The 57671-nt window shown below is 44.1% G+C and carries 50 protein-coding genes (1 of these 50 running past the window's edge); 14 read left to right on the forward strand and 36 right to left on the reverse strand.

Annotated elements, in window-relative coordinates; all coding sequences use genetic code 11:
• Positions 1 to 107: 107 nt before the first annotated feature.
• The gene (locus KME11_20565) at positions 108 to 1646 is read right to left on the reverse strand and encodes a PAS domain-containing protein (GenBank protein ID MBW4517604.1); all 1539 of its coding nucleotides are present in this window, start codon (positions 1644 to 1646) and stop codon (positions 108 to 110) included.
• Positions 1647 to 2679: 1033 nt separating this feature from the next.
• Here KME11_20565 and KME11_20570 point away from each other — a divergent pair.
• Complete coding sequence (locus tag KME11_20570; protein MBW4517605.1) at positions 2680 to 3615, forward strand: YegS/Rv2252/BmrU family lipid kinase; 936 nt, start codon at positions 2680 to 2682, stop codon at positions 3613 to 3615.
• A gap of 102 nt (positions 3616 to 3717) precedes the next feature.
• Here KME11_20570 and KME11_20575 read toward each other — a convergent pair whose 3' ends face one another.
• The 5 genes from KME11_20575 to KME11_20595 form a co-directional block, all read right to left on the reverse strand.
• Complete coding sequence (locus tag KME11_20575) at positions 3718 to 4389, reverse strand: phosphatase PAP2 family protein (protein ID MBW4517606.1); 672 nt, start codon at positions 4387 to 4389, stop codon at positions 3718 to 3720.
• A 302-nt stretch (positions 4390 to 4691) separates the two neighbouring features.
• Positions 4692 to 5372, reverse strand: coding sequence for a DUF305 domain-containing protein (locus KME11_20580; GenBank protein MBW4517607.1), 681 nt, complete (start codon positions 5370 to 5372; stop codon positions 4692 to 4694).
• A gap of 278 nt (positions 5373 to 5650) precedes the next feature.
• Positions 5651 to 6259 (reverse strand): cupredoxin domain-containing protein, encoded by a 609-nt coding sequence (locus KME11_20585; protein ID MBW4517608.1) that lies wholly within the window; start codon positions 6257 to 6259, stop codon positions 5651 to 5653.
• Between the two features lie 31 nt (positions 6260 to 6290).
• Entirely contained in the window at positions 6291 to 8549 is a 2259-nt protein-coding gene (locus KME11_20590) for a heavy metal translocating P-type ATPase (protein ID MBW4517609.1), read from the reverse strand.
• 81 nt (positions 8550 to 8630) lie between these two features.
• Positions 8631 to 8825, reverse strand: coding sequence for a heavy-metal-associated domain-containing protein (locus tag KME11_20595; GenBank protein MBW4517610.1), 195 nt, complete (start codon positions 8823 to 8825; stop codon positions 8631 to 8633).
• A 260-nt stretch (positions 8826 to 9085) separates the two neighbouring features.
• Here KME11_20595 and KME11_20600 point away from each other — a divergent pair, with 260 nt between their 5' ends.
• Complete coding sequence (locus KME11_20600; protein MBW4517611.1) at positions 9086 to 9310, forward strand: DUF2945 domain-containing protein; 225 nt, start codon at positions 9086 to 9088, stop codon at positions 9308 to 9310.
• Between the two features lie 546 nt (positions 9311 to 9856).
• A complete protein-coding gene (locus tag KME11_20605; GenBank protein ID MBW4517612.1) occupies positions 9857 to 10432 on the forward strand; it encodes a DUF2267 domain-containing protein in 576 nt (191 codons plus the stop codon).
• A gap of 233 nt (positions 10433 to 10665) precedes the next feature.
• On the opposite strand, the gene KME11_20610 is transcribed toward KME11_20605, so the two are convergent.
• From KME11_20610 to KME11_20640, 7 genes are all read right to left on the reverse strand, one after another.
• Positions 10666 to 12159 (reverse strand): DASH family cryptochrome, encoded by a 1494-nt coding sequence (locus KME11_20610; GenBank protein ID MBW4517613.1) that lies wholly within the window; start codon positions 12157 to 12159, stop codon positions 10666 to 10668.
• Between the two features lie 310 nt (positions 12160 to 12469).
• The gene (locus tag KME11_20615) at positions 12470 to 12556 is read right to left on the reverse strand and encodes a hypothetical protein (protein ID MBW4517614.1); all 87 of its coding nucleotides are present in this window, start codon (positions 12554 to 12556) and stop codon (positions 12470 to 12472) included.
• Positions 12557 to 12704: 148 nt separating this feature from the next.
• Positions 12705 to 13148: a CAAD domain-containing protein gene (locus tag KME11_20620; GenBank protein ID MBW4517615.1), complete on the reverse strand. Its 444-nt coding sequence runs from the start codon at positions 13146 to 13148 to the stop codon at positions 12705 to 12707.
• A 79-nt stretch (positions 13149 to 13227) separates the two neighbouring features.
• On the reverse strand, positions 13228 to 13740 hold the full coding sequence (locus KME11_20625) for a hypothetical protein (GenBank protein MBW4517616.1): 513 nt from the start codon (positions 13738 to 13740) through the stop codon (positions 13228 to 13230).
• Positions 13741 to 13828: 88 nt separating this feature from the next.
• Positions 13829 to 14275: a hypothetical protein gene (locus tag KME11_20630; GenBank protein ID MBW4517617.1), complete on the reverse strand. Its 447-nt coding sequence runs from the start codon at positions 14273 to 14275 to the stop codon at positions 13829 to 13831.
• Between the two features lie 88 nt (positions 14276 to 14363).
• Positions 14364 to 15002: a YsnF/AvaK domain-containing protein gene (locus KME11_20635; protein ID MBW4517618.1), complete on the reverse strand. Its 639-nt coding sequence runs from the start codon at positions 15000 to 15002 to the stop codon at positions 14364 to 14366.
• A gap of 277 nt (positions 15003 to 15279) precedes the next feature.
• Positions 15280 to 16158, reverse strand: a complete 879-nt coding sequence (locus tag KME11_20640) for a DUF2382 domain-containing protein (protein ID MBW4517619.1) — start codon at positions 16156 to 16158, stop codon at positions 15280 to 15282.
• Positions 16159 to 16694: 536 nt separating this feature from the next.
• Between KME11_20640 and KME11_20645 the strand changes: the two genes are divergently transcribed.
• The 5 genes from KME11_20645 (at position 16695) to treZ (ending at position 22549) form a co-directional block, all read left to right on the forward strand.
• On the forward strand, positions 16695 to 17192 hold the full coding sequence (locus KME11_20645; protein ID MBW4517620.1) for a winged helix-turn-helix domain-containing protein: 498 nt from the start codon (positions 16695 to 16697) through the stop codon (positions 17190 to 17192).
• 322 nt (positions 17193 to 17514) lie between these two features.
• Positions 17515 to 17733, forward strand: coding sequence for a hypothetical protein (locus KME11_20650; GenBank protein MBW4517621.1), 219 nt, complete (start codon positions 17515 to 17517; stop codon positions 17731 to 17733).
• Between the two features lie 145 nt (positions 17734 to 17878).
• Positions 17879 to 18226, forward strand: a complete 348-nt coding sequence (locus KME11_20655; protein MBW4517622.1) for a hypothetical protein — start codon at positions 17879 to 17881, stop codon at positions 18224 to 18226.
• Positions 18227 to 18459: 233 nt separating this feature from the next.
• Positions 18460 to 20583, forward strand: a complete 2124-nt coding sequence (glgX, locus tag KME11_20660) for a glycogen debranching protein GlgX (GenBank protein MBW4517623.1) — start codon at positions 18460 to 18462, stop codon at positions 20581 to 20583.
• 100 nt (positions 20584 to 20683) lie between these two features.
• Entirely contained in the window at positions 20684 to 22549 is a 1866-nt protein-coding gene (gene treZ / locus KME11_20665) for a malto-oligosyltrehalose trehalohydrolase (protein MBW4517624.1), read from the forward strand.
• 825 nt (positions 22550 to 23374) lie between these two features.
• On the opposite strand, the gene KME11_20670 is transcribed toward treZ, so the two are convergent.
• From KME11_20670 to KME11_20750, 17 genes are all read right to left on the reverse strand, one after another.
• Positions 23375 to 23944, reverse strand: a complete 570-nt coding sequence (locus KME11_20670) for a putative colanic acid biosynthesis acetyltransferase (protein ID MBW4517625.1) — start codon at positions 23942 to 23944, stop codon at positions 23375 to 23377.
• Between the two features lie 377 nt (positions 23945 to 24321).
• A complete protein-coding gene (locus tag KME11_20675; protein ID MBW4517626.1) occupies positions 24322 to 25221 on the reverse strand; it encodes a class I SAM-dependent methyltransferase in 900 nt (299 codons plus the stop codon).
• A gap of 65 nt (positions 25222 to 25286) precedes the next feature.
• Positions 25287 to 26456 (reverse strand): glycosyltransferase, encoded by a 1170-nt coding sequence (locus KME11_20680; protein MBW4517627.1) that lies wholly within the window; start codon positions 26454 to 26456, stop codon positions 25287 to 25289.
• Positions 26457 to 26474: 18 nt separating this feature from the next.
• The gene (locus KME11_20685) at positions 26475 to 27608 is read right to left on the reverse strand and encodes a glycosyltransferase family 4 protein (protein MBW4517628.1); all 1134 of its coding nucleotides are present in this window, start codon (positions 27606 to 27608) and stop codon (positions 26475 to 26477) included.
• Entirely contained in the window at positions 27605 to 28897 is a 1293-nt protein-coding gene (locus KME11_20690; GenBank protein MBW4517629.1) for a hypothetical protein, read from the reverse strand. Before KME11_20690 ends, KME11_20685 begins: the two co-directional genes overlap by 4 nt.
• 3 nt (positions 28898 to 28900) lie before the next feature.
• On the reverse strand, positions 28901 to 30061 hold the full coding sequence (locus KME11_20695) for a glycosyltransferase family 4 protein (GenBank protein MBW4517630.1): 1161 nt from the start codon (positions 30059 to 30061) through the stop codon (positions 28901 to 28903).
• A complete protein-coding gene (locus KME11_20700) occupies positions 30037 to 31191 on the reverse strand; it encodes a glycosyltransferase (GenBank protein MBW4517631.1) in 1155 nt (384 codons plus the stop codon). The genes KME11_20695 and KME11_20700 overlap by 25 nt, the downstream gene beginning before the upstream one ends.
• 32 nt (positions 31192 to 31223) lie before the next feature.
• On the reverse strand, positions 31224 to 32039 hold the full coding sequence (locus KME11_20705) for a glycosyltransferase (GenBank protein MBW4517632.1): 816 nt from the start codon (positions 32037 to 32039) through the stop codon (positions 31224 to 31226).
• A 299-nt stretch (positions 32040 to 32338) separates the two neighbouring features.
• On the reverse strand, positions 32339 to 33448 hold the full coding sequence (locus KME11_20710; protein ID MBW4517633.1) for a glycosyltransferase: 1110 nt from the start codon (positions 33446 to 33448) through the stop codon (positions 32339 to 32341).
• 6 nt (positions 33449 to 33454) lie between these two features.
• Positions 33455 to 34129: a class I SAM-dependent methyltransferase gene (locus tag KME11_20715; protein MBW4517634.1), complete on the reverse strand. Its 675-nt coding sequence runs from the start codon at positions 34127 to 34129 to the stop codon at positions 33455 to 33457.
• Between the two features lie 23 nt (positions 34130 to 34152).
• Positions 34153 to 35358, reverse strand: coding sequence for a glycosyltransferase family 4 protein (locus tag KME11_20720; GenBank protein MBW4517635.1), 1206 nt, complete (start codon positions 35356 to 35358; stop codon positions 34153 to 34155).
• 76 nt (positions 35359 to 35434) lie between these two features.
• Positions 35435 to 36577, reverse strand: a complete 1143-nt coding sequence (locus KME11_20725; protein ID MBW4517636.1) for a glycosyltransferase family 4 protein — start codon at positions 36575 to 36577, stop codon at positions 35435 to 35437.
• A 210-nt stretch (positions 36578 to 36787) separates the two neighbouring features.
• Positions 36788 to 38608, reverse strand: coding sequence for an ABC transporter ATP-binding protein/permease (locus KME11_20730; protein MBW4517637.1), 1821 nt, complete (start codon positions 38606 to 38608; stop codon positions 36788 to 36790).
• A gap of 6 nt (positions 38609 to 38614) precedes the next feature.
• Positions 38615 to 39343: an FkbM family methyltransferase gene (locus KME11_20735; protein ID MBW4517638.1), complete on the reverse strand. Its 729-nt coding sequence runs from the start codon at positions 39341 to 39343 to the stop codon at positions 38615 to 38617.
• 438 nt (positions 39344 to 39781) lie between these two features.
• Positions 39782 to 40219, reverse strand: coding sequence for a hypothetical protein (locus KME11_20740; GenBank protein MBW4517639.1), 438 nt, complete (start codon positions 40217 to 40219; stop codon positions 39782 to 39784).
• 374 nt (positions 40220 to 40593) lie between these two features.
• Entirely contained in the window at positions 40594 to 41946 is a 1353-nt protein-coding gene (locus KME11_20745; protein ID MBW4517640.1) for a glycosyltransferase family 4 protein, read from the reverse strand.
• Between the two features lie 61 nt (positions 41947 to 42007).
• The gene (locus KME11_20750; protein ID MBW4517641.1) at positions 42008 to 43045 is read right to left on the reverse strand and encodes an undecaprenyl/decaprenyl-phosphate alpha-N-acetylglucosaminyl 1-phosphate transferase; all 1038 of its coding nucleotides are present in this window, start codon (positions 43043 to 43045) and stop codon (positions 42008 to 42010) included.
• A gap of 2074 nt (positions 43046 to 45119) precedes the next feature.
• Between KME11_20750 and KME11_20755 the strand changes: the two genes are divergently transcribed.
• The 3 genes from KME11_20755 to KME11_20765 all read left to right on the forward strand — a co-directional run bounded on the left by KME11_20755 (position 45120) and on the right by KME11_20765 (position 50285).
• The gene (locus KME11_20755) at positions 45120 to 46508 is read left to right on the forward strand and encodes an SLBB domain-containing protein (protein ID MBW4517642.1); all 1389 of its coding nucleotides are present in this window, start codon (positions 45120 to 45122) and stop codon (positions 46506 to 46508) included.
• Between the two features lie 53 nt (positions 46509 to 46561).
• Positions 46562 to 48763, forward strand: coding sequence for a polysaccharide biosynthesis tyrosine autokinase (locus KME11_20760; GenBank protein ID MBW4517643.1), 2202 nt, complete (start codon positions 46562 to 46564; stop codon positions 48761 to 48763).
• Between the two features lie 160 nt (positions 48764 to 48923).
• Entirely contained in the window at positions 48924 to 50285 is a 1362-nt protein-coding gene (locus KME11_20765; protein MBW4517644.1) for a metallophosphoesterase, read from the forward strand.
• Between the two features lie 275 nt (positions 50286 to 50560).
• On the opposite strand, the gene KME11_20770 is transcribed toward KME11_20765, so the two are convergent.
• Entirely contained in the window at positions 50561 to 51622 is a 1062-nt protein-coding gene (locus KME11_20770) for a GHKL domain-containing protein (GenBank protein ID MBW4517645.1), read from the reverse strand.
• Positions 51623 to 51627: 5 nt separating this feature from the next.
• Entirely contained in the window at positions 51628 to 52785 is a 1158-nt protein-coding gene (locus tag KME11_20775; GenBank protein ID MBW4517646.1) for an FIST C-terminal domain-containing protein, read from the reverse strand.
• Between the two features lie 268 nt (positions 52786 to 53053).
• Between KME11_20775 and KME11_20780 the strand changes: the two genes are divergently transcribed.
• The 3 genes from KME11_20780 to KME11_20790 all read left to right on the forward strand — a co-directional run bounded on the left by KME11_20780 (position 53054) and on the right by KME11_20790 (position 55516).
• On the forward strand, positions 53054 to 53554 hold the full coding sequence (locus KME11_20780) for a rhodanese-like domain-containing protein (GenBank protein ID MBW4517647.1): 501 nt from the start codon (positions 53054 to 53056) through the stop codon (positions 53552 to 53554).
• A gap of 65 nt (positions 53555 to 53619) precedes the next feature.
• Positions 53620 to 54783, forward strand: a complete 1164-nt coding sequence (locus tag KME11_20785; protein MBW4517648.1) for an acyltransferase family protein — start codon at positions 53620 to 53622, stop codon at positions 54781 to 54783.
• A gap of 1 nt (position 54784) precedes the next feature.
• Positions 54785 to 55516, forward strand: a complete 732-nt coding sequence (locus KME11_20790; GenBank protein MBW4517649.1) for a TIGR04283 family arsenosugar biosynthesis glycosyltransferase — start codon at positions 54785 to 54787, stop codon at positions 55514 to 55516.
• Here KME11_20790 and KME11_20795 read toward each other — a convergent pair.
• The 4 genes from KME11_20795 to KME11_20810 all read right to left on the reverse strand — a co-directional run.
• On the reverse strand, positions 55498 to 56202 hold the full coding sequence (locus KME11_20795) for a DUF547 domain-containing protein (GenBank protein ID MBW4517650.1): 705 nt from the start codon (positions 56200 to 56202) through the stop codon (positions 55498 to 55500). The two genes, KME11_20790 and KME11_20795, sit on opposite strands and share 19 nt — an antisense overlap.
• 143 nt (positions 56203 to 56345) lie before the next feature.
• Entirely contained in the window at positions 56346 to 56645 is a 300-nt protein-coding gene (locus tag KME11_20800) for a hypothetical protein (GenBank protein ID MBW4517651.1), read from the reverse strand.
• A 113-nt stretch (positions 56646 to 56758) separates the two neighbouring features.
• Positions 56759 to 56989, reverse strand: a complete 231-nt coding sequence (locus KME11_20805) for a DUF433 domain-containing protein (GenBank protein MBW4517652.1) — start codon at positions 56987 to 56989, stop codon at positions 56759 to 56761.
• A gap of 86 nt (positions 56990 to 57075) precedes the next feature.
• Positions 57076 to 57671: the 3' portion of a tetratricopeptide repeat protein gene (locus tag KME11_20810; GenBank protein ID MBW4517653.1), read on the reverse strand. 172 nt of this gene lie beyond the right edge of the window; only the last 596 of its 768 coding nucleotides appear in the window; the start codon falls outside the window, past its right edge; its stop codon occupies positions 57076 to 57078.

Genomic DNA, 57671 nt, shown 5'->3' on the forward strand with positions numbered 1-57671 from the left:
AGGGCATTTTGGAGGTTTTCTTGTTGGAGCGGACTGAGAAATTTAGGAACTGGCATCGGTTTAATTCGATTATCTTCTAGTCCCTATTTTACCCGGCTTTATGTATTCTAGATGATAGTCAGCTTATCAATAACTAGCCCATCCCAAACGACATCACCATTGGGTTGTCGGGTTGGGCGCGCAATTCCTTGCAGCCACTTCAGTTCTCCAGCAGGGGTAATAATGCGATATTGGCAGTGCCACGTTTGTAAGGTCTGGTAGGATTCTGTAATAGAGTTTTGGAAGAGTTCTATGTCATCAGGATGAGTCCTACCACAGACAACACTAGGATCTTGCAATGCCTCATCTGGCTCAAAGCCATATAGGTCATGAAAGCCTGAATTAATGTAGGTATATTGATCAGAGCCATCGGCGCGAAGGCAGTACCCAAAAATTACACCCGGTACATTGTCAGCCATATTCCTAAACCGCGACTCGCTGGTTCGCAGCGCAACCTCGACCCGGCGGCGCTCTTCTAGTTCTAGTTGTACCTGCTGATACAGATTTGCTTGATAAATAGCAATTTCCAATTGACCTGCAATAGATTGAGCCAGAGCGATCGGGTCGTTGTTCCAGGTAAAAGGTTGCTGGGTGGTGATGAGGGTGAAACTGCCCCATAAGCGACCTTCAACAACGAGAGGAATAAGCAACCAGGCTCCAGGCATAATTCGGGCAATTTCCTGATTAATCTCATCATTTAGATACGTTGTATCTTCTACCTGCACAATCTGAAATTGTTTGAGTTGGGTTGCAAAAGGATTTCCTGCATCGGAAATTTCTAGTCCGATCGCTGTTGAAGTCTCTAAATTATGGCGAAATTCTGCGATATGTCGCCAGACCCCTTGCTCTGGTAGGTATTGCACCACAAAGCAGTCTAGAGTTTTCAAAAGTTGAGCGGCTTCCGCTGTGGCAGTGGCAAAAATGGTGTCTAGGTCAAGGGAGTTGCGAACAGCCTGGAAAACTCGGTTTAGCGCTTGTTCCTGTTGAATTTTCTCTTGCAATGCAGTGATATCTCGTCCCACCGATTGAATCTCAATGAGTTTCCCTTGGTCATCAAAAATTCCTAAATTAATCCATTGTGTCCAGCCAATTTGATCATTAGCGCGTTTGTCTGGATTGGTGTTCTCAAAGATGGGATTTTCTGGGGTGAGTGCCGCAATCTTGCGGTTAATCGCATCAAAATCCTCTGGCGGAATAAAGCTACTCCATTGCAATCCAATGACATCGTTTAAGGAGCGACCTAAGGCAAGACATAGAGCATCGTTGGCAAAGCTAATGGTAGAATCTGGCAGCGATCGCAAGATCAGGTCAGTTTGCGATTGGATCAATTGACGATAACGGTGTTCACTATTCAGCAGCGTATTTTTGATGATCTGCTGTTTCAGTTCATGGCGCTTGCGTTCGGCTTCGATGTAAGCCAGTTGCCCTGTTGAGTCGTAAACAGCAATTCCAGTAGGCGTAGCCTCTAAAACCTGGGTTAGATAGCTTTTGCTCTCTGCTACTGCCGTACTTGCCAGCAGTGACTCTACTAAACGCTTGACGCTCTCTGGCGTATGTTTCCAATCTTCTGGAGAAATAGGCTCAGGCAGGGAGGGTTGTTTTTCCATAACCGCAGCAGTGGGAACCTAATAAGGAACTATCCTAAAGTGTACCCATGTCAATCCGCTTAGCAGAGAAATATTCTTTATACTCTTCGGTAACCTTTTTTACAAGTTGTCATACTGCCTACCACTGCTCTAAAACAAGTTGCATTGTCTTAAGCCTCCTCTTAGATGAATCAGCCCGAACCAAAAGAGTGTCTTTGACAAGCGATCGGAGAAAAACTTTGGCGACTCTCGCTTTAGCAATCCTGATCTTTCAACTACAACCTAGAACGAACCTTAGAAACTAGACAAAAAGAATGGATTAAGGAATTGTAGTAAAAACGGTATCTACAGCACATCTACTTCATTTAAACCATCTATCAAGATCAATTCTGCAATCTTTTTAGAGAACTGACAAACGCAGAAGCCTCCATGAAAGCTTTCAAGGAAATCACTCATTAAACTTATTAAAAAGTACAGGGTTAGCTTTCTAGCGCAAGTCCGAAAACCCTCTCATTCATATACCATAAACTGTGATGCTTTAACACTGAAACTGCGATCGCTCCCGCTCAAACTAGTACACTCACTGGTATACACTCTAGCTAATTAAGTAAGGTGATTAATTAGCTAGGCACCTTCTATGCCACCAGACTTTGTTCAAAAAGGATTCGTTCAAAAAGGATTCTAGGACACTACTGATTACTTCTTCTCATAAACATATCAGCCATCTCTGTAAAGAGCTAAGGGAGTTGCGTGAAAATAAAACCCCAATGGGATACATTGACTTATCAGCCCCCTAAATCCCCCATTCTGGGGGACTTTGACAGGTTCAGAAGTCCTGCCCCAAAATGGGGGATTTAGGGGACGGTTCGGGGCGTTATTTAATCGCAACTTTTTAAGCAAATCTGTCTCGGCTGGTTGTGGTGCAATAGTGATATTCTAGTAGCTCATAGATTGGATATTAGGGACAGTAGTCCTTCTGTTAAGCAGATGGGCAAAGGTTGGGCTAACTGCGCTCCCAGCGTCCCAAGTACAAACTGCTAGGAAAAAGCTAGAGATGAACACGCTCCTCATCATTAATCCTACCTCTGGACCTGCTGAGAATCCTCAGATGGTCACTGACCTCACAGAAATCTTGGAGACCCAAGGCATTCAAGCTGAAATCTGCACGACTACCCCTGACGAAGACGGGGAAGGTCTTGCGGCAGCGGCTGCCCGAGCAGGAGCTAAGCTGGTGATTGTGGCAGGAGGCGATGGCACTATTGAAGCTGTTGCCCGTGGGTTAGTGCATACTCAAACGGTATTAGGCATTATTCCTTTAGGAACGCGCAATAACATTGCGGCTAGCTTGAACATTCCAAACGATTTAACGCAAGCTATCCAGATTGTGGCAGAGGGCGATCGCGATCGGTTTGATATGGGCAAGGCGAACAACCATTACTTTATGGAAGTAGTAGGCGTGGGTCTAGAAGCTTCCCTCTTTCCGTGTGGAGATGAGGTGAAAGAAGGAATTAAGAAAAATTATTGGGCTGCGCTCAGAAGTATGGTTTCAGGTGTCAAAACTTTTTTGCAGTTTAGAACTCATCGTTTGGTCTTACGCCTCGACGGCAGACGAATTCGTCGGCTACGCACCCTACAAGTCAATGTTTGCAATAGTCCTCGCTATGGAATGGAATTTTCCCTAGCGCCTGAAGCAAAAATGAACGATGGCAAGCTAGACGTTATTTATATCAATAATCCTTCTAAATGGGAGCATCTACGCCACTTCTTTACAGCCATGCAAGGCAAACAGCTGCCCCATGCGCGGCTCAAAACTCATCGCGCTTCTAAAATTGAGGTTAGAAGCTATCCACTCCTAAAAGTCCATGCCGATGGAGAATGCCTGGGCACTACCCCAGTTACCATTGAGGTGATTCCTCAAGCGCTTTGGATTTGCGTGCCCAAGCCTGAACAATGGGCGAGTCTATCAACAGAAGCAGCGTTTCTAGGGTGAGGCAAGCCTATAAAGGTTTCAGGAGAAAAGTTTTTTCTTAATTCTGATAGATTTTTGCGTGCTCTTCGAGATACCCGCAAGGGGTCGCTCCTCAATTTCAACTCATATCCCGCCAATCTGAACTAACCCTTGCAGACATACTCCTAACCAGATGCCCCCTGCAACCCATCCACTTAAGACATCTGTTGGCCAATGCATACCCAGATATATCCGACTAAAACCCACTCCCAAGGTTAAGATCGCTGCCAAAGTTGTAGTAATGCCTAACGGGATGCTCAGACAGTGGCTAATGGCGGCGGCTAATAGCCCATAAAAGGAAATCGCGCTCATGGCATGACCGCTAGGATAGCTATAATCCATCGGACGCTCAGGGGAAGCCCACAAATCGGGGCGTTTGCGTCGAAAAAAAGACTTGAAGATGCCGTTAAGCAGCCATGAGCCACTCAGCCCGATCGCTAAGACCAGTGCTGCAATAGACTCATTGCGGTAAACCAAAATTCCTCCAACTGCGAAAAGCAAAGGGATGGTAATCTCACCTTGAGCCAGCCAGGTCACTGCTGTCATGTATCGATCTAGGGCTGGGTTCGCCTGTGCTTTAAGAGTCAACAAGCAGGATTCTTCAAAAGGCAGCAACCAGCGCCACAAAAGGAAGCGAGCCAGGAAAACACAGATTGCCAGGACAAATGCACCAGCAAGCAGACCTGCCAGTAAGTAAGGGGTGAAGTCAATGAGAGACTGGAACAGCCAGTAGAGGCGAGTGCTAACCTCCGCCATTTACGATCTCCTCAAGGGGGTTGACTGTTGCGATTTAGCAACTTGTGATTTGGAAATATTGTAGGCTATCCGCTGGCTTGGTGGAAGAAGCGATCGCTCAGACTTCATCACCAGGCTCTTAAAATAACACAATACAGTCAACTAAAAGACAGGCAACTAAGCGCGATCGGGCAATTTATCCACATTAAACTCGGCTCGATCGCGTACAATGTCTAGATTAAAAGGTCTAGATTAATAAGTTATATTCTCAGACTACTTCCACAACATAGGAATCGTTCACCCATGTCTTAGTGCTAGCTAAACTACTGCCCGTACCATGCTTTTTTCCACTGCTGCATCTGAGAAATTTCTTGCTGCTGACTAGCGATAATGTCTTGAGCAAGCTCCTTAACTTCGGGGCGATCGCTCTTCTGCAATGCCTCTTTCGCCATTGTCAATGCCCCTTCATGATGAGGAATCATCGCATTGAGGAAGCGCAGATCAAACTGATCGTCTGCGGCTCCTAAGTCAGTATTCATCATCATGCTAGACTTCATTTCTTCAGACATCGGCATCATGTGCCCCATCTCTGAGCTATACATCATGGGTGTGGCGCTGGCATCAGGATACCAAGCTGTCCGCCATTCTTTCATCTGAGCAATCTCTTTTTGCTGAGCGTCAATGATCGTTTGAGCCAATTGCTTAATTTCTGGTCGCTGTGACTTCTGCAAGGCTTCCTGAGCCATTGTGACCGCGCCTTCATGGTGAGGAGTCATTCCGTCAACAAATCGCAGGTCAAAGTTTTCATCTTTGGGCCCCAAGCTCATGTTCATAGAAGACCCATGATTCATTCCCTCCATCTTGCCCATTGGACTTTGTGCCACGTCGGGTGCAGATGAAGCAGGTTGATTGTTGGCGGAGGAGCCAGTTGGGGAACTTGAACAAGCAGCAAGAATTATACTTCCCATGAAAGCGATCGCTAGTAAAGGAGTTCTTCGTTTCATAACTTTTGGATTCATCCTATTGTTCTGTAATTGATAATTTTAGCTCATCTCTATTCTAAACTTTTCGTTCACTGATAGAGTCAGGGTCAAGTAGTATACTGATCTTTGACCTAATCACTTGCTCAATAACATGGTGTGGATAAAACTCATCACGAAAATTGTGACAGACAATTATGAAACTAGGATGAAAAGATCTAAATATCTAGAAAAAATTGATGTCTAGCTAAGATAGCAGAGCTTGATTCGGTAGACAAAATTAATCATTTAAGTTGACAAACTTATACTGAATACTCTTGTTTAATTAGCTTTTTAATTGAGGTTGCAACTGGGGCTGAAGAGTTTTCTAGATTGGATGAAGGACTGGATGACGTTACCTCTACTACTCCGTGAAACATATTCATGCCACAGACAAATTCATAATTCCCTGGTTTTGTAGGAGTAAATTCAATAGCTGTAACTTGGTTAAGTGCTAGGTTTTGGGCAATATGGAAGTCAGGCAACTGCACCTCCTCTAAACAACTGCTGGGGTCACGCCGCAAGAAATTGAGCCGAACGGGTTGTCCTACTTGCACGACTATTCGGCTTGGCTCATAACCCCCATCTACAGTGACTGTTACTTCCTGAACTCCCTCACGAGCTTCTACTTGCTGAGATTTAGGCTTGCTGAGAAGGAACCACCAGAGTTCTAGACCTATCAACCCTAATCCCCCTAGCGTTACAGCAACCTTGTTGGCTAAAGGTTGGTCAATGCGTTGAAACTGAGTGGATGAAGACTGAGGTGGCATATTGTGTGCAGCAGGCATTTCCGCTGCCACTGCCCTAGAGATTGCACCTAGCAAAAATCCCAATCCTGCAAGGGTTCCAAAAAATGTAGTTTTTTTTAGCATTGACTTTGCTCCTAATATTCGTTCAATTGGTTTAATAAATGGGTCTAGGTCGAAAGTTGCGTAGCCGCAGAGCATTTGTAACCACCGAAACCGAGCTAAACGCCATCGCTGCTCCTGCGATGATGGGGCTGAGTAGCCAGCCAAAGAAGGGGAACAAAATCCCAGCCGCGATCGGGATACCTGCCACGTTGTAAACGAAGGCAAAGAAAAGGTTCTGACGAATGTTTCGCAGGGTAGCACGAGATAACTGGATTGCAGTCACAACACCTTGTAAGTCACCTGAAATTAGGGTGATATCGCTGGCGGCGATCGCCACATCAGTCCCGGTTCCGATGGCAATTCCCACATCGGCTTGAGCCAGAGCAGGCGCATCATTAATACCATCACCAACCATGGCTACAATTTTTCCTTCAGCCTGAAGCGTGCTGATCATCGCGGCTTTTTGATCAGGACGCACCTCTGCCAATACTCGGATAATGCCAACTTCACGGGCAATAACTTCTGCGGTTGGACGATTATCTCCGGTAAGCATAATCACTTCTAGTCCAAGTTTTTGCAACGTGCGAACGGTATCAGCAGAAGTGGGCTTGAGAGCATCAGAAATTCCCATAATGCCTTGTATTTTTTCATCTACAGCAACCCAAATGACTGTTTTACCTAAATACTCCAGCTTGTCTCTTTGCAGGGCTAGAGCCTGAGTATCAATTCCTAATTCACTCATCCAACGCTGAGTTCCAATTTGAACCAACCGACCTGATACATCACCTTGAACGCCACTCCCCGCGATCGCCTCAAATTCCTGTACATCAGTCAACTCCACTCGTTGAGACTGAGCATACTGCACTACAGCTTCTGCTAACGGATGCTCTGAATTTCGTTCTACAGATGCCATAAGCTGTAAGAGTTTGAGTTCATTACTGTGAGCAATGCCGTTGACCGTCACAAAGTCTGTGACTGTCGGTTTACCTTGGGTTAGTGTTCCTGTTTTATCAAGCACAATAACCTGTAGTTTGTGCGCTAACTCTAGGCTATCTGCACCTTTAATGAGAATGCCATTTTCTGCGCCTTTACCTGTGCCAACCAAAATAGAAGTAGGGGTTGCTAATCCCAATGCACAGGGACAAGCAATGATCAGCACACCCACAGTTGTAGTCAGTGCTAGCGTCACGTTACCCATGACGTTATACCAAATAATGAACGTGGCGATCGCTACAGCAATGACCGCTGGGACGAACCATCCGGTTACCTGGTCTGCTAGCTTTTGGATCGGAGCTTTAGAGCCTTGAGCCTGTTGCACTAATTTAACAATCTGAGCCAGAAAAGTATCTTTCCCGACTCGCGTAGCTCGAAACTTAAAGCTTCCGGCTTTATTAATCGTGGCTCCAATCACCTCATCTCCAGGCTGCTTTTTAGCCGCTACACTCTCGCCTGTTACCATCGCTTCATCAACAGTTGAGGTGCCTTCAAGCACTTCACCATCAACTGGAATTTTTTCACCAGGTCGCACCAAAATCACGTCACCAAGCTGAACTTCAGCGATCGCCACTTCCATCTCTTGCCCATTGCGGACGATGCGGGCAGTCTTCGCTTGTAACCCCATGAGTTTACGAATCGCCTCCGACGCTTGTCCTCTGGCGCGGTTTTCAAACAAACGCCCCAGCAGAATCAGCGTAATCACAACTGCCGCAGTTTCGTAGTAAACACTAGGCGTAAGTCCTTGAGCAATCAGAACTCTGGGAAAGAACGTAACAAACAGTGAGTAGAAATATGCCGCACTAGTGCCCAAAGCAATCAGAGTGTCCATCGTAGAAGCATGGCGCTTGAGTGCTTTCCAACTGTTGATATAGAAGGACTTTCCACACCAAAACTGCACAGGTGCGGTCAATAGAGCTTGTAGCCAAAAGTTATGCAGCCACATCGGAATCAAGGGAACAGAAAGCCCTGTCATCGCTGGAATAGAGCCGATCACTAGAATTGCGCTGATCACGCCGCCCGTCCAGACTTTGCGCGTTAAGTCTCGTGATTCTGCCTGTCGCGTCTGACGTTCTATATCGTTCTCTCCGTTCAGCAAATCCTGCTCTTGAACTGGTTGGGCAGAGTAGCCAGCGGCAGCAACAGCATTTTGAATTGATTGCACGTCCGTTTGCTGAGGGTTATAGGTAATGCTGGCTTGTTCAACACCAAAGTTAACGCTGCATTCACTCACGCCTGGAACAGAACGAATGGCATCTTCAACGCTATGGGCACAAGAAGCACAACTCATGCCCCGAAGTTTCAATGTTATGTCCATATTTATTTGAGGGAAGGGAATGGGCGATCAATCTCAACCTAAAACTTGCTCAACCTAAAACTTGAAACTCAAAAGCTCGAACTAGGCGACGGTGTAGCCTGCCGCTGCGATCGCCTGCTTAATCTCAGCTTCAGGTTTTTGCGTCTCAATGTTGACCTGCTTGGTTTTAGTGTCAGCCTCAACTTTGGCAGCGGGATCTATAGCGGTAACAGCTTGAGTAATCGTTTCAACACAGGCAGAGCAAGCCATATTGGAAACTATGAATTGAAGTGTCATGGTAAATAGCAGTGAAGCTGCTCTTAATATAGGATTATTTTTATTATCAACTCTCCTCTTAACAGGAGAGTCAAGAAGGATGGAGATAATTGATAACTTTCCTCATCTAAATAATTATTATAGGAATGCAAGCTTTGTGATTTTATCTCTCTTACCTTTGGCTACGCCCTAGAGTAGATGAGTTTTATATCTAAGATATGGCTCAATATACTTTAAGACCTGAGTAAAAATTTTACACTACTAAACACAGAGGAAGAGTAATGGCGAAAGAACTCAAGAAGGGCGATCGCGTCAAGTGGAACACATCGAATGGGGAGACAGTAGGAGAGGTTAAGAAGAAGCTGACGCAGCCAACGGATATTAAAAAGCATCATGTTGCCGCATCTGAAGAAGACCCGCAATACCTTGTGGAAAGTGAAAAGACAGGTCAAGAAGCAGCACACAAACCCAAGTCACTTGAGAAATTAGAGAAGTCCCAAGGTTAATCAAACCATTAGTCAACTCTTAAGCAGGCATTAGGTATCAATTAACTAGAAAAATCGATGAATGCACCCCTTACTATTACCGTTAAGCGATCGACTCATGTAACTGACCTGAGAGGTTGTCTGAGCAGTCTATGGGTTGCTATCCAATCCGCCCCCTAAATCCCCCATTTTGGGGGACTTTGAGGAAGGAGTGGCTTGGAAGTCCCCCAAAATGGGGGGTTGGGGGCGAGTGTAAGAATCTTTGATACTTCTCAGACATCCTCTGACGTGCAAATTGAGATTAGTAAACTGCTAGAAAACCAAAAAATTTATCTAAATTAGTACAGAGTTTTCTTTTCCACTCGTGTGAATAGTACCGATGCTCCTAGAGGTCGTAGGTGCTTGAATCAGAGCGTGTAAACCGTTTGTCTCTAACTTTTGACTGTCTTAATCTCATCCTTCGGGATAGTGCTAAGCCTTTTGGCTCATGCAATATTACTTGCAGCCTTTAACTGCTTAGAACCCTTTCTCAGACTATCGAGTTTGAGGAAAGGTATCTCAAGACAGATGTGGCTGACACAGAAAACAGGGAGAAAAAATATGTCTGATGAAATTTATAAAGCAGCTATTCCAGAAATCGACCCCACAGAAGTTGAAGATGCTCGCATTATCAACGCTGGCAAGCACGATTCATTTTTAGAAAAGGTGATGACTCAGAGCGGACTTGCAGATCCCTACGATGCCAGAGACATTACTGAAGTGGTCTTTCGCACAATGCGCGACATGATGACAAATGAAGCAGTCGATCATGTTGCTGAGGAACTACACTCTCCACTTATGGAAGAAAATAAGGACAGAACCCTCTATACTGCTACACCGTTAGCTACTGAAGTGGAAGATCTTTGGCAAGATACTAATCCCATCGTTCATTTTCTAAGCCGCGTTCGTCCGGCGCTTAATATTCGTGATACGACTTTTCTGTTTCGGATTAAGCAAGAATCATCTTTGCCCGCTACCGTCGAACCAGAACAAGTTGTTAAGGCAGTTTTTTCGGCTACTAAAGATGAGCTATCACCTGATCGCATTCAAGAAATTGCTGAATTTCTTCCGGGTACTGTCCGCCAGCTTTGGCAAGATGCATAGTCCCATAGACTTGCAACTACATATCCTGTAACAGGCAAGAGCAGGCTAAAAAGTTGCCAAATTGCCCTATAAATATCCAGTTTCCTTGATATTTCAGGGGAAAAGCCAGGTTAATCTGGGAATGCAGCTAAACAAACCTTTTCCCCAACCCCTCTCCTTCAGGAGAGGGGCTTTGAATAAATTCAAACTTTTTTGAACTTGTCTTCATTGGTGCTCAAGATAAACTGGCTCAGTCATCTAGCGCGAAACGATCGCCCTTTTAGTTTTGCGATCGCTCGATTATAGATCTGTTCCTGCTCCTGTGCAGATTGAAATAGATCAACAATGGGATGTGGATAGTCTGTGCCAATCTTAACGGCAAATCGATCCTGTTCAACAGGCAGAAGTTTCCAGGGTTCATGAACTTTTTGGGCAGGCACTTGAGCTAGCTCAGGCAACCAGTGCTTGACATACTCCCCTTGTGGATCATAGTCTTTTGACTGCTTAACGATATTAAAAAACCTGAATCCACGTGCATCGTTGCCAACTCCAGCAGTGTAATTCCAGTTACCCCAATTACTGCAAACATCGTAGTCAATCAAAAGCGACTCAAACCACTCTGCACCCATGCGCCAGTCAACGCCTAAATTCTTCGTCAAAAAGCTAGCCACATTTTGCCGACCCCGATTAGACATAAACCCGGTGTTGGCTAATTCGCGCATGTTAGCATCTACGAGCGGAAATCCTGTTTTGCCCAAGCACCAACATTCAAACTTCTGCCTATCTTGCTTCCAAGGAATTGAAATGCCTTGTAATCCTGTTGCATGAAAGAGGCGATCGCCGTGTTTAACCGTAATAAATCGAAAGTAATCGCGCCATAGCAATTCAAAGATCAGCCAGTAGGTAGAATCATTGCAGACACGTTCTCTTTCATAGGTCTGTACCTGTTCATAAATGTAGCGTGGCGACAGACATCCGAGCGAGAGCCAGGGCGAAAACTTTGATGAATAGTCAGCCCCTCTCATCCCATTGCGGGTATCTTTATAAATTTTTAGGTGATCCTGCTGCCAAAAATATTGCTTTAGTCTAGCGATCGCAGCAGTTTCGCCCCCTTGAAATTTTAGAACAGCGCGATCGTCAAATTCAGGAGTTTCTAGGTCAAATTCAGCCAGTTGTGGCAGCTTACCCACCTCAACGTCGGGGAGTGGAGGGACTTGGCTAGGAGAAGGCAATGCGGGTTGAACACTGCTGTCTTTTTCAACTTGTTTACGAAAACTAGTAAATAGCTCTGGCAGTTCCTTGACCTTAAAAGAAAAATCATCAGGATGATAGAGCGTATGACTCCAGAAAGTATTGATCTTAACGCCCAGAGCCTGTAATGCTCTTTCTAGCGATCGTTCAATCGCTTTTTCTTCAGATGCTGCTTCTTGGTAGTAATAAACTTCTGTAATGCCTAACACTTTCACAAGCTCAGGAATAACTTGTTCAGGTTTCCCTGTGCGAATGAGTAAATCACTATTGCGCGATCGCCATCCTTGTCGTAAATCAGCAATACTTTCCAGCAAAAATTGTGCTCGAAATGCTCCTGTTTTCGGGAAACCAAAGGTAGTCTTGCCAAAGTGACGGGGGTCAAAACAATAGAGTGGAATCAGGTAAAGAGGTTGCGTCAAGAGCGCCTGATGAAGCGGTTCGTGGTCATGAAACCGCTGATCGTTGCGATACCAGAGTAAAATTCGGGATCGAGCCATAGTTTTTTATCGGGTGTCTTACCTTGGTTATTCATATGCTAGGCAGATTCTTGAATAATTTGCAAAGGCACCCTTTAGGAGAATAGGCATTCTTGAAGACCACTCACCTTCTTCAGTCATTTTTCTTAGAGGCGTTCCAGCGCTTGGGGGCAGGTTGTACCGTGTAAGGAGGGACGTTTTGAGATTACGCCACATTTACATCAACTTCTGCTTCTACATCCTTCTGCTGGCATAGAGGCACAAAGAGTCTGAATCAGTTCGATCTTTGCTCAATGGACTTCATTGAGCGCGTTCAAGTGACGATCTTTTTTTATAGTTCGATGACTTTAGTTGGGCTGATTTTCAGCACTCGTGCCGCGTCCCGAATCCCGCTATCCTTCATTGCCATTTTAGTAATCTGCTGTTGGACTTCAGGAAGGTAACCTCAATAGGCTGTTTGATTCTCCCTCGTTTCCACACGTCTGGAACATTACGACTAATTCTGGTGAGAATAAGATCAGCATCTCACCAGAATTAATCGTTATTTAGCACTGACTGATCTAGTTTTAATTACCCAGTAGATCTGCTTTAGCCTGAACGATCTTTTGAGTAAGTTCTTGGCGATCGTTTGCCCGTACTAAATGCCGCCAACTAAACTGAACCAGGGTGATTAGACCGACGAGCTTCAGCAAAGATGACATTAAAGGAATATCATCGATAGCATCTAACGATGCAAACAAAACTCTGATACCCAGAAAAGCGAGAAGAAGCCAGCCCAAATTACTTAGAAGTTGACGATTTCCCTTAAAGAACGCCACTGTCGATTGAGTAACATTATCAAAGAAATTTGCTGCTTGTACTTGAAACGAGGTTAAAGATTCCTCCGCCAACTCAGTTGAAGAGGAGGCAGCAGGCAGAAGAGGTTGTTCGAGAACTTGATCCACCTCTGCCAGACTAGGTTCCATCGTTATTTCGTTGTACTCGTTGGTTTGCATAGTGTCATGGGTCATTGTTTTGCTCCTTGTTAAAAGTTGTGATGTAATTTTTGGAGCAATCGGTAGCTTATGGCTACTAACTGCTCCAAAAAATTTACTTGTGACCACCTAGCCACTTAGCTGCCACTGCTCCTAATGCAGCACCAATGACTGGGTTGCTGAGAAACTTCACTAAGGCAGGCTGGTCAGCCAGCACTTCGTGAAAGATATCGGGGTGATTGTGGTAAGCAAAGCCCGCAAGCTTACTGACATCGTCAGCATTCATTTGTTTGGAATGGTGGCTCGATAATCCTAATTGCTTTTGCAAGTCACGATCGCTCAACCCTCGTTTCTTCAAATGATTAATGAACTCTTGGGCAACGTCATCTCTTTCGTTAGGTTTGATCTGTGCGATCGCCTTTTGGAGTTCTGGTTCCATCTGGCTAGCTGGAATTTGCTCTGGACGCATTGATCTGCTGAACAATTGATGTCTTTCAGAACGAGAAGACCGTTGAGCAAAATCATCGAAGTTTTGGTAGTCCGAGCCTGATTCATCAGGCAGCATTTCCTTATCTCCACCTGCCAAATCTTTCATAACTTGGCGTTTGTATTCGTCACTGCTAGACATAGTATTAACCGTCCTTCAAAATTGATGTTGAATTGATCAGGCTGAAAGTGCAGACAGCTTGTTAACAAGCATGAGCAAGCTACTGTTCTTAGCTAGCTGACTGATACTCAATTTGCTTGGATTGCGCATCATAGCGGGCTGTCAAAATCAGTTCTTTGTCGGGTGCGTACATTAAGACCGTCAGGTCTTGGTTAGGAAAGTTTTTACGGAAGCCTTGCGCCAATGATTGAGCCAATGCTTTCACTTCATCAGGACGAACCTTTGACGAAATCACGGCTCCTAATTTGTTGTTATCTCGAACAAAGGCATCTTTAATAAGACCTTTGCTTGCTTCCACTATCCAATCACCAAACTCTTGACCAGCGGCAGAGTCTCCTCTCGCCAGTTGACCATATTCGACGCTGCGATCGAGACTACTAGGGTAGTTCGACTGAGGCTCTCGAGTGGCAACCCCGCTACATGCAGTAGTAAAAGCAAGAGTCAGGACTAAAACGAGAGCCATTAGGCTTTGGCGAACGCGATGAGAAATGTTCATAGTTATTGCGCCTCTGAAAACAACTTAGTAAATCGGTCAAACAAGATTATGGAAAGACTCCTGCGAAAGACTGCTCTAGCAAATATTGTTAAATTGCTCCTAAAGTGTCATCTTTCAGCACAACGCTAACCTTCACAGCTTCCACTGAATTAGATTGCGCTGCGATCGCTTCAAGAAATTGAATTGCTGCGGTTATAGAGGTAAAGCTACCCTCAACTGTTGAAGGAAGGGGAGTGCTAGCTGCCTCCCTGCCAAGTTTTTGCTCTTGGACTTGCTCTTGGACTTGCCCTTGGACTTGCCCTAAGTCAACCACTGCCAACTGCTTATACTCTGGGCTAACCTGCTCAACAATTAACTTCTCGCGGCGAACTGGAACTTCGATAATTCGTGTTTCAATTTCCTTACGAATGGTGACTTCACCCACTTTGCGCTTAATGCGATTGACCATCAATCGCTCTTCGAGAATCTGAACAGTTTCCTCAGCTACGACTGATGGAGTCATGATGAGGTCTTGTTCAGTTGCTAAATTCGTCTGCTGCGGAGCAGATTGGTTGAGAGCAGAAATATGAACCTGCCTGGGTGACTCTAAGGGAACCGAGGTTTCCAAAGGGACGGAGAACTCTAGGCTGCCAGGTTGCGGGTGAATAGGTTGACTGGATCTAGGCGATCGCTGCTCATCAGACGATGAGGTTCTAGTATCAAAATCTTTGGGGTTGGAAGGTGTCACGATAGGATTCCCACAATGATAGCTCAGGCAGAGTTAAGAATTGCCCTGCCTAAATTCTTCTAAAAACTGAGCATTACCAATTTCATACTCTCAACATCTAGCTTGATTAAGAGGTTGTCTGAGAAGTCTAGGTTGCTTCCAATCCGCCCCCTAAATCCCCCATCTTGGGGGACTTTGAGGAAGGAGTGGCTCGGAAGTCCCCCAAAATGGGGGGTTGGGGGGCGAGTGTAAGAATCTTTGATACTTCTCAGACATCCTCTAAGAGCAACTTACTCACTTAAGAACGACTTTTGGAATGACGGACATCTGCCCCTTCATCCACCACAGGTCGCCCTTGAGTATCTAGGTTTAGCTCCTCACGGCGCAGCGTTTCTTCAGCATTGACTGTTTCGTGATCAACTTCTTTTCTAACGCTAACTTCTTCCCGCACAAATGCTTCTTTATGAATGTCTGCCGCTTCTTCATAAACCTCTACTCGTGCTACTTCCCCTTCCTGGAAAGCTGTCCCATCCGGTGTAACGGCTGCGTCAAGATCAGTAGGTGTCGTGCGTTCAACTACCACACGTTCTTTTTCAAGAGGAACAGAAACTTTAGCATTCTCGGTTTCTACCCGTTTACCCACTACAACTTCACCCGTTTTAGAACGGGTCTTGTTGGCGATTAGTCGCTCTTCGTACAATCGCAAATTTTGATGGGCGCGATCGTCCAAATTGTATAGTGCTGGATCACGGTCATAGGCGTAGGTATCACGGTCATAATCTCGAGAGGTGGAAGCATTATCTGCATTCTCTCCTGTGCCCATGGGACGATACACACCACGCACTTGCTCCTCGTGCTCATAATCCACAGGCATAGTGCCATCATACGAGGGCAGAGCCTCGACTTGGGTACGAGTCAAACCATCAACTGCAATGCGACGATTTGAATAATCAACTCGAGAACGACCGATCGGTAGTAAGACTTTCTTACCTAAAATCCAAACACCTGTATTAACAATTAAGTAACGAATTTTGCCTGTATCATCCACTAATACATCATCGATCGAACCAACCTTATCTGATTTGGCGTAAACGTCATAACCAATAATATCTTGATCTTGGTTTTCAAAGTGAGCCCGATAGTCAGGGTCAAAATCTCGAATCTTATGAAGTGGCATAATTTTCCTCTACAGCGACTTTTCCTCTACAGCGACTAAAGTATTTCTATCGCTTTACTTAAAATCTACATGCTTAGTTAGAGAGGTTCATCCTCCCCAAGTACGATTGAGCCTGTGCCGAGAGAAGTACCCTGTTTTGCTCAGTAATAACCTGATAGCGCTACCTTTCTTCCAATCATTTAACGCGGGATGATTAGCTTGTATGGCTACCTAAAGAGAGTTGACAGCCTTCTAGCAGCATCCTAGATTGAAAGTAAAGATGTAAACTTTACTTAAGAGTCTATGTAAATAAAAAGGACCTGTACTCTCAAAACCTATGGACTATGTATTTAGGCAGAACCGATTTCATTATTGGCGTTGCTATTACGATTGCGGATTTTAGCAGTTAGTTTCAGTAGCCCTACTTATATTTAATTTCTTCTGTTTATATTGTGGTTACATTGATATATTTCGCTGCTGTGCTCAAGTCATGAGTTAGAAAACCGTTATCTAGAAAAACTAACGCTTTATTTTCAAGTGTTGCATTATCTACAAATATGAAATTACGCGAGGAAGATTGTTCTGCTTTTGGTCGGCTTGTCTTACAGTATCTTAAAGATAATCCGCAAATTAGTATGAGTGAGCTTGCTAGACAGGTTAAACTCTCTCATGCAGGGTTAAGTTGGATTTGTCTCAAGCGAAGTAGCCCCAACGAAGAGACGGCAGGGCGTGTTGCTCAGGTAATTGGAGCAGACTTTAATAAGATTGCTCGTCTTGTCCATGAGAATAAATTAGAGAAGTTAGCAAGTCTTAGCAACTTGAACTATGTTGCAAAACTCGATAAAAAATGGGTGTCTAGACCGATTCCTGTAGAAGATGCGATCGCAGGATTAAATGCTGTGTTTCATGCGTACCATTATGTTGTTAGAAATGTTCCTGAAGTGGAAAAACCGACTGATTTTCAAATATATAAGGAGTCATATGAAATTGTTAGTGGACAATTTGTAAATAACGGTAAAAGGTTTGTAAAAACAAAGTCTCAGGATCGGCTTTAAAGGAATTGAGTTAGAAGATTTCATACTAATTTCATAATTGTGTGAGAAGCGTACGACCAGTGGCTTGCCATGAGTCTTCATTTTTAGTTGTCCTCTCTTTTACCAACCGCTTGTGATGAACGATTCACCTCAGTCTTCTCGCTTTCGCGGGACAGTTAAACGTGTTGAAAAAATGTCGATACTTTATGCTTCCAGGACTCTCTTTGGTCTAATGCTGCTAAGGGAGTTGCGTGAAAATAAAACACCAGTGAAATGCATTGACTTTTCAGCCCCCTAAATCCCCCATTCTGGGGGACTTCCGAACCTTTCAAAGTCCCCCAGAATGGGGGATTTAGGGGGCGGTTCAGAGCGTTATTTAGCTGATCTACGCCTTGCCCAACGCAACTATCAACAACAGCAGAAAATTGCGATCGCCGACATTAATCAAGCCCGTGTAGCTCTAAAATTCGCCCAAGAAAAATACGATCGAGATCAGCAGCTAACCACAGAAGGAGCGATTCCCAAACGACAATTTTTAGAATCAGAATCTCGACTACACTAGAGTTTATCGGAAATTAGGATTGTAGAATAGGACAAGCAGTGTTGTCTATTAGCCTCCAAGGTAGCCAAATGAAAATGAGCTACCAATAGCTAAAGAATAATACTTATCGGTTTTAGGTGATGAAGAACAGCTTTATCGCCTATTAATGAATCTAGTTACAAACGCTATTCAGTATACGCCAGCTAACGGTCAGGTAATAGTCATGCTTGATAGAAATGATCAGCAGGCACTAATTCACGTTCAAGATAATGGAATTGGGATCACTACTGCTGATCAAAACCAAATTTTTGAGCGTTTCTACCGCGTTGATTGCGATCGCTCTCGCCAGACTGGAGGAGCAGGGCTAGGGCTAGCAATCGCTCAGGCGATCGCCCAGGCACATCAGGGTAGCATCCAAGTTCAAAGTAGTTTAGGGGAAGGCAGCAGGTTTACAGTACAGTTACCGCTGATTACTATTGCCATTTGGCGACAAGATTCAGCACAGCGCCGATAGGACTCAGCGCAACGCTTGCAGCGTCGGGTACAGTCTTTTGACGACCTTTGGCTTCTGTCTTTAGAGGGATAAACCAAATTGTTAAAATCGCTTATCCTACCCAAAGATTTCAAGGATTATCAGTAAATTTAGGAGGTAATCGACTTCTTAGAAGAGCTATTCAGCTCCGTTTTTTGCATTGTATTCCCGCTATTAGAGTTAAATTTAGTATTTTTTGTAAAGGCATTCCTCCTATGTATCTACCACTGTGGCCCGGCAATGTTTACCCTTTAGGTTCTTACTGGGATGGGAAAGGAACAAACTTTGCTTTGTCCTCTGAAAACGCAACGGGTGTCGAATTATGCTTGTTCGATCGCAATGATCAAGAAACTCGCTTGTCTTTAACAGAGGTTAGTAATTTCATATGGCATGGTTATTTGCCAGGTGTGGGGCCAGGGCAGCGCTATGGATATCGAGTGCATGGTCCCTACGAGCCCCAGAGAGGACTTCGCTTCAATCCTCATAAGCTCTTAATTGATCCCTATGCCAAGGCGTTAGATGGAGATGTAGGTAACGGTCCTGAAATCTTTGGGTATGACTGGAACAGCCCTGACCAAGATTTATCTTTCTCAGAGCTAGACAGTGCTTCGCGAGTGCCCAAAGCAGTTGTGGTCGATCAGTCGTTTGATTGGCAAGGCGATACTCTTTTGCGAACCCCTTGGCATGAAACCATTATTTATGAGGTGCATGTCAAGGGATTTACTAAGCTCCATCCCGATATTCCTGAAGAATTGCGGGGAACTTATGCCGGAATGAGCCATCCAGCTGCGATCGAACATTTACAACAGTTGGGCATTACCGCTATTGAACTGATCCCGATTCATCATTTCTTAGCCTATCCAGGACATTTAGCTGATAAAGGACTGAAGAATTATTGGGGCTATGATTCCATTAACTACTTTGCACCTCACGCGGCATACAGCGCAAGTGGTACAGGTGGACAGCAAGTAACAGAATTTAAGGAAATGGTCAAGGCGCTACATCATGCTGGCATTGAAGTGATTCTTGATGTGGTTTATAACCATACGGGCGAAGGAAATCAGTTGGGTCCTACCCTTTCCTTTCGAGGAATTGATAATTCTAATTACTACCGGGTTGTAGAGGGGAACGAGCGCTATTACATGGACTTTACAGGCTGTGGTAATTCTCTTTGTATGCGCCATCCTCAAGTATTAAAGCTTATTACTGACAGTTTGCGCTATTGGGTAACCGAGATGCATGTTGACGGCTTCCGCTTTGATTTAGCTTCTGCGTTAGCGCGTGAGCTATATGAAGTTAATAGCTTGGCTGCATTCTTCAACATCATTCATCAAGATCCGGTGCTTGCAGGGGTGAAGTTAATCGCTGAGCCGTGGGATGTGGGAGAGGGCGGCTACCAGGTCGGTAATTTTCCGGTACTTTGGTCGGAGTGGAATGGCAGATACCGTGATACTGTCCGAGATTTTTGGCGGGGTGAAGATGAGACATTGGGGGAGTTTGCTTATCGCTTCACGGGTAGTCCCGACTTATATTTTCAGCAGAATGGACGACGTCCCAATGCAAGCATTAACTTTATTACGGCTCATGACGGTTTTACGTTAAATGATTTAGTGAGTTATAACGAAAAACGCAATGAGGCGAATGGTGAAAATAGTCAGGATGGAGAAAGCCATAATCGTTCTTGGAACTGTGGAGTAGAAGGTGTAACGGATGATCCAGAAGTGTTGCAGCTACGGGAACGTCAACGGCGAAATTTGTTGGTTACGCTGATGTTATCTCAGGGCGTACCAATGCTGCTAGGTGGCGATGAGTTAGGACGATCGCAGATGGGTAACAATAATGGTTACTGTCAAGACAATCCGCTTTCCTGGTTTGATTGGGACTTAGTTAAAGGAAACGAAGATTTAGTTAACTTCTGCCGTGAACTAATTTATTTCCGCCGGGGGCATCCGGTCTTTCGTCGCCGCAAGTGGTTTCAAGGTCAGCCCATTCGAGGGGTGCCTGATATTGGGTGGTATGATCCAGACGGGACAGAGCATACAGAAGAAGAATGGCAAAAAGGTTACCCTAAAATTATTGGAGTTTTCTTGAATGGAGAAGGAATTCCTAGCCCTGGTGCCCAAGGGCAAAAAGTTCGGGATGACAGTTTTCTAATCCTCTTTAATGCCTATTGGGAAATGGTTGAGTTTATCTTACCGATGGCAATGCCCCACGTCCGATGGCAAATGACTGTTGATACTAAAGAGCCTCGCTTTATTCAAGAGGAACGGATTTTCACTGCTGACCAATCGGTGCCTTTAATCGATCGCTCTATGGTTGTCCTGTGTCTATTAACTTAAGCAAGTTAGGCGATCGCTCCAGTATTAATTGGTTAACCAATTACCTTTGATAACCAGACCTGAGCATTGCTATTCATTCATCATTTGGAGATTGTTTACTATGCAAGTTGGCGCTAAGTATTTGGGCAATAATCAGTGTAAATTTACAGTCTGGGGTCCTAAGTTAGATTTTGTGGCTGTGCAGTTGGTTTCGCAAAACGATCGATTGATCCAGATGGAGCAGCAAGATAACGGCTATTGGCAAGCGATCGTCTCAGATGTTCCACCCGGAACTTGCTACTTTTATCAACTCAATGGTGGTGAATGCAGACCTGATCCAGCCTCCCATTTTCAACCAAGAGGAGTTCATGGTGCTTCTCAAGTCATCGATCATCAATTTAGCTGGACAGATCAGCATTGGCACGGCGTGCCCCTTGAATCCCTGGTTATTTACGAGCTCCACGTAGGCACTTTTACGCCTGAAGGCACTTTTGAGGCGATCATTCCTCGGTTAAAAGACCTGCGCGAACTGGGTATTACGGCGATCGAATTAATGCCGATCGCACAGTTCCCAGGCAGTCATCCTCCGCAAGAGCAAGATCAGGGACATGACTATCGCAATTGGGGCTACGACGGAACTTACATTTATGGGGTGCAGAACTCCTATGGTGAGCCTGCAAGTTTGAAGAAGTTAGTTAATGCCTGTCATCAAGAAGGAATTTCCATAATTTTAGATGTTGTCTACAATCACTTTGGACCTGAAGGTACTTACGTTCATCAATATGGATCTTACTTCACCGAAGCTTACCAAACCCTTTGGGGCAGTGCACTTAACTTTGACCATCAACATAGCGCTAATGTCCGCAACTTCTTTATTCAAAATGCACTGTATTGGATGCGAACCTATCACATTGATGCGCTGCGCCTAGACGCTGTTCATGCAATTTATGACTTAGGGGCATACCACCTTTTAGAAGAGCTCTCAGACCGAGTTGTAGAACTCTCAGATGAACTAGGGCGAAAACTATATTTGATCGCAGAAAGTGATCTGAATGATCCTAAAATTATCCGTTCGAGTGATAAGGGAGGTTATGGGCTTGATGCTCAGTGGAGCGACGATTTTCACCATGCCCTCCATGCGCTACTCACAGGCGATCGCATTGGCTATTATCAAGACTTTGGTCAGTGCCAACAGTTGGCTAAAGCATTTCAACAAGCCTTTGTGTACGACTGGCAGTATGCACCGCATCGTCAGCGTTTCCATGGTAGAACCCCTAAAGGCTGTACGCCTTCTCAGTTTGTGGTCTGCATCCAGAACCATGACCAGGTTGGCAACCAGTTGAAGGGCGATCGCTTATCTCAGATTATTTCCTTTGAAGCTTTGAAGCTAGCAGCGGGCGCAGTTTTATTATCTCCTTTTATCCCGATGTTATTTATGGGCGAAGAATACGCCGAGGATGCGCCCTTTACCTACTTTGTAAGCCATTCTGACCCTGAGTTAATTCAAGCAGTTCGACAAGGACGCAAACAAGAGTTTGAAGCGTTCCATTACGACGGTGAACCTCCAGATCCAGAGGCAGTTGAAACATTCCTGATGTGTAAGCTGAATTGGGATAAACGTAAAGAGGGCAAGCACCAAGTCTTATGGTCGTTTCATCAACATTTAATTCGCCTTCGCAACACTCTACCGTCGCTACTTCGGCAGGATTTTCAATCAATTCAAGTTGGCAGCGATGAAGATAAACAGGTTGTTTGGTGGCGGCGCTGGAATGAAGATCACCAAGTTTTCTGTTTAATGAACTTTAACACTACCACAGTAACCTTTGAATCAGATGTAAGCTCATTTGCGGGACATAAAATTCTAGACTCTGCACTAGAACAATGGATGGGTTCTGGCTCTGCTGCCCCAGAAGCATTGCATCCTGAACAGCTTATTACTTTATCGCCTCAGAGCTTTGTACTATACCAGTCCAATAGCGTTGCCTGATACGGTAAGTGCTATTGAAGGACTTAAACTTGCTTTGGTTAATGCAATAAACTTTACTTCTCTACCATTACATCTTGAGCACTACTAAAAACATTCTTCATGTTGTGATCTTAGATAGGTTAATGCGATTTTGCAAGAACCGCCAAAAGCATACTAGAGAACCAGCGTGAATCAATTAAATAACGAAAGTGCGGAAAGGTTAAATAATCGGGGCAGCCGTGAGATCAACCGCGCGATCGCAGTTTTCAGGCATACCCTTAACTGCTGAAGAACGTGAACCTTATAGACCGCGATCGGCGATTGAACTAGAAAGAGAATGAGATTCTGAATCAAACCATTCATCAAGTAGAACAGGCGCTGGGCGATCAAGGACAAGTTTTAGTACAGGTTTCTGGTATTGAACCCATCCTATGTCGAAGAGCGCAATCAACAACAAACATGGATTGATTGGCGATTTACAACAGATGAGGCGCGAGTCAAATTGAAACGACTTTACCCATTAATTAATACTTGACAGACCACTAGATAACATTGCAGAGATTGATCCTTCTAACTACTCTATTCGTCATTATTCTCAGCGGTTAGCAAAAACTTTAGAGACATGGTTTAGTCGCTAAAAATTTAGTGGTAAGGGTCTACATCTTTGCTTTTAAACTCAGTAATCGCTTAGAACCAGTATCATGCCAACATCAAGATATTTACTTTTTGATTAACCAGCATGTCTCTTTAATTAACCAGCATATAAGAGCACAGTTGATTTCACTTTAGAGAAAGAGAAAAGGATGGTGAGTGATACTTAATGTCTAAAGTCGGTAACTATTTGGATTATTGCTTAGAGGTAGAAGTTTCAGCAGGCTGGGGCGATCGCGCTTTGATCGGTTGAGCCGGATTACCTGCATAAATCATCATCGGTTTAAGAGATTGACTAGTAACGCTACCCAGACCTAGTACCGATCCTTTACCGATAGTTACACCAGGACCAACCACACATTGAGCCGCCAACCAGCTACTTTCTTCAACGTGTATTGGCGCAGTCAAAAGTTTGAAATGAGGATGATTCCAATCATGATTTCCCGTGCAAAGGTAAACCCCTTGAGACAGGCAAACGTGGCTTTCGATCGTGATCATTGCAAGGTTATCAATCCAAACGTTTTCGCCAATCCAAACATAATCGCCCACTTGCAACCGCCAAGGAAACTTAATGCGAACGTTAGGTTTAATGCGAACACCTTGACCAATTTGACTACCGAAACAGCGAAGAATTTGCACTTTAACGGCAGACATTGGTAACCAGTTTGTTTCAACCAAAGGTGACCCAATGAAGTACCATAGCAATTGCTTCCAGTAAGGGGCACCTGGAGTATAGGAATCAAGCGTATATTGGTCGAGGCGCATGGCAAATCTATTTCTGGAGTTCTGCTTCAATTAATCGAATGCTTAATACGAGTTCTGCGAGAACGCGCTGAAAGGCGTAGTACCAACCGTACCAACCATCAAGAATTCCACCTTTAAGAATGAGACAGTCGCTGCCCTAACGCCGATCCTTAGATGAGGATGACGAAAGGTGCTAAAACTGGCGCTGCTAGAATCGCAGTATGAAAATCTGGCGCACTAGACCTCTTGACATGGCTAGTTTATTGAAAAAAGAATAGTGTTAAAGCCCTTATGAACTCCTTATGTTTAAACTCAATAATTCAAGGATCCAACGCAGCAAAAAGAACTTTAGCTTTTTTCTTTCACCAATAAACCAATCCTGCTTCCTTATCCAGCAGTTATTGAGAATTTAAACTGTGTCGTCGTGATACGCTCATCAAGATTAGCGCTGCCTCTGGCGAATCAGGATTCACGCCGCACAGCCGCTGGGCAAAGCGGATATTCCAATCGGCTTTGCCCAGATCTCCCTCAAGTATAGATGCCCCGACGGTGCGATTGTGTGGATAAACTTGTACGTCGAAGCCAAGTGGCTCTAGAATTCGGTGGTAAAAATCACGAGTGACACCATCTCCAGGGCGGTGGTGCGTCTCAGAAGTAGTGCTCCAATACTGTTCCTCTGCGGTTGCGTGCCCACCTCGTCGAATGAGTTGATAGAAGGGGAGGCGCAACTTCCAGATCAGTTTAGCGATCGGGTTATTGTTCCACATCGATCGCTGCACGTCGTGATCAGTCAGCAGTAGCCCACCCGGACGGATAATCCGAGCGGCTTCATGCAGAACACTCTCCATGTCGTCGCTGTGGTGTATTGTGGCATTGAGTATCACCACATCGGCAAAACCAGATACAAAAGGAAGTCTTTGTGCATCTGCCAGAACAGTCTCATACCCTAGCTCTTGAGCAATTTCTAGTGCACCTTCAGAAAAGTCTACGCCGATTATCAGGCTGGGTATACCACAGCAATCACGTAATGCCCGATACATATTTCCCGGTCCGCAGCCAATATCCACCACGATTTTGCTTTGCCAACTGCCAATCACCGCTTGCCAGCGTGCTTTTAAGTCTTCATCTTGATGGCAAGCTTCCAGATAGTCTCGTCCCCACTCTGGATGTCCAAAATAGTAGGCATTGGCTTGGGCAGATAAACTAAGAAGTTCAACAGGAAAGGTCAGGATATTATTTTTCCACTTGCCTCGTGTATCAGTCGTAATATACTCTGCAAGTGCTTGAGATGATTTCATTATTCCTTCTGAGGTTATTTAGTTCTAAATTTGGGCAACGAATCTACCTTTCAAGTCGCTATTGATTATGCGGGTTGGCAATTGAGGATTGATTGATACACTTCGATCATTCGGATTGCGATTTTGTCCCAGGTATAGTTTTCTATAATGAGTTGCTGGGCGCGATCGCCCATGGCTTTGGCTTCGTCGGGATATTTGAGGCAGTGGATGAGGGCGTCGGTGATCGCATCTGCGCTAATATCAACAACATGAGCAGCATGAGCAATTAAAGCTTCAGGAAAATTACAACTTGTTGTAATAACACAAGGTAATCCTGATGCCATAGCTTCTAAAACTGATACACTGAATCCTTCTGAATAAGAAGGTGCAACATATAAGTCGGCAGCTGCAAGTGCACCTGATTTTAGCGAGCCTGTAATCATGCCTGTTACGGTAGTTGCATCCAAGCATCCTACCTGCGTAAAGTATTTTTCGACTGTGGGCAGAAAACCTATGCTATCTGGACCTGCGATAACTAAGTGAGTTAGAGGAAACAGAGCATGGACTTTAGCAAAGGCAGGCGCGAGTAGGTCTAGTCCTTTTTTAGGATCAAGGCGACCTAGGAAAAGGATAAGTATTTTATTACGGGTGCGAGGAAAATGTTGGTAGAACGTTTCTGGATTAGACGAATGCTCAAAATCTCGACGACAAATACCGTTGGGGACTACAACAGCATGGTTAAATCCGAGTGCCTTAAGCTGATTGGATTCCGCAATTGTGAGCGCTTGAACCGCAACAGCACTATTTAGAGTTGAGTTCTCCAAAAATTGATAGTAGATTCTTTTCTTCCAAGCTTTGTAGCCTAATGCCCAAGGCTCTAGCATCCCATGAGGTGTCGCTAGATATGGAACATTACGAAACTGACAGACTTTCTGAGCCGCTGATATTAAAGGTGCAAAAATGGCATGAGTATGCACTAGATCATATTCTGCTACATGTTTAAACAACCAATAGATTAGAGAAGGGCTAACAATAAAATCATTTATATTCCAGCTTGCGAAATATCGAACTCGATATCCAGAGCAATAAATCCAAGTATCTAAAGGAACGTCTAAGGTGTTAGAGTCATTTGCATGGGTTGTAATAAGATCTACAGAGACATTGAGTGCACCAAGCTCTTTTACGATCTCGGTTACGACTGTGGCAACTCCGCCGTAAATCGAACTAACATACGGCGTGATGACTAAAATTTTCATGAGTAGCGTCTCAAAGGGCTAGGTACGATTTATGGCATGACGAACTGCTCTGATTAGACCTTGGGCAAGGTAGTCAGGCGAAAATTTTTGAATATGGCTTAAAGAAGCTTGACCAAATTTAGTAAGATCTAATTCTCCTGAACTCATCTTCAGCATGAGTTCAGCTAGTGCTTTAGGATGTTCTGGGTCAAAGCCAAAACCATTAACTCCTTCAATCACTAAATCCTCAAAGCATCCACAGCGGTTAGAGACCAAGACGGGTAGCCCTGCTGCCATTGCTTCATTGACAACAAGTCCCCATTGCTCATGGGTGCTGGCATGGATGAAACAACCTGCATGGGCAAAGTAAGGCAACTGCTCGTTTTGCTGAAGAAAACCAGGTAGGTGTATACAGCTTGCTAAACCCAGATCTTGAATTTGCTTTTCAAGCAGCGATCGCAACTCTCCATCGCCACACAACACTAAATCCCACGATTTATCTCCTGCCATTTGGCGATAGGTAGCGTAGGCACTGATAATTGATGGAAGATTTTTTTTGTGGACAAACCGATTAATCGTCAGAAAATAAGGCTTTTGTAGGGGTTTTAGGAGAGTGCGAATATGGCTGGGATGAAAGGTTCCGTTGCCTACCACGTTATATCCGAGGAAGATTGATTCATCATCCATGCCTAGTTGTATGAGGTAGCGTTTCTGTGGCTGCCCACCGACTAGTGCTGCCTGATATTGGCTAATGAGTAATCGCTTCAGGTTCTCTTTCCAGGATGAACGAACGAAATCGGCTTCAGTTGTTTCAGAAAAGAGAATTGTAGGTTTGTGGAGCCAGCGACACCACAGAAGTGCAGCCAGCATCGCAGGGCGTGCGTAGCCAGAAATGGCAATGACATCCGGCTGAACCTGATTTAGCAGTTGATGAAGAGACTTTACCAGGGTTAAAAATGAAACCTGTTCGATCCGTCGATCAGGCAGAACCGCGTAGATAGGGAAGGGCAAGCTGGAAATTTCGGTTTGCCATGGATATTCGGTTTCGCTACGGGCTAGTTCAATGCCACAAACTTGCCACTGATGGATCTGCACTGCGTTAAAAAATCCTTCAATTCGTGCCAGATGATAAGGACCATAGTTAGAGAAAAGTAGCGCGACTTTTAAGCTCAAAAGTTGTCTCCATAGTGAGGAAAAATCATTTGATCAGGCTGTGTTCTCACTCTAGAAAAGTAGGCAGTTACCCCTACAAAGAAAACTTGAAAGATGACTTCTTGGCAGAACCTGCCAATTCCATGAGTAATGCCAATCATGGCAGAACTAATGAGTCCCATATAAAGCAAAGCGCTGACTGTACTTTGTTGATAAACCGCCGAAATCCAGAGATGCTTGAATAGATAGGCGATCAGTGCTAATAATAAACAACCGAAATAGTAAAACTCAACAAACGTATCTCCAATAGCGGTGACTGTGGCTCCAGACGGAGATGTGTATCCATAGAGAGAGCCCAGATCATAATTTGTCAGTCTAAATTGCAGGCTGGCTTTAAAGCCATATCCTACAATCTGTCCTGGAACATACTGAAAAACGATCGCATCCCAGAAGCCAGTGCCATAGCCAAATTGATTAGTTTTTACCGCAGCATCCATCATCAGTGCGGCATTGCGTAATTCTAAGATATCTCCCTCCAATAAGGAGTCAAAGCTTTGTTGCGCAGACGAAAATAGCGCTTGCCAATCTCCACTAAATACCAGTTCCCAAAAACCGCCTCTCAAGTCACCAAACAACGGAATTAGGTATAGCCCTCCAATCGTTGCAAGAATGAAACACCAACGGGGTGGAAGATATCGTAAAACGAACCAGAACGAGAAGCCAATTACGACTAGAAAAGCGATAGTAGGCTGGCGACGACCACTCAGGATGATGGCTTGTAAAACAGGCAGAGAGGCAAGTACTGTGAAAACTAGATTTTTAAGTTTCGGGTACTTCAGGGTTTGAATCAGAAAGATGCCGAACGCAATATAAATAACGTTACTGAAGAAGAAGAGAATGGTGGCAGGGCCCTGCCAAGTTCCTAGGCTAGTTGTTTGTATCGTGATCCTAGTCAGAAGAAAGATAGAGAAATAGGCGATCGCCAACAAAACGATACCTGCTCTGAAAAGCTTCTGCTCGTCCAAATTAATGTTGAGTTTTGTAAGAAACCAGGGGGTTGGTCTGAATTGATAGCCAATCCAGCACATTGCTGCGCAGAGGATGGTCATGAGTAACACCCTTGATAATGCTTCTGGAGTGACTACGGTTGGAGTATCACGCAAGGCGATCGCTTGAGGTAAAATAAATGAAACAAAGATTGCCCCCATAAAAAAGGGAAATTGATAAGTGCGCTCTGGACGAATCAGCCCCCAGCCTAATAGTCCAATACAAGTTAGATTCAGCAGATCCAGGTAGAGTTGATGATCCATAGGTTAGGTCTGAGTATGAGCCATCAGCTTTTGATAAAGTCTGGCAAGTTTTTCAGAGTTATGCATCCACTGATGATGACGTTCTAGTAGAGATTGAGCATTGAATCGGTGAATCCGCTGTTGCTCCGATGAATAAACTGCTTCATGAATGGTTGCTGCCATCGCCCTTAAATCTCTTTTCGGCAGTACATAGCCTGTATCCGGATTCAGAATTTCCCTCACACCGCCTTCACAAGCAAAACCTATGACCGGAACCTGGCAAGCCATTGCTTCTGCAACCACTAGCCCAAAAGGTTCCCAGTGAGAGGTGAGACAAAACGAATCTATCGCATGATAAGCACTTGTGGTTTGTTCAAGCACACCTGTGAAGATTACGCGATTCTCAACTCCTAATGCTGTAGCTAGTTCCCTTAAGGATGCGGCATCCGGACCATCACCTACGACAAGTCCCCAAAAATTGGTGGGTAAAAGGCTGATGACTCTTAGAAAATCATCGGTGCCTTTCATAGCAGAATGAAGTCGTCCAACGAAACCGACTACAAACACGTTGTTGGGTAAGCTAAACTGCTGGCGAGAATAAAGTCGATCTTCTACACTAGCGGGGTAGAATCGATCGCTATCTACCCCGTTATACAAAACACAAGTTTTCTCAGAGTTGTATCCACCCCATTCAATCTGACTTTTGCACGTATCCTCCGTAATGCATATGAGAAGATCAGTGGATTTTTGTTGTACCCAACTTGCTAAAGAACTGCGTGACATCTGCGAACCAGGACGATTTGCACCCAAATGAGCATGGACAACCTTCAGAATACCAGGATGAATGAATGTCAACAGATGAGACCAGAGTAACCCATCATGATGATGCAGAATGTGTGGTTGAAATTGCTGAATAAATGCTCGTAACCGTCCCATTTTAAGAACATCGCGGGAGTCCTGGAGACCCAGATAGTGAGCGCGTTGAGTGCTTTTGCCTTGCAGAGAATCGCTCAATTCTGTTTGAAAAGGACCAGGTTCGCCGTAGAGAAACAGGCAGTGAGCATCTACTTCGTGAGCAGGTAGGCGCTTAACGTATTCAACGGCTACACGCGCTGCACCTCCCGTTGCAATATCATCTCGTTGACAAATATGGAGTACTTTTAGAGGATCTGGGGCGAGAGCCATCCGTTGCTCTCTAAGATCTGGTAAAGTTTTTCGGCTTGCTGTTCCCATGTGTTGGCTTTGGCTATTTCTAATCGGCTTTTGGAGTTCCAAGTAGGGTTGTTGAGTGCAAAGCGAATTTTCTCGCTATAGTCAGTAGGATCTTGAGCAATTAGCAAAACATCACTCCACCGATTTACTTCTGGCACAACATTGTTTGCAACAATAGGACGGGAAGTACCCATATAATCCCAAAGCTTAGTAGGGCAGGCATTGAGATTAAAATTGCAGTCGGAATAAAGCATCAACAAAACATCAAATGACTGGAGGTATTCACCTAAACGGTTATGTTCCACGGTTCCAATAAAATGAACGTTGGGAAGTTTTCGCACTCGTTCAACTTCCTTCCACCATTGGGTAGAGCCTTCGTTGGGTTCTGGTGCTTTTCCACCCAACAGGAACGTAACCTCCGGGGTACATTCTGCAACTTGTGCAAGGTAGTAGAAGTCAAATCGGTAGTTTAGTGTGCCAATATAGCCAGCGATCGGTCGAGGATAGGAGTTTAGCTCTGAAGGCAGTGACTGAGTCTGGACTAGGGGTTGCTCAACCATAAAATCGGGGGAGCAACCATGGGGGATATGAATAATGCGATTAGTTTGACTGGGGCAGACTTGTTGCAAATGTTGGGCACGATGGTGGGCAACACAAAGCGTCAGGTCAGCTTGAGCTATAGCTTGTAATTCTACCTGTACTGTTTGTGTTTCACGCTTTGCCCAGTAATCTCGATAGTCATCAATACTGTAGTAAACTGATGGCGATCTGAGAGCTTTTGCTAATGACGTGTAATAGGGAAAGTTGAAGATGAAGACTAGCGGATTTCCCCCTTGAAATTGTCGAATATGATGAATCAAAAATCTTTGTGTTAATAACCAGTAGTGAAACAGCCAACCTGGAGGACAGCAAATACGTTGCTCCCAAACACCTGATGAAATAGGCTGTGGTTTCCAATCGGTACTATAGTGCCCATAGCGTTGCTTAAATGCGCGAAAATCTACTGGACGTAGAAGTAGAACATCAGCAAAGTCATGACAGGCAGAAAAGAGTTGCTCTGTCCAATAGAAGTTTGCATCTAGAACAACAAGTTTTGGTTTCATTTAATACAAACCCTTGTCATACATAAATTTTGTCAATTGCGCTTAGAGCTTGGGCTGTTTTTTTTGACTTGCTGAGAGACATATTGCAGCCTTGCTAAAATTTTGCAAAAGAAATATTTGACTTCAAAAAGCGATCGCTCCCAAGTCGGAATTTGCTGCTGATACTGCTTCATCAATTGCTGTATACGCAAGGCATTATGTCCGTTAGCACAATCAATAAAAGTTTTTGTGCCTGAAATTAAGCGATAATTTCCCCAAACTTGATCAACATATTCTAAGTGGGCGACTTGAACCGCTCGGAATAAAAAATCAACGTCCATTGAATAATGGTCATCTACTAGGTAACAGCCGATTTTCTCGTGCAAAGATCGATGATAAAAATAAGCCGAAGGGTTAAGCGGGAAGGGGTTAATATTTTGCCCAAGCAATAAATCAGTAAGCTTCAAATGTTTGGGGCGGTTGATGCCCATTAACTGTTCTGCATCGTCCCAGACATGACAGTTTCCCACAAGTAGCGTAGGTTCGGGTAAGGTTTGGAATAGCTTTAGAACCTGATTTAAGACATTTGGCTCATAGTAATCATCCACGTTCAACATTGCGATTATTTCGCCTTTAGCAAGGTTAATTCCTTTGTTCATTGCATCGGATTGTCCCTGATCTTTTTCTGAAATCCAACGGATGTGGGAATATTGGGCAGCATAGCGCTGAATAATTTCTACAGTGCGATCGCTTGATCCCCCATCAATAATGAGGTGCTCAATATCCAGACAAGCTTGATCGAGCACTACATGAATGCATGATTCGATAAAGCGATCGCCGTTATATACAGGAGTAATCACACTAATCATAGTTCACCAATGTAAGAGCAGCCTTGCAAATCGTCAGTTGAGCTCAAGAAGATAGGACTAATCCAACTGCTGAAGTCTATAGATATGGGAACAGGGAAAACGCAGGCGACAACTGGTCTTACATTAAGAAACCGTAATTAAGTAGCATCCTAGTCAGCCTGGAATAATCGTAATACCCCATAATTAAAGTTTCAAACTTTTGTCAGCAAAAAACCTTAAAGATTCTTTGCTAACAAGGGTTTGGAGGATTCGGTTTTCATGCAGACAAAGTATTCGTGAGAGAGCGGAGATTGATATACTTAGGAAGGTTCTGAACAACTGATACTGATATGGTCTATCTCCGATATCATTTGAGGCTCAAAAAAGTTTTCTGTATCCCTAATATTTTGTTGATCTTTTGTGCTAAACAAGAGCGTTTCGATCATAAGTTTATAATTATCAACATCGATATTGATTGCTTTTTGGAAACCTGATCGTTGCCTAGCCTTTCGCAGAAAATGTGCAGCTAAGAAGAACGGAAAGCTCAGTACTAAAGATGTTAACATTTTGCTTGAAATAGCAATTTTGAGCCATTTGATCAATAGTTGAAAAAAATCATCATCTGAGACAATTCCCATTCTGAGAAGTCTCCAAAAGATTTGATGTCGCAAAAATATCTGTTGGATAATTGGAAGATTTAAGCGTTCTCGGTAAGGATTATCTTTTGAAGTCATCCAAATAACATCTTTAATTTGTAGAGAATCTGCGTTTAGAAAAAACTTCTGAGTCACTTGATCTGGGTGTAAGCGCATTGCACAAACCACACTGTCAGTTGCAACAACTGGATATTTAAAGGATAGGGCGACATAGAGCTCCCAATCCCCGATACCAGAAAGTGTCGTATTAAATCCTCCAATCTTATGAAAAATGCCTGTACGGTACATACAAGCGCTTGGAAAGAAGCAGTTAAAGTTCTCTAACTTCGCCCACTGGCTGCTGCTTCTAGAAGCTGGAATATAAGGAGCGAGTGTTTTATAGATCGCAATTTCTTTTTTATCAGAAACCTCCTCAAATTCGATGTAACTTCCAAGACATATACTTGATTCAGGCATCTCTTCAAGTGCTTTTATCTGTAGTTCTAATGCATCAGGAAACAGTAAATCATCGCTATACAGAAATTTCATGAAATCTGTTTGGCACAAAGATGCTCCCCGCATAGCATTTTGAAATTGACCAAGATTTTCATCAAAACGATGATATGCAATGTTCAGGCTTGGAAACTGTTCTACAACCTCTTGTAAATTTTCACTTGATGCATCATCTGCAACAATAACTGTGAAGTTCTTATACGTCTGCCAATGCAAAGAGTTTAATGCTTGCACTAACATCCTAGAACGATTATAAATCGGGATAATGACTGTTAATTTCATTAATTTTTAGATTGTGAATAAAGTTAGATTACTCAAATGAGCAAAGATTTGAGTAGACTGGCTGAACTCAAACACAGCTTTTCTCGTACCTGCAAAACATTGTTGGTCAGTGTCATGGCAAGCTAAAATAGCCCCTTTTACAAGCAGTGGATACCATGCTGCAATATCGAACGCAGTATTAACATAATCATGCAATGCATCAATAAAAATCATGCTGATAGGCGGATACTGCCAAGCCATCGCTGCCGATCCTGATACTGTCCGCTCATGAATTACATTTTTTAAATCGGTAGTTCTAGCCTTAAAGAAAAGTAAATCTTCTTCAAAACCGCCATAGCCAATGTAAGGATCAACAGCAATTACTTGGCGTTGAGTAGATTGGGCTAGCAGTTGAGTAGTAACTCCTCGACATGAACCAACCTCAACTACAACAGTATCTGTAAGATGCTCGGTAGCTGCTAACGCAGCCAACAAATATTGAGCCTGAATGGGTGTAACCGCTGTATCCGAGTAATTTAAATCAGGAATGGATGGTAAGGCGGAAAGAAACTTTTCAGACAATTTATATTTTTCAAAGTTCCACTGAGCCTCTTTTTCAAGAAATCGAGCTTGAATTGTGAACCCAAGCCGCTTTGGATGAAACTTGGAATATTTTTTGATAGAAAATGGATCGGTTTTCATAAGAATAAAGGCTCCAAGAAGTTCTAGACAGTTTGTAGAATTGATAACAATCGTTCGCTATATCGATTCCATGTGTAATTCTGGGCGCGTGCTCTAGCGGCGATTGCCATCCGCGCGCGCAGTTCCCGATCTTCAACTAACTCCTGAATCCGACTTGCAAGCGTTCCTGACTCCTGTTCCGACACAATAAAGCCTTCAACACCATCCCGAACAACAGAACCCGCAGCTTTTGTTGTAATTACGGGTACTCCAGCAGCAAGTGCCTCATAAACCACTTCAGCAGAGCCTTCGGCTAGACTAGGCAACACAAAAATGTCGGCTTGCGCATATTCATGTTGAATTTCGGTGCGAGGCACTCGCCCTAAAAAAGTGAGATGATTCGTTATAGAGTGGTGGCGAACTGTGTCAGATACCCCACCAGCAACTCGAAACTCATATCCTAAGGGATGCAGGGTTTGTGCTGCCATTCCTAAAAGATGAATACCCTTTCGCAAATCGGCAGTGCCTACAAATAGAATACGCTTGTGAACAGGCGTATTCTGCAGTCGAAACCAAGAGTCTCCCACAGCATACGGAACTAAAGCACAGCGTTCGGAGGAAATACCAGACTCTTTCATGCCTTCACATACAAATTCTGAAGGTACGATAAAACGATCGGTGTATTGACAAAGTGCTTGAAACCCCTCGTAGTCCCCCTCAATTACTTTGGATGGCAACATCGGTTCTAAGCCAGGGAATTGTTCTCGTTGCTGTTGCACAATTGAGTGGGTTTGTGGAGCGATATAAACCTCAGAGATGATTTGTAAGCCCTTATCTTTTGCAAACTTAAGAAAAGGAAAGCCTTCACCAAACATTGAGAAGATGTGCGTGGCTTTCCCAACTCCTGCATGGATCATAGCCCGTCCGAACTCGCGTTCATACTGACCGAGAGCTTGATGCTGTTTTAGAGAGTCAGATTTTGCAAATTGTAATCGCAACAGATAGCGCAGGGCAGCACCATCAAACGTACGAACTTTGTCCTGAATTTGCTCTGGTACCTGACGATCAATCAGTCTTTGAATAGCTGGTTTTCTAAAAGGATTTGGACAAATTTTTTGCAACACAGATCCAAGTCCAGCATTACCACACAAATCTGTGTAGAAAGCCTCTAATAATCCCGCCGTTTCAAGTATGGCTGGCACTGCATAGTTGCGCCGCGCTCCAGTTTGAACAGCAATAAATTGGTTCATTCACGTTACCTATGCTTTTGACGTATTATCCAGCGATCGCTCCTGCCTGTGTCGGCTAAAAGCACAATTGTAGTTTTCATTTGTAAATATTTTTATGAAAAAACTTTTGTGGTTGAAGTAATGCATCCTGCCACTTTGCCGCTACTACTGTGTATCCATAGCGGCTTTCAGTCCACTGATGTAGCCGATGTGAATTAATTTGACCTAAGCGTAGCTTCTGACTCATTGCTAACAGCCCTGTAACAAAAGCATCCCACTCAAGTTCTGTAATCACAACATCTGGATTGTCTTTTCCGAATTCTTTTGTACCTCCTGCTGCTGTTGCCACAATAGGTATACCTCGTTGCATTGCTTCAACCAGTACTAAGGGTAATCCCTCAAAGAGACTGGGTAGAACAACAACATCAGCTTGAGCTAGAATTTCCGGTAGTTGACTCACGGCATAGTTACCATGTAAACAAATTCGATCAGAAAGATGATGGTCTACAACAAACTGTCTCAATTCACTTAGAAGACTGCCTCCGGGGTCGAAGCCATAAACATCTAACCGCGCTGGACTAAGCGGTTTAAGAGCCGTAATGTTTTTCCATTCTTTGACTAATTGATTAGGTCTTTTGTGTTCAACAATTCTCCCTAGATAAACAACTCTTAGCTCTCTCTCTCCACATTCTGGACGTTGTAAAGGGCTAGGCATGGGTTTATCGGACGTTAAAAATGGGATAATACCAATAGGCTTAGTTGAACATAATTCGACCATACCTTGTGCCACCTTTTCAGAGTTGGCGATAACTACATCAAGAGATTCTGCACAACGCCAGCCTAAGCTCTCTACCATTGGAGTTGACACAATTTCGTGATATATGCTGACCGTCTCTGGAGAAACTAAATTACGCAAATAGATATGCGATCGACCTGTACTAATACAGTACAAACTTGTGAATCTCTGTTTGCTATGAAAAGGAGCCGTAAGTAAAGAATGTATCATCGAAACTGGTCGAGAGTTGAGCAAAAGGTTAGGAGGGGTCAGAAATTTCACACCCTCGTCTTGAATCTCGGCAATTTCCGAGCGTGACCAATCACTTCCCGTAGCGGAGATGACAACCTCTGCTTTCGCTTGGCGTAAAATCTTACAAAGTAGCGATAAGTGAGTTTGAATTCCACCTCGTCCCAAACGCCCAGCACTGATAAGAACGGAAGGTTGATATTTCAGAATGTTCACTCCTTAGATGTAAATGGTTATTAAGTAGTTTCTAGTTTCCGTGTTCGTCTATTCTTTGCTAACCTTTACGACATTAGTCAGTTTATCACCATACGAAAATCATTTCCTTGTGACTCTCAAGACATCGTTCATGGTCACGAGTCAAAATACGAGCATTTCTTAGTTATATTCAAGTTCGTTAACAATCGATTACGGCGGCTCAAAAGATTCTTATGCAGTTAACTCAACTATGGACGAATTTAACGACGATTGAGTACAGTAAAGCGACCAGTATTGACCCTGAAGATTTAACAATTGTAGATGTGTGCCTTGTTCAATCACTCTGCCTTGGTGAATGACAACAATGTTGTCTGCCCGCTCAATGGTGGAAAGCCTGTGAGCGATTACAATCACTGTGCGATCGCGGCTCACCTCTTCAATTGCCTTCTGCACAATCTGCTCAGAGGTCGAATCCAGCGCGCTAGTGGCTTCATCTAGGATAAGGATATCTGGATCTCGGAGGATAGCTCGGGCGATCGCGATTCGTTGACGCTGACCACCCGACAGCATGGTGCCGCGATTGCCCACCACTGTATCAAATCCTTGAGGTAACGCCTGAATAAATTCATCCGCATATGCTTGCTTTGCTGCCGCAAAAACTTCTGCATCGGTTGCATTAGAGCGACCATAGGCAATGTTTTCTCGCACCGAGGTATTGAAGAGAAAAGTGTCTTGGCTGACAGTAGCGATCGCCTTCCGCCAAGAACTAATCTGTAAATCTCGCAAGTCTATATCGTCAACCTTGAGGCTACCTTGGTAGGGATCATGAAAGCGCAGAATTAAGTCAACTAACGTAGACTTTCCACTACCAGAATGACCCACAATAGCAGTGACCTTCCCTTGAGGAATTTTCAAATCTAAATCCCGCAAGACTGGCTCTGAGTTATCAGAGTATCGAAAGCCAAGACACTCAAAAGTTAGATCTGATTTTAGAGAACGATAGAGCAGCTTGCCGTCAGGTAAACTTGTCCCAGCCGTATTCGCAAGAAATCCCTGAATGTTCTCTAGGCTACCCGACAGCAAAAAGAGTTGCGATCGCAATCCATTCAGATGATTTACTCTTGGCAGAGTTCTTAATAGCGTTAGTGTATAAGTAAGCAGAATTGATAAAGATACAGCGGCTGAGCCTGTAAAAACCTGAGTTCCCATAAGAATAATCACTAGCAAAACTGTAATTCCGGCAACTTCGGTGAGTGGGGCAACTGCCGAATTAAAGCGGTAAGCCATAAATTCTGCTTGATAGCGGTCTTGAAGTGCTTGTTTAGCCCTATCAAACTCTCTCTGCTCTGTCCCAAAAGACTTAATAACTCGCATCCCACTGATCATTTCAGCAACCAGCACAGAGAAATTTTCAATCGCTAGTGCGGATTGTCGTCCATATATCTGAACACCTCGAATAATAAAACGGAGTGCAACAACTACAACAACTAAACTGACAATAGTAATCAGAGTTAGTGCTGGAGATAAATAGACAAGAAAAACCAGCAGGAAAGCCGTGGATAAAACTTCTCTACCTAGCTCAAGGATATTAGAAACTAACTGTTCACTTCGCTGAGCTTGCTCATTTACATAGCTTAATAATTCGCCCAAGCTAGCCTTTGTATAAAAGGGAAGCTCTAGTTCTAGAAATCGCTTGATACAATTCTGTCTCAGCAGAGTCCCACTTTGCAGCATGAAAGCATTAATGCTTATGTTAGATAAATATTGACTACCATTTTTTATGATGGTAAGGCTTAACAAAGCCAGTAGAATAGTAAGTAGCTTGGATGAATGAGGCAACTGCTCATAGAAGTTTAGAAAACTTGATGCAAAACCAAAGCCATGAGTTTTAGTAGAGGTCGAACTGTTCCCTAAGAGTTGTAGCAGAGGTAGAGTTAAAGCAGTGCTAGCAACTTCAAGACAAGAAGCCAGTACGGATAGACTCAACCCCAAGTAAGCAAGATGCCATTTAGGAGAAGCAGACTGATAGAGAAAATGCAGAAACTTATACATTAAGAATTACTGCCGCTGAAAAATTAGCAATTTTTGCCCATGACACTCCACGGCTGGAGCCACAGCGTGGAGTTCAGCAGACTTCATATGGTCAAACAATCTGATATGTTGATCATCCGTAGCTTCATGCAACTCCATAAATACCAAATTAGTTCTTTTCAAAATCTCAATTTGAGCCGGAATAAACTCAAATTCTCCACCCTCTATGTCAATTTTCATCAAATCAATACTTTGCTCATCTTCTATTACCTCAGACAGGTCAAGATAAGAAATTTCATGGGGCTTAGTATTTACCGCCTGATGAATTCCAGTTGCCAGAAAGTTTTTAGGATTAATCCAGAGGGTTCCATATCCTGATTTTTGTCCTAGCAAGGCTTGATTCAAGAATGTTCGATCTTGAATTCCTGCATTTTTTAAATTCTTTTGAATGATAGGAATGAGGTAGGGGTTTGGCTCAATGAGTATGTAGCGTGCATCTGAGGTTTTAAACTTACTTCTTATACAAATATCAGATAGGATGCTAAAGTGACCACAGTGGGTACCACAGTCAACCACTAGTTTGGGTGGTTTCTGAATCCACTGAAAGACCTGCCAGTAAAATGGATGGCAAAACACATCATTGAAACTGGCAACTTCATACTTGTTTTTGAGTGAAATCTTAGACTGGCTCGATACGTTGAATTCACAGGTAATCCAACGCGACAAGCGCCGATATAAAAAAGAAGAAAAATTCATGGTAGGTGAGCAGAGAGACTAGTTATTCAGACTTACGGATTTATATTGATAAATCAATATAAATCAATGCAATCGGTATAAACGCAGATGCACGTCGTACAACTCGTGAACTTCATACCCTTCATCTGGCAGCAATTCTGCCAAAAAAGAACCGTCTTACCCCTTAACTCCAGTCAGTAAAGCTCTCTTTTTAGTCATTACAGTATCTTCAGGTCTCAATTCTTAGTAGTGCCATAGCGTTTCCCTATCCCGTGAGAGACAGCAAGAGGCTCAAGCCCCTTGTCCAACAAGCTAATCCATACCTTATCTGCTCAGGAACTGCTATAGATATCCTGCTGATATCGCTTTTCAGTGGATTCTGGCACTGATTTCTAGATTCACTATTCCTTGCCGTACTATTTCAGATCATCCTTGCGTGTAGCACGATCGCCCCTCCACCTACCCCACAAACCCAAAATCCTTCACCCCTTTAAACCCTAGCATCCGAGAATTCCTGCGCGTAAACTCGCCTACTGAAGGATTACCGTGGGGATTAATGACCCCATTTGCCTGCTGCCATAGTTCTGGAGGAGCAACCGAAAGATTGTAAACGCTACCCACTTTACGCACATGATACCACTGGTTAGCCTGGCACACGCTACACCAAAATGCCTCTAGCCATTCCCCATTCAACGCGATCGCTGTTTGGTTTGCCATCAACATCATCGCATTGATTCGAGATACGCCTCGTTGTTGAAGCTGATTGGGCTGATCAGCAAACAACGTGTATTTAGGGCTGACACTATCGAGATAACAAGAATGAACAGGACAATAAATTGGGCGGCGCTTGGAGCGCTTCCGGTTTCGGTCACACCTTTTCTGCAATTCGACCTCCATGACAGTAATCAATACTTAGAGAAGGTTACGGCGGAGAGACTGAGATCAAAAAGACCATCGAAGCCCACTCCAGAATCATTGAAGATTCAGTTTATGTTGAAATTAGATCCTGCGATTAATTCAATTTTATTTCGCTATCTATGTACTCTTTACAAACCTATGCATTCGTAATCGGGATATTTTCAAACAAAAGTAAAATTTTATCTCCTAATTGCTAACCTTTTCATAGATTATCTATCATTTTATTCATTTAGCTCTTATCCTAATCCTGTTCATCTAAAGTTTACCTTGCTGTAAATCTTGTATTCTAAAACTCGTTAAGTTCGGGATCCAATCTTCTTCGAATCCATAGTGTTGTTGTCTAGAATACAAAGTTATAAACTTCGTTGCTGAACGATCTGTGATCCTCGATCGCCAGGTTGCTTCGCCATCGCTTGCAGTAACACCTCTAGGTACTGCTGAGCAATCATCTTGGGGGTAAAGTGATTTTTGAGATAGCGCCGTCCTAACTTGCCCATCCGTTCTGCCAGGTCGCGATCGCTCATCAACAATTGAATAAATGCAGCCAGTCCCTCAGCATCTCCATTGGCAAACGTTTTGCCACACTGTGCCTCCTCAATCAATTGGTTGAGATAAGAATGGGGAGGACAAACTACTGTCACTGGTCGTCCTGCAGATAGGGCTGGATAAAGCTTACTCGGTGCTACTAAACTCTCTACGCCCTCACTTACACTCACCAACGATAAATCGCAGGCTGTCAGTGAATAGGGCAACACTTCTCGATCTTGATAGGGCAAAAACAAAAAATTGTTTAATCCTAGTTCTTTGATTTGCTCTATTAAGATTTTGCGCTTGGCACCATTGCCAATACAGACAAACTGAATCGGTTGATTTCGCAACAGTTTAGCAGCCTCTAGAATCGTTTCCATATCATGGCAACGTCCCATATTGCCTGAGTAGAGAATTGTAAAAGGTTGAATCAGGTCATATCGCAATGCAAACCAGTTTTTGTTTTTAGGAACGGGTGTAATCCAGCTTGGGTCAGACCAACTGTGAATGACTGAAACTTTGTTAGCGACCTCTGGGCAGTGACCGATAATTCGCTGTTTCATATCTGGACTTAAGACAATCAGTCCTTGAGCATTTCGCCAAACGCGTTCATTCATCGCCTGCCAAAAGCGAGCCAGCCAATGACGACCGGGAATCACTTCCAGTTCAATGGCAATATCCGGATAAAGATCATATAGAACACAGACATAGGGCACCTTAAACAACAGATGATTCAAGTAGCCCAAGACGGGTAAGAACGGTGGAGCTGTGGTGACTACAAGGAGATTTCGACGACGGTAATTTTTGAGGAGATGTAACGCAGCCCGGATAGTAAAAAGAACACCATTAATTGCCTTGCCGCGAACCTGCTTGGGCCAAAACTGAGCAGAGCGCGATCGCTTCACCTGTAGCGAACCGATCTTTTCATATAACGGTGCAGAGTCTGAGTGAAAAGCATAGCCTGGTTGTCCTGTAAACACCTTGACATCAATGTCAAATTGACGGAACTGATGGACTAATTCTTCAATTAACTGCCCCGTTGCCGCAAAATCGGGTGGGAAAAACTGAGTCACCACCGATAGGTGCATTTCTGATCCAGTGGGCTGGGATCGGCAAGTTTCTCCGAAACTTTCTGATGTAAAATTTGCCGATCGGTTCGGCTGCTGATCAAGAACCATACTGTCAACTCCTGCCGGGTGCAAACATCAACCGGAACATATTTTCGAGTAAATTTATAACTTAGCTTTGGCGCAGATAATGCCAAGACTTCCAGGTCATGCACCCTAGTAAGCCCGTCGTGGCTCCTATAATTCCTAGAGAATTCGGAACATTAGCAACCATCATTGCTAAACTGCCTGCCCATAGCGCCAGGGTGTAAATTAGCAGCACCGCGAATCGGTGAGGTAATCCTGCTTGCAAAAGACGGTGGTGTAGATGGCGTTTATCTGCTGTAAACGGTGATTTTCCATGACGCAATCTTGCAAGAATAACTGCTGTCATATCAAAAATCGGTACTGCCAGAATTACAAAAGGCAGCAGAATTGCTGTCGCCACCGCACCTTTCACTAAACCTGTAATGCTCACGCTGGCAACCATAAAGCCGACAAAGTAAGAGCCTCCATCTCCCATAAAAATTTGGGCTGGATTGAAGTTGTAATACAGGAAGCTAAACAAGCCTCCCATCAGTGCAGCACTGAGTAAAGCTGCAGCTGGCTGTCCTGTAAATAGGCAAACGATAAACATCGTCAATGCCGCAATCCCTGATGTCCCTGCGGCAAGTCCATCTAGACCGTCTATCCAGTTAATGGCGTTCACAACGCCCGTTAGCCAGATTACGGTTAGGGGCAAGCTCAATCCGCTAATGTTCACTAGCCCTACACTAGGAATTGTGACAAAATCAATTCTCACTCCCATCCACCAAACTAAACTAGCAATACCCACTTGTAAAATGAGTCGAGTCAGGGGAGATAATCCCGTTAAATCATCCACTAGACCAATTAAAAAGAATCCAAAACTTCCCCAGAAAATGACCCAAAACTCAAAGGTTGAGTTGGCGCTAAGTGAGGTTAACCCATTTAGACTGTTGACCCATAGCAACGCCGTTAACGTACCGATACAGATCGATATACCACCTAAGCGAACCATAGGCTGCTGGTGAACTTTGCGAGAAGTTGGCAAATCAACACAGCCATACTTTAGAGCCATCATTTTAATGATGGGGATACTCACCAAAACAGCGATCGCAGAACATACGAAGGCAAACACATACGACCACATGAGGAACATGACAAAATGCAGCTCAATAAAGATCTCGAGAATTGACCATTAAATGTGCAGGAGGAAGTTTTGCATCAGAAGAAAGACTGTTACAAATGCTCGAGCACTCGCTTTCAGGCAACTCTTCGGTGAGTGCAATGTATCCGTAAGTCTGTACATGTGAGACTCTTGAAGCTTTAAGAGTCTCAGCCTGAACCCTATGCACCTAATGAGTAGAACTTCTAGAGCACCCTAGAATGGCAGATGGATCTCCGCTGAAAACAAGGAGAAGAAATGGGTCACTATTCAATACGGCAAATGCTTAAGTAAAACTCTTTCCCTGAATATCTCTTAATCTAGTTAAATCTGCAAGATTCGATACGGCAAATGCTAAGTAAGATTCTTCCCTGAATATCTTTACGCTCCAGCTAAGTCTGTTAAGACCGCTTACAAAAAATTAGCATAGCAGAGTGGAAATTGATACAGCTATGACTTTACCAATACTTCAAAGTTCCAATATTATTTTCAGCATCTAAATCAATCAATTAATATGTCACAAAAAAAGAACTTGAGAGGAACTTAACGGTATAAAGTGAGTTTAGACGATTCTCAGGGAAGCCAATTCTTCAAGTATAAAATCAGTAATATTGATGGTTTTTGTATAAACAGAAGTATTAAATAAATAGTGCTTACTGAGCCGAAACTTTATAGAAAGACAATTCATTAATCAAGCTCAATTACTACTTAAAAACAAGAGCAGAGCCAATCTCCGCTTGAGCTAGCCCCAGGTTATCGAGCTAGATTGAGCAACAAAACCGGCTGATGTCGAAACAAATTGATCAAAATGGTGGTTCGACAGTAACTTGGTCAACCTAAAGGAGAGGTCGAAAGATTGGACTTAAAATGGCAGCGTTGAAAGCTGGTGTGCTCCCTTGGTAAGGCAACCGACGCGTCTCAGATAAAGCTTATGTACTTTTTTTCAGATGCCAATACGAGTGCAACCCTAAATTTAAAATTTTCGTACTTTGTAAGTTACGAACTTTTCCCTGGCTATCCTGAAATTAATTGAATCATACCTTTCAAATATAAATATGCTCATAAAATAAAGTTTCCATAAAGCTTGCCTGATTAGAGAAAGAATGACTGAAATACTTGATTGTAGAACTGCTTGAAGATGCTTAGGCAATCTTGAGGTTACAGATCACCTGCTGCCATGGTTTCGAATCGGAACTATGATGGTGACTATGTTAGTGCTCGGTCATGCCTGTTATCTTTTATCAATGCAATCTAACAACAGTTATCTACTTATTAGTTACTAGGGTGTGAGAAATAGTCTCAAGTTAATTGGCAAGAGTGTTCTACAGTTCGTAAACATGGATTGCCTTACTAAGATACGCGTGTTTATTCTTGCAAACTAAAAAAATATCTGATGCGTGCTCTAGCTCTTTTCCCCCTCTCGGCGATCGCAGTTTTTCCACCTAGCTTACTCGCAGTTTATGAACTAGGGCAGCAATCTCCCCGATCTCCTACATCGGATTCTGATCGCTCAGAACCTACGGCGATGAAGGCGGATTCTACAGCTATTTTAAAGCAGGCGCAAGCCGTCAAGCCAAAATCGTTGACACCGCAGCCTAGACCAGAGGCAAAGGCGATGCCACAATTTTCGCCCGTCCTCCCTCCCCCTCCTCAATTGACTGCTCTAGCGCAGAAGCCAGTTTATGTTGCTCCCATTCCCGATGTTTCAACCTTGCCTATTGATCAGATCGTGGCACGGTCGTTGGGTATGGAAGTGTCGAAGATGCAGGCTAAACCAACTTCGCCAGTTATTGCTGTCAATCCTTTACCCATCTCTGTCGTTATCGATCCACCTGAAATGATATCTCAGGTGGAAGTTACTCCCCAATCTCTGCCCACGCCTGCTACTGCACCGATTCTTGCTGGGACTGATCCGTTATCTGTTCCTATCATTACTGATTCACCCGAAATGATATCTCAGGTGAATGTTAAGTCTCAGACTTCGCCTACTCCTGCTTCTACACTAATTCCTTCTGAGACTGATCCGTTATCTGTTCCTATCATTACTGATTCACCCGAAATGATATCTCAGGTGGAAGTTACTCGCCAATCTCTGCCCACACCTGCTCCTACACCCATTCCTTATAGTGTTCCATCATCTATTCGCACAGAGCCTTCTGTTTCCCCGACAGATGCATTAGGAGGAGCATCTATTGATGAAACCTATGCTTTAGGAGCAGGAGATCGCATTCAAATCAACTTATTGAATGTCCCAGAGTATAGCGGTCCCCAGCAAGTTCTGGCAGATGGATCAGTCAACCTGCCTTTAATTGGGAAAGTTTCTATTAAAGGGATGACGCTGCCAGTTGCTGAAGCGACGATCGCCAGCCGCTACGAGCCGGAACTCCGTCATGCGATAGTCACTCTAGTTTTAGTACAGCCTCGTCCGCTGCGAATTGCGATCGCGGGTGAAGTCCAGAAGCCCGGGTCGTATACCTTACCACTAGCTGAGGGAGACCAATTCCCTAGCATTGCCCAAGCGATTCAAGGAGCAGGAGGGGTGACCCAAGCTGCTAATTTGCATCAAGTGCAGGTGAGGCGGCAACAGTCAGGGTCGAGTCAAACTATTATGGTTGATCTTTGGGAGCTAGTCCGTAATGGCGATCAGAATCAGAATCTGGCACTACGAGATGGAGACACGATTGTGATTGCTGCCGCTACAGAAGTGAATATGGCAGAAACGGCTCAGTTGGCAGATTCTAACCTTGCTGCCAGCGCTGGTCAAGCTTTGGATGTAACAATTGTAGGCGAAATTTTTCGCCCCGGTGCTTACAGGATCGGGGCTGAGAGTAGCTCCGGAACTAATAGCGATCGTCCTAGAGTTACTCAAGTCATTCAACTGGCGGGCGGTGTCAAACCCACAGCAGATTTACGTCAGGTACAGGTGCGCCGCGTCACGCGGAGCGGTGCAGAGCAGTTAATTAACGTTGATTTTTGGAAACTCCTACAAGCAGGAGATTCTAGCCAAAATTTGATTTTGCAACAAGGTGACACAATCACAATTCCCTTGGCTGAAGATACCACCGCAGCAGAAGCCTCCCAGTTAGCCTCTGCCAATCTTTCGCCTGATACAATTCAGATTAATGTAATAGGCGAAGTTAAAGAACCTGGAGCCGTACCACTTCCAGCAAACACAACTTTAAACCAAGCCCTTCTAGCTGCGGGTGGATTGAATGATCGATCTGCCAGAGAAGTCGAACTGATTCGCTTAAATCCGAATGGCACGATTACGCAGCAAAGAATCAAAGTAGATTTGAGAGAAGGGATTGATGCAGAGAGTAATCCAATTTTGTGGAACAACGACATCATCATTGCCGGGCGATCGCGCTCTGCTCAATTGGGAGATCGACTCAACAGTATTCTGGGTCCATTTTTGCAACTCATATCGCCCATCCGCGCCTTGTTTTGATAAAAACCTGAGATGTTGCCAAAGTATTTATTAACTCTACCCCTAGCAAAAGCATGGAAACTCCCTTAACTCGTCCTCCCATTCCAACCAATAACTCACTACCGCCAATGCTGCAAGCCCGCCCTTCACCTTGGGCAACTCAGTCAGACGATGAATGGGACTTACGACGTTTTTTGTCTATGGTGCAGCGTCGAAGTTGGGCGATCGCTGGAATTGCAGCCTTGTCTATGGGTTTTGTTCTCTACGCTACCTTTTCTCAAAAGCCAGTTTACGAAGGGCAGTTTCGCCTCTTAGTCGAGCCTGTGAATGCGAACAACAGCTTGCCAGACATCACATCGGTGCTGGGCACTTCAGCAAGTGGCAACCTCAATCAAGCCACTCTTGACTACGAAACTCAAATTCAGGTTTTACGCAGCCCTGAGTTGATCAACAAAGTCGTCAAAGATTTGCAGAAGCAATACCCTGGCATGAGTTACGAGATTCTCATGAAGAATCTCACGATTACTCGCCCCAGTGAGACCAAAATCTTGGAAGTCCAGTTTCAGGGCAGTGACCCGACTGAAATTCAGAGCGTTCTTAATGCTTTATCAAAAGCTTATTTAAACTATAGTTTGGTAGAGCGACAAACTAACCTACGCCAGGGTCTTAAGTTTATCGATAAACAATTACCAGACCTTCAGCAAGATGTAGATGAGCTCCAGAATCAACTGCAACTCTTCCGGCAGGAATATGACTTTATTGATCCCGACAGTCAGGTTTCGCAAATTACAGATAAGGTAACCAATATTGATCAGCTTCGTTTAGATCTTGATCAAGAGCTTGCCAAAGCCCGCTCCTATTCTGATACTCTTCAAGGTCAGTCTGGATCTGTGGCAGCACTCAACGATGCCCCAGTCTATCAAAGTTTGATTACTGAGTTACGGCGAGTCGAAACGGAAATTTCTAGCGAACTCACCCGATTTAAAGGAGGGAACATCAATATCCAGATTTTAAGAGAAAAGCGTGACAACCTCCTTCCTTTACTCCGCCAAGAGGCGCAGCGAGTGTTGGGTATTAAGTTAGCTGAGGCAACTACCCAAATTCAAATTTTGGAAGTTCGAAGTCAGGCACTTGCTCAAGCTCAAGGACAAGTTGATCAACAGGTAAGACAGATTCCTGCTTTAGCTAGGCAGTACAGCGATTTGCAACGAGATCTGGGAATTTCTGTAGAAGCTTTAAACCGATTCCTTGCTAACCGACAAACTCTTCAAGTACAAGCGGCTCAAACGGAAATTCCTTGGCAGATAATTGAAGCCCCCCTCCTGTCTGAGGTTCCTATATCGCCTAACATCCCACGGAATTTAATTTTAGGCTTGGTTGCTAGCAGCTTACTAGGCATGGGCGCAGCTCTTCTCTTAGAAAAGCTGGATAGTGTTTACCATACCCTTGACGATCTTAAGGCTAAAACAAAATTGCCGATTCTTGGTAGCCTGCCAGTGGCGAAAGAATTAGTCGAAGGGATGACCCCTCTGGAACAAGCTGCTAATTGGTTTGATAAAGCAGTTCCTCGACTACCAACAATCTTAAAGGGTTCTTCAGAATTAGATAGGTATTCAAGGTCTTCCAGTTTCTTGGAGGCGTTACGAGTTCTCTACACCAACATTCAACTATTAAGTTCCGATCGCCCGATTCGTTCTCTAATTATTACTTCTGCTATGACAGGAGACGGTAAATCAACTGTTTCCATGTATCTAGCTCAAACTGCTGCTGCTATGGGTAAGAAGGTGTTGCTCATTGATGCTGATTTGCGTAGCCCTCAGGTTCATAACAGATTAAATCTTCCCAATGAATTAGGCTTAAGCAACTTGATCTCCAATGACTTAAGAATTAATCCACTGATGCATCGACCTCAAACCGCTCCTGGCTTAACTGTTCTCACCGCGGGTCAAATCCCGCTTGATCCAACGAAGCTATTTGCCTCTCAAAGAATGCGAAACTTAATGGAGAAGTTGCAGCAGTCATTTGATCTCGTGATTTATGATGCCCCACCTTTAGTCGGTTTGGCAGATGTCAGTTTGCTAGCACCTCATACCGATGGTTTGGTTGTAGTAGTTAGAATGGGACAGACCGATCGCGCTGCCCTAACTCAAGCTTTAGAAAACTTGAAACTTTCGCAGAGTCCGGTTTTAGGTATCGTAGCAAACGGTGTGAAGAATACGTTTGAGTCTTATAATTCTGACAAGTATCAAAACATAGCATCCCGCTCTGATGCATAAGAACTAGTTAGGGTGAAGCTTTTAATTACCTAAGGTTAGGCTCGCGTTCTATGCTGGATTACTGTAATTATTACGTCAGGGGACGTTTCCAAGCTTCTATGCCTGGAACAAATCTAGATGAATAGAACGATCGCCAGATAGAGAGAAGGAGAAACAGCCCATGGATTTTCTATCTGATGCTACCGTAAGTGAAAAAATGCGGGTGATGGAGCAGAAAGTACGGTGGGGCGATCGCTCCATGACACAACAAAACATTGATCAAACACGTTTAGTTTTGGATGATGACCAAGTCGCATCGCCTAACTTTTCATTTCTGGTACTAGGCGATACAGATGCAGGCTTGCCAACCCAACAGAACCCGCAATGGGAAATTGCCAAAGCCCTCCTTCCCCACTTAAAAACGAGTCGTTTCACCCTTCATACCGGAGATGTGACGTATCCGTTAGGAGCCGCTGAGTTTTACCTCAACCAGTTTCTCACGCCCTACCGTGACCTTCTGTTAGACGGCAAACAACCCAGCAGTAACTCACCCCTGGTGTTCCATTCACCTTTTTTCCCAGTACCCGGTAACCATGATTACTACGATCTCTCCCCCATTCCTAAACTGGCTGCAACATTATTAAAACCACTGCGGCACTGGGTCAAAATAGGATCAGACTGGTCAAGTTCTGGATATGGGCGAGATTATGCAGAGGCATTCCTAGATTGTTTAGATCATCTTCCATTGGGAAAGCCGCTTAACCAACATTTGCAAAGATACTATACTGCTCAAACGGAAACAGGTCGATGCTTGCGCTATCAGCCTAATCAATTTACAAGGCTGCCAAATCGGTACTACACGTTTCAGTATGGAGGAATTGCCTTTTTTGCTTTGGATTCCAACACGTTTAACAAACATGAAATTGACCATGCACAACTCAATTGGCTTCAGCAACACCTGATTGACTCTTGGCATCAGCCTAACATTCGTGGGCGTGTAATTTATTTACATCATTCTCCGTATACAACAGAGTCCATGCATTGTGATCAGCCTGAGGTTTTAATGGTTCGTCATCAGTTGCGCTATATGTTAGATCGGGTGGCAAAAGAAATTAAACCTTTGATACAGAATCAACCCCTTGTCAATCTAATTCTCAGCGGTCATTCTCATTGTTTAGAGTATATTCGCACCTTAGATACCTGTCATGCAGATAGCCACTTGGACTGGGTTGTTTGTGGTGGAAGCGGGGCAAGTTTACGCCGCCAACGCCAAAGTGGCTCTCAGCTAATGGAAATGATTGGGCAAAAAGGCGTTCAACATATTCAGGTTGTGGCTCAGTCTCAGTTGTATGTTGGGCGGCAAAGACAAGGTAGGCAGGAGCAGAATCCTCACACCTTCTTGCGGATTGATGTTCAAGAAGGAACTCCTCCACGCTTTGTACTACGTCCCTTTGTGGTACAAAAGCGGCAGCAATGGATTAGTTATCCCTTAGAGCCTGCTATTACTCTTCCGTCTGCTGCTATTACCCTTCCATCTGTTTGAAGAGTCTTTTGTTTTTTGAACTCCACTAATTTTGTTTTCTCTCCCAAACTCCAACTACCGCTTCATCTATAGAGGGTAAGGAGGTCAATCCTTAAGAACCTGCAAATATGAATGAAGACTGGCAAGGGAAATAGCAAGAACTTCTATGAGTTCTTCACTAAAGCAGATCTGCTCTGATAAATGAATTTCAGTCATCCTGTTGAAGTCCTCTCATAATTCAGAATCTCTTCTTTAGAGTAACTTGGGTTTTAAGAAAAACTAGGAGTTTACCCGCTTTAGAGAATACTTTTATAATGGATTGGAAGCCGAATTAAGAATTTCGTTCCTTGATCTATTTCAGAATGAACATCTAAGCTCCCCCCGTGTTTTTCTACGACAATTTGACGAGCGATCGCCAGTCCTAATCCTGTTCCTTTACCAATCTCTTTGGTTGTGAAGAACGGATCAAATACTTTGTCAATAACATTAGGAGGTATTCCAACACCATTATCTGCAATAGAGATAACGACCTGTTCCTGAGAGTGATATTCAGTCCGAATTGAAATTATTCCGTTCTCTGGCAGTGGTTCTACTTGTGGGGCTGTTTCCGAGGAGATCTTTTTGGCGATCGCATCAACGGCATTGCTTAAGATATTCATAAATACCTGGTTAAGATCTCCTGCGACACAAGTCACAGGTGGAAGTTCGCCATAGTGTTTAAAGACTTGAATCTTAGCCATTTTTTGTTGAAGGATCATGAGGGCATTGTCAATGCCCTCATGGAGATCAACTGCTTTGTAGCCAACCTCACCCAAACGAGAAAAATTACGCAGTGCCAAAACAATATCTCGGATTCGTCGGGTTCCTGTAGCCATGGATTGCAATATTCTTGGGATATCGTATTCAAGAAACGTAATATCAATGTTCTCTCGTTTGAGGGAAATTTCTGCCGGAGGAGATGGGAAATAACGATGATAGATGCGGATTAACTGAAATAAATCTTGGATACATGCAGCCAAAGGAGTTAGGTTCCCATGAATAAAACTAACAGGGTTATTGATTTCGTGAGCAATACCGGAAGTAGTTTGCCCTAAAGCAGACATTTTTTCACTTTGAATCATTTGCAGTTGCATCATCTGCATTTTTTCTAGTGCGTTCTGCAAATCTTGACTTTGTTTCTCAAGAGCCTGTTTTGAGGTTTGTAATTCATGAATGACATTCTTGAGCAAAGCTTCTTTCGTAGCAACATCGGATTCAATTTGTCCCCGTTCTTTCTCAGAGCGCTCCAATTTCTTCCGCAAAATACGGATGGTTTTCTCCAATTCCTCAATTGGTGTAGGATGATCCTGGTTCCTCATACGGTTCACGCATCTCCTAAAAGCAGAGTGACAAAGGTCTTGTTGTGAAGTCTTGTCTGACCGCGTTGTTCTAGCGGTGCAATTTCGCCATAGGCGTAAAACCCGCAGCATAACAAGCCTGAGGGTAGATGAGTTTTAACAAGCTGATATTCTTGAGAGGTCAAGGTTCCTAAAATACGGCGACGGGCAGCACAAGAAACTAGTAGAGCCGTGGTTGGCTTGCTTCCTGGGTAGTGGGCGATCGCTTCTTGCAGCGATGTTTCTGATGCCGTTAAGATGTCTGCACGCGATGCGTCGGTAATTTGAACGATCGCTTGTTCGGGGACATCTGCAAAAAACGTGACACTGCCAGATTCTAGATCGTAGCTATTGGGTGCCCGCATGTAGAAGCGATCCATCTCTTCAAAGACCGCGAGAGCATAAATGGCATAATTGGCTGCAAATCTCTCTGTACCCAGATACTGCTGGTAAAAATTGAGAGCAGGCTGTCCATCAATTTCATACACAACGTTTCCCTGAACCTTAGTAATGTGGCTTTTAGGACTAATGGGTGTCCATCCACTAGCAACGCCATGGGAGACTAGCAAATTGCCCGAAAATAACAGGACAGGGACTGCATCGCTGAGCACCTGATCTTGAAAAAATTGGTAAGTTTGGTCAAAGGTATAGTCATCGGCGGTCATTCCTCCCACAATGGGAACGTCTTCTCCTAAAATTTGCTTGAGACTTTCTACAATAACCACGCCACTGCTAGTTAAGCTTTCAGGAAAGGTCAGACATAGCTTCGGTTGATCTGTGCTATTTCCTCTTGCTTGCGCGATCGCTTGTTGGGCGGCATGGATAGGATTTTGCGAGACGTTTTGTCCTACTCCTGCCCGCATTTCTACAGTGTCTGAAGCGAACAGCATCAGCATGAGAGAATCTTGCTGAAACTCCAAAACCGAAGAAATTTCACCATTCGTGGTGCCGCCAATTAGCTCAATGCCAGGAAAAGTCTGCTGAATTTCTTGCAAGATGAGTTTGTGATCAAAATCGATCGCTGTGAAGAGAATGCCTGCTTGGGGAGTCATTCCAGCCAAAGAATGACTACATTCATGGATAACATCAGTAATCGCAATGAGCGAATCTGGGTCGTTGCTATGACCAACCACACTTTTGAACATAATTTAGTCTTTTTTAGTTTTGCAGCTTATATCAATCCGCTATCAGTCAATGGTATTTGTGGAGGTTTCATCCTGTTTAAGATTTCCCTTAATTTATGGATTATGTCTAATGAATGAGTCAGTAATTCTAGGAAAGAGGGTGGCTTGCCTATGGAGGAAATTCAATAGATCAGCACGATCGCCCGGAAAAACTTTAGCCGTAATAGATTTGGTAGATTAAATCCAGTTAGACTAATTGAGCGCAAAGCAGCAGCTAGAGGAGTTCAAAGTGTTTGCAATAAGACAAGCGATCGCATTTAACTTACTTAAAAAGCTGATTCGCTTGAAATTCCCTAGTGTGCAACGAATGACGACTATAGAGTTTGCCCAAACGTTGATGAATGATCAGCAATCTCAGCCGCTAATTTTGGATGCTAGAAGTGAGGCAGAGTTCGCGGTCAGTCATCTGGCAGAAGCTCAACTATTCGATGGCACCAACTTGGCGATCGCACCTGCTCTCAAAAATGTCTCGAAGCATACCCCAATCGTCGTCTACTGCTCAGTAGGTTATCGCAGTGCCAGGGTTGCGCAACAGATCATGAGTGCTGGTTTTCAGGATGTTTCTAACTTAGAGGGCGGTCTTTTTCAGTGGATCAATGAAGGGCGCATAGCGAAGCAACTCTGCCCTGGAGCGTTGGTTCAAGATGGGCAACTCACCCAACTCGTTCATCCTTATAATGCAGTGTGGGGAGCCCTGTTGAACAAGCAGCACCGTCTAATCTTTGATTAAACCAGGGCTGCGTTTAAAGAAATCCTTTCGCAGGAAGAATGGAAAATGAAGGAAGTTTTACTAGGATGAAGAATCCTCAAAGACGCTACGATCTGGACTGGCTGAGAGTGCTGGCAGTAGTACTCTTAATTTATTTCCATACGGCTGCCATTTTTTATCAAGGCGATTTGGGACAGTTTTACGTCACCAATTCGGAGATCAGTCCAGCGATCGGCATTTTCATTCTATTTGTGCATCAGTGGCATATGCCGCTATTTTTTTTCCTCTCAGGAGCCGCTACCTGGTTTTCTTTAGAAGCACGTACCGCTGCACAATATGTCAAAGAGCGGTTTCAGCGGCTCCTGATTCCGTTCCTGTGGGGAACGCTAATGTTGGTGCCGCTCCAGGTGTACTATCGTCATTTACAGAGCTCAGGCGATCGCGCTTCTTATCTTCAGTTCTACCCTCAGTTCTTCAACGGTATTCGCCCAACTGGAAATTTTGAATGGGCACATCTTTGGTTTGTCATCTATCTCTTGGTATTTTCTCTCGTTGCCCTGCCCAGTTTTCTATGGCTCAAACAAGTAGCTCAACAAAATTGGTATATAAAATTGAGTCTAGACCTGGAACGGCTGGGATCAATATTCTATTTGGCTCTGCCCTTAGCGCTAATTGAAGCCCTATTTCGCCCTAAGTGGATTGGTTTTCAAAATCTCTATGATGATTGGGCAAATGTTTTGCTCTACCTAACCTACTTTGTTTATGGCTATGTCTTTGAATCAGAGCGCCGCCTGTGGCAAATTGTCGATCGCCAAAGATCCTTTATATTTGGAGCAGCAATCATTGGTATTTCTATTTTGTTGGGGCTGTGGATAATGGGCAAGGTTCCAGAACGGAGCTACTCGCCCAGCTACATGATTTATCAGGCGTTTCGAGGTTTCAACGGCTGGTGTTGGGTGGTGGCACTCCTGAGTTTGGGGCGATCGCATCTCAACTTCAATCATTGGCTGCTGCAATATGCGAGTAAAGCCTCCTATCCGTTCTATCTTGTGCATCAACCCATCATTGTTGCGATCGGATTCTATATTGTGAAATGGCAAACGGGAATTCCACAAAAATTTATCATCATTAGCACAACAGCGCTCGTCCTATCATTGGGGTTGTACGAATTGATCATCAGACGCTTTAATGTCGTCCGTTTTTGCTTTGGGCTGAAGCCGTCTGCTGCCTCGTTAAAAGTAGGAAACTAGAATGCCGCGTGTCTCAATTATTATTCCCACATTAAACGAGTCCAGCAGCCTAGGACGCACGTTGCGACACCTGGCAGTGCTTGATCCGCCACCTTTAGAAGTACTGGTTGTCGATGGCGGAAGTCAGGATGAAACCATTGCAATTGCCCAAGCTGCGGGTATCCATGTTCTCTCCTGCAATCGTCAGGGGCGCTCTGTGCAAATGAATGATGGCGCTCGAGTGGCGATCGGAGATATTCTTTGCTTTCTCCATGCCGATACCTGGGTGCCAGATGACTTGGTGAGAATGATAGAGCAAACATTAGCCGACCCAAAGATTGCCTGTGGCGGCTTTGTCTCTCTAATGACTAGCGCCCAGCGTACCCGGTGGGGAATTGCGCTACACCATTACCTAAAAACCTACTACGCACCCTTACTATTTAGACCTCATCTATTTTTTAAAGGATTGCGCCTGTTATTTGGTGACCAGGTAATGTTTTGTCGGCAGACAGACTTTTGGGAGTGTGGCGGTTTTAATGAAGCGCTACCCATTATGGAAGATGGTGATTTGTGCTTGCGGTTGCTCCAAAAGGGAAAAATCCGTCAGGTTAATCGCGTCGTGCAAAGCTCCGATCGCCGAGTGGCACACTGGGGAGTTTGGAAAGCAACGGCAATATATGTCTACATCGGGGCGTTATGGGGAATTGGCGTTTCTGCAACCTATCTCAAACAATTCTATGAAGACATCCGTTGATTGAGGCTCCAATCGTAGTAGAGATAGACAATGGGGGTGCTGGCTGACAAAGGCAAGTCGGGTTGGAGGAAGGAACGAACATAGTCTGGAATGGAGGGCGATACAGCCAGAAAATCTTGCTGATACCATTTAAAGATTTTGCTGCAATACAGAATTCCAGCTTGAGCATCATAGCGAACCTTGTCGGAATTACTGATAAACCGCGCCGCATCTTCTTCAAGCTGCCGAGTTACCTTTTCAGGGGTGTAAGCCTCGCTCCGAAGCAAGGGGCAACCCAGGGAAGCACAGACAATTGCAAAGTGAATACGTGGCTCTTGCAGGCGATCGCGCAGCATCTGATTTTCGATTTGAGCCAGGCTATAGGTCTGATGACCCACGCGATATACCCGCCGTTGAAAAAACCATAAAAAGGCGAGCCAGTTAGGAATTCCAAATATAGACGGTCGAATTGAGGCGATCGGATAGCGTTCTAAAATGGTCGAAACTGTGAATGCATTGTAGAGGTTAATCCAAAGGGCAAGCTGCTGTTCAGGGGTGGGAGCGGGGTCAAGGTCTAACTGTTCTAAATCAGTCAGCCAACGGGTTAGCGTTTGAGGGTGCTGAACTTTCCACGCCTGATAATCAACTCGTCCCTGCAGGTCTACATACTGATGCAGCAACCCATCCCACACTGCAAAGTCAATCATGAGCAACGTTTTTCTAAGTGATTTAGACTGCTTTTATCATAGTTACTTTGTAAGAATAAAAGAAGCGGTTTAACTTAATCGTCTGAGTCAATTATCTTTAATGCGATCAAATACTCACTTCTATCATTCACCGTGACGATGACTTACCTTCTTTCAGCTTGTTCCAGATCAACTGAAATTCTGCTTGCATTCAGCGTATTCGTAACATTGACAGCAGCTTCAAAATCAGAGTCAAAGGCTAAAACAAAAACAGGTGTAACGCTGTAGCGATCGACTGACAAAACCCGATGGACGATCGTTTCTTTATCGATGATGAGATCGGTTATGATTTTGCTGTTGTCTCCGTTCAAAAAATCTTTGAGCCGACTCAGATAGCCTATAGAAATGAACAGCTTCGGAATCTTTTCCACCTGTAAATAGTCAGCGCTAGGAGAGATGGGCAAGCTTAAAAATTACCAACCCTAGATTTCAAGATGTTAGATTTCTTGAAGATGATATTAAAGTCAGGAAATTTAACTTCTTTAACAATCTGCTCATTATCTGCCCAGTTTAGGGCTTAGGACTGAGAAGCGATCGCGTCGTCAATTTCTTCTGTATTTTGAGCGTAGTAAGTGCGGGCGGCTTTCAAGTCATCTCTAGTCAACTGAGGGTAGTCACCCAGCAAATTCGCCTCTGAGCATCCTTGCGCAGATAGTTCAATTAATTTCCACACCGGAATTTGTGTCCGACCAATACAAGCGGCTCCGTTGCAAATTCCAGGTGTCTTTCGGATCTTTGGTGTTGCCATGTCTCAACTTTAACATATTGCTATTAAGAAGATGTACAGCTTCGCTTAAGTGGGCGCTCATGTCGATGCAATTTTTTCTCAATCTGCTAGCTGGACTGCCGGATTATTTCAACTAACTGAATTTGATTCTGGCTAAACCCAGCAAACTTGAGCGGGTCTAGCATCGCAGCATTACCATATTGAGCATCTAGGCGGATGACTTGTTGGTAGGCTTCTTCAGCCAGGGTGGGTTCGTTGCTGCTCCAGTGAGCGATCGCCAGCGCTAGCCAGGGATGTGGGTTCTCAGGCTCTAACTGTGTGGCTTGTTGAGCATTGGCGATCGCATCGGGGTAGCGATTGAGTCGGTGGTAAGCCAAACTCAAGTTAAAGTACCCAATTTCATTATCAGATTGAAGTGCAACGGCTTTTTGATGAGTCTGAACGGCTGCATTGAGATCACCACTGACCAAATACACAATTCCCAAAGCATTGAGCGCTGGAACATGAGTGGGCTGTTGAACCAGTGCTTGCTTTAACTGGTGAGTGGCATCTGTTTCGCGACCTGCCAGATGAAGCGTCCAGCCCAGGATGACACGCCCAGAAAGTTCACCGGGATCTAACGCAACAGATTTTTGCAAAGCCGCGATCGCCTCGTCGTAGAGTCCTTGGTTACGATAGTCCAGTCCTTGCTGCCGGAACGTGT

This window comes from Timaviella obliquedivisa GSE-PSE-MK23-08B (assembly GCA_019358855.1).
Taxonomy (GTDB): Bacteria; Cyanobacteriota; Cyanobacteriia; order Elainellales; family Elainellaceae; genus Timaviella; species Timaviella obliquedivisa.

What these genes read in the sequence shown, in the direction of transcription:
- KME11_20765 (MBW4517644.1), top strand. Translation starts at nt 48,924, where the DNA reads ATGGATTTTCTATCTGATGCTACCGTAAGTGAAAAAATGCGGGTGATG.
- KME11_20805 (MBW4517652.1), bottom strand. Translation starts at nt 56,989, where the DNA reads ATGGCAACACCAAAGATCCGAAAGACACCTGGAATTTGCAACGGAGCC.
- glgX (MBW4517623.1), top strand. Translation starts at nt 18,460, where the DNA reads ATGTATCTACCACTGTGGCCCGGCAATGTTTACCCTTTAGGTTCTTAC.
- KME11_20700 (MBW4517631.1), bottom strand. Translation starts at nt 31,191, where the DNA reads ATGAAACCAAAACTTGTTGTTCTAGATGCAAACTTCTATTGGACAGAG.
- KME11_20675 (MBW4517626.1), bottom strand. Translation starts at nt 25,221, where the DNA reads ATGAAATCATCTCAAGCACTTGCAGAGTATATTACGACTGATACACGA.
- KME11_20705 (MBW4517632.1), bottom strand. Translation starts at nt 32,039, where the DNA reads ATGATTAGTGTGATTACTCCTGTATATAACGGCGATCGCTTTATCGAA.
- KME11_20650 (MBW4517621.1), top strand. Translation starts at nt 17,515, where the DNA reads ATGGGGGATTTAGGGGGCGGTTCAGAGCGTTATTTAGCTGATCTACGC.
- KME11_20770 (MBW4517645.1), bottom strand. Translation starts at nt 51,622, where the DNA reads ATGAGGAACCAGGATCATCCTACACCAATTGAGGAATTGGAGAAAACC.
- KME11_20585 (MBW4517608.1), bottom strand. Translation starts at nt 6,259, where the DNA reads ATGCTAAAAAAAACTACATTTTTTGGAACCCTTGCAGGATTGGGATTT.
- KME11_20695 (MBW4517630.1), bottom strand. Translation starts at nt 30,061, where the DNA reads ATGGCTCTCGCCCCAGATCCTCTAAAAGTACTCCATATTTGTCAACGA.
- KME11_20590 (MBW4517609.1), bottom strand. Translation starts at nt 8,549, where the DNA reads ATGGACATAACATTGAAACTTCGGGGCATGAGTTGTGCTTCTTGTGCC.
- KME11_20720 (MBW4517635.1), bottom strand. Translation starts at nt 35,358, where the DNA reads ATGAACCAATTTATTGCTGTTCAAACTGGAGCGCGGCGCAACTATGCA.
- KME11_20640 (MBW4517619.1), bottom strand. Translation starts at nt 16,158, where the DNA reads ATGCCACTTCATAAGATTCGAGATTTTGACCCTGACTATCGGGCTCAC.
- KME11_20785 (MBW4517648.1), top strand. Translation starts at nt 53,620, where the DNA reads ATGAAGAATCCTCAAAGACGCTACGATCTGGACTGGCTGAGAGTGCTG.
- KME11_20630 (MBW4517617.1), bottom strand. Translation starts at nt 14,275, where the DNA reads ATGAACATTTCTCATCGCGTTCGCCAAAGCCTAATGGCTCTCGTTTTA.
- KME11_20670 (MBW4517625.1), bottom strand. Translation starts at nt 23,944, where the DNA reads ATGCGCCTCGACCAATATACGCTTGATTCCTATACTCCAGGTGCCCCT.
- KME11_20775 (MBW4517646.1), bottom strand. Translation starts at nt 52,785, where the DNA reads ATGTTCAAAAGTGTGGTTGGTCATAGCAACGACCCAGATTCGCTCATT.
- KME11_20600 (MBW4517611.1), top strand. Translation starts at nt 9,086, where the DNA reads ATGGCGAAAGAACTCAAGAAGGGCGATCGCGTCAAGTGGAACACATCG.
- KME11_20715 (MBW4517634.1), bottom strand. Translation starts at nt 34,129, where the DNA reads ATGAAAACCGATCCATTTTCTATCAAAAAATATTCCAAGTTTCATCCA.
- KME11_20645 (MBW4517620.1), top strand. Translation starts at nt 16,695, where the DNA reads ATGAAATTACGCGAGGAAGATTGTTCTGCTTTTGGTCGGCTTGTCTTA.
- KME11_20570 (MBW4517605.1), top strand. Translation starts at nt 2,680, where the DNA reads ATGAACACGCTCCTCATCATTAATCCTACCTCTGGACCTGCTGAGAAT.
- KME11_20790 (MBW4517649.1), top strand. Translation starts at nt 54,785, where the DNA reads ATGCCGCGTGTCTCAATTATTATTCCCACATTAAACGAGTCCAGCAGC.
- KME11_20735 (MBW4517638.1), bottom strand. Translation starts at nt 39,343, where the DNA reads ATGAATTTTTCTTCTTTTTTATATCGGCGCTTGTCGCGTTGGATTACC.
- KME11_20710 (MBW4517633.1), bottom strand. Translation starts at nt 33,448, where the DNA reads ATGAAATTAACAGTCATTATCCCGATTTATAATCGTTCTAGGATGTTA.
- KME11_20565 (MBW4517604.1), bottom strand. Translation starts at nt 1,646, where the DNA reads ATGGAAAAACAACCCTCCCTGCCTGAGCCTATTTCTCCAGAAGATTGG.
- KME11_20605 (MBW4517612.1), top strand. Translation starts at nt 9,857, where the DNA reads ATGTGGCTGACACAGAAAACAGGGAGAAAAAATATGTCTGATGAAATT.
- KME11_20620 (MBW4517615.1), bottom strand. Translation starts at nt 13,148, where the DNA reads ATGACCCATGACACTATGCAAACCAACGAGTACAACGAAATAACGATG.
- KME11_20680 (MBW4517627.1), bottom strand. Translation starts at nt 26,456, where the DNA reads ATGAAAATTTTAGTCATCACGCCGTATGTTAGTTCGATTTACGGCGGA.
- KME11_20750 (MBW4517641.1), bottom strand. Translation starts at nt 43,045, where the DNA reads ATGTGGTCGTATGTGTTTGCCTTCGTATGTTCTGCGATCGCTGTTTTG.
- KME11_20740 (MBW4517639.1), bottom strand. Translation starts at nt 40,219, where the DNA reads ATGGAGGTCGAATTGCAGAAAAGGTGTGACCGAAACCGGAAGCGCTCC.
- KME11_20690 (MBW4517629.1), bottom strand. Translation starts at nt 28,897, where the DNA reads ATGGATCATCAACTCTACCTGGATCTGCTGAATCTAACTTGTATTGGA.
- KME11_20755 (MBW4517642.1), top strand. Translation starts at nt 45,120, where the DNA reads ATGATATCTCAGGTGGAAGTTACTCGCCAATCTCTGCCCACACCTGCT.
- KME11_20655 (MBW4517622.1), top strand. Translation starts at nt 17,879, where the DNA reads ATGAATCTAGTTACAAACGCTATTCAGTATACGCCAGCTAACGGTCAG.
- KME11_20745 (MBW4517640.1), bottom strand. Translation starts at nt 41,946, where the DNA reads ATGGTTCTTGATCAGCAGCCGAACCGATCGGCAAATTTTACATCAGAA.
- KME11_20730 (MBW4517637.1), bottom strand. Translation starts at nt 38,608, where the DNA reads ATGTATAAGTTTCTGCATTTTCTCTATCAGTCTGCTTCTCCTAAATGG.
- KME11_20760 (MBW4517643.1), top strand. Translation starts at nt 46,562, where the DNA reads ATGGAAACTCCCTTAACTCGTCCTCCCATTCCAACCAATAACTCACTA.
- KME11_20580 (MBW4517607.1), bottom strand. Translation starts at nt 5,372, where the DNA reads ATGAAACGAAGAACTCCTTTACTAGCGATCGCTTTCATGGGAAGTATA.
- treZ (MBW4517624.1), top strand. Translation starts at nt 20,684, where the DNA reads ATGCAAGTTGGCGCTAAGTATTTGGGCAATAATCAGTGTAAATTTACA.
- KME11_20595 (MBW4517610.1), bottom strand. Translation starts at nt 8,825, where the DNA reads ATGACACTTCAATTCATAGTTTCCAATATGGCTTGCTCTGCCTGTGTT.
- KME11_20795 (MBW4517650.1), bottom strand. Translation starts at nt 56,202, where the DNA reads ATGATTGACTTTGCAGTGTGGGATGGGTTGCTGCATCAGTATGTAGAC.
- KME11_20610 (MBW4517613.1), bottom strand. Translation starts at nt 12,159, where the DNA reads ATGGCTCGATCCCGAATTTTACTCTGGTATCGCAACGATCAGCGGTTT.
- KME11_20625 (MBW4517616.1), bottom strand. Translation starts at nt 13,740, where the DNA reads ATGTCTAGCAGTGACGAATACAAACGCCAAGTTATGAAAGATTTGGCA.
- KME11_20575 (MBW4517606.1), bottom strand. Translation starts at nt 4,389, where the DNA reads ATGGCGGAGGTTAGCACTCGCCTCTACTGGCTGTTCCAGTCTCTCATT.